Origin of the sequence: Acinetobacter legionensis (genome assembly GCF_048552295.1) — a bacterium.
GTDB lineage: Bacteria > Pseudomonadota > Gammaproteobacteria > Pseudomonadales > Moraxellaceae > Acinetobacter.
Map to the genome: position 1 here is coordinate 1 of NZ_JBIMCW010000014.1, position 57671 is coordinate 57671.

Below are 57671 nucleotides of genomic sequence, written 5' to 3' on the forward strand. Positions count from 1 at the left end.
CCCGAACTCAGAAGTGAAACCTCTTAGCGCTGATGGTAGTGTGGGGTTACCCATGTGAGAGTAAGTCATCGCCAGCTTTTAAATCTAAAACACCCCGGTCTCTAGCGAGAACGGGGTGTTTTTTTATGCGTATTATTTTTAAGTGTTTTATTATTTTTAAAGACATAAATATAAAATCTAGACCAAGAATTTTTTATCATTAAATGATAAATTAATTGCTTTACCTAACGTGAAAAAAATATAGGAATATAAAAAATGTCAGAATACACCTTGCCGCATTTTGGAACACTGAAATTAGAATCCCTAGAAGAATATTATCAAGTGGATATTGAGCTTAGTGGCAAAGCCGTTCAAGTTGATTTAAATTTTGAAGCGAACACTTTGGACGTAGAAACTTTTCAACGAATTAAGTCTTTTATTGAAAATATAGAAAAATTTGATCAAAAAAACCAAGATTATATTCAGCAAGATCTTGAAAATGAAAAGGAAGGGACTGTTAAAGAATATGTGGATTTTCATATTGAAGAATTAGGCGATGATTTCTTAGAAAAAATTGGGATTGCTAATCCAATAGACAAAGCACAGCAGTTTTTAACCAAATTATATTTAACAAGAGTTGGGCTTTATCCAGATGGAAAGTATGATACATCGTATTTTGCTGTCTTTGATTACACTACAAATAGAGAGTTAACTGATCAGTTAATCGTCGTTAAAACAGATCATTACGGTAATTTGGATCATTTAAGTTGGGAAAGCTAACGATGCAGTGAAGTGAAGCAACGGTATTCAACAGTCTATAGATTTTAAAACAATGTAGGTATAAAAAAGAAAACCCCATCACGATGACGGGGGCTTCATATTGATGCGTTAGATCTAGCTTTTGTTAAATTTCACACCTTATCTTTAAAGTTTCAATCCAGCAAACTCATGACATCATCTTCAGATAATTTCACTTCATTTTCATGATCGATACTCAGAATAGATTTGGCAAGATCAGCTTTATTTTTCTGTAAGGCTAAAATCTTTTCTTCAATACTCTGGTTGGTAATCAACTTATAAACAAATACAGGTTTATCTTGACCAATACGCCATGCACGATCAGACGCTTGATCTTCAGCCGCTGGGTTCCACCAAGGATCATAATGAATCACAGTATCAGCAGCAGTGAGATTAAGCCCAACACCGCCTGCCTTTAAACTGATGAGGAAAACAGGAATATCACCTGCTTGGAATGCCGTGATCACTTCATCACGTTTCTTGGTTTGTCCAGTAAGTTTTACATTTCGAATATTTAAGGTTTTTAAATGCTCTTCAATGAGTTGTAGCATCGTGGTGAATTGAGAGAAGATTAAAATCTTACGTCCTTCCTCAACCATATCTTGAACCATTTCCAATAAATGATCTAATTTTGCTGATTCAACATTTTGATTTTTGATTTGATCCAGTTGTAAAAGGCTTGGATGACAGCAAACTTGTCGAAGTTTAAGTAATGCACTTAAAATTTGAATCTGACTACGATGGAAGCCTTTAGCTGCAATCAACTCACGAATATTCTTTTGCATTGTTGCACGAACAGCTTCGTAGAGCTTAGATTGCTGTTCATTCATATCAATATTGACTTCAATCGTGGTTTTTTCAGGAAGCTCTTTCGCCACCTCTGTTTTTAAACGACGCAACATAAACGGTTTAATACGAGAAATGAGTTTGGTTTTAACCTGAAGATCTGCATATTTCTCGATAGGATTGCGATATTTTTTATTAAACAATTCCTGACTATATAAAAAACCAGGCATTAAGAAATGGAACAATGACCATAACTCACCCAAATGGTTTTCCATCGGCGTACCAGTTAAGCATAGACGATGTTTTGCTTTGATTTGTCGTACAACTTGAGAGGCTTTGGCACGTGGATTTTTAATGTTTTGTGCTTCATCCAAAATCAATAAATGATATTGATAAGGCAGTAAAAACTCTTCATCACGGCCCAAAAGTGGGTAGGTACTGAGCACAATATCTACATTTTTAATCTCTTGAAAATGCTCAACTCGATCATGCCCTTGTAAGACCAAAACTTTTAATTCAGGAGTGAACTTCTCAGCTTCTTTACGCCAGTTATGCATTAAAGATGTTGGTGCAATAATCAAGGCAGGTCGTTGATTTAATCTGCCTGCTTGCTTTTCTAATAGAATGTGTGCAAGTGTTTGTGCGGTTTTACCGAGTCCCATATCATCTGCAAGGATACCACCATGTTCAGTTTCACGTAAAAACTGTAGCCATGCTAAACCTTGTTGTTGATATGGGCGTAGTTCGCCTTGGAAACCTTGTGGTGTACAGATTTGATCTTGATAACTATTTTGAAGCTTTTCAGCAAATATTTTCAGGCGTTCGTTGGTGCGCCAAGGCATGCCCAAATGATGCTGTAAGTCTAAGAATTGAGCGGCATCGTATTGATCTAATGTTGCAGATTCAGGATGTCGTAAAATTTCTTTTAAATAGATCAGGATGGGCTTAATTTCTTGATTTCTAAGTGCCAGTTGTGTTTGAGCTTCTCTTAAATGAACAATTAAGAAGCTGTCACTGTCCATTTTTTCAATATAGTCATCTTCTAAAAGATGTGGATTATGCTGTATCGCATAGCCAAGAAGATCAATCAGGTTATAGGTGTTGCCATGCATATCCTGAATCGTCGCACCGACATTAAACCAGTCTTGTTTTTTTTCAGATTCATTTAATGAGAGTTGCAGGTTTTGTGTTGCACTTAAATTGAACTGACTATCTAGGGTATGTTCAACTTTCCAGCCAAGACCTTCGATTTTATTTTCAGGAACCAGTTGCTCAACCCAAGCCATGGGATCTGCATACACAATTGAGTTTTCAGTGATGTCATCAAAAGCAGGGCGTTTGCTCTTTGGTAGCTTGCTAATCCGTTGCATGGATTTAACTGAATGAATTAATTCATCAATATGTTTCTTTTCAGCAACTAAGTCGCGTTGTTGGCGAACTGCTTTTTCATCAATATTGATAATGAAGCTGTCATCAGGGAAACCCGCTTTAATTCGTCCAGCTGAGTATTCAAATTCAATTTCAGCAATTGCATAATGATGCATATGACCAAGACGATCATATTGCGGATGTGTTCCAAAACGTAAAATAGGTGTGGGTTTGCCTTTTAATATTTCTATACTTTGTGTAAATGGCGCTTGAGGTAAATCTTCAAAAAATGCATAGGGTTGAATCACTTGCTCAAATTCAGCCATTAATTCCACAGGCATTTGTGGCATATTCAGCAATTCTTCGATCATTTCACTAGAATATAACGACTCAAGTACACCGACTTGGTTTTTAAGGGTATCGAGATAACTTAATGGATGAGAATGAATAATATAAATTTGTTCAGCATGGTCAGGTGAAATTTCTAGATGATTTTCATCAAAAAATTGTGCCTTGAGTTTTTCTGTTTGCTGTTCTGTACGCGTTTGCCAGTTGAATTCAATTTTATAAGATTGATCAGACCATGTTAAAGGTAATCTTTGTACATCTAGTGCAAAACAAGCGCTACTTTGAATAGCCGTTCTTAGATGTTCTTGATAGATTCCTGAAATATCCCATGACGCTGGATAAAAATGAACATCGCTAAAATTTAGCTTAGCGAAAAAGTACAAATGACTAAAGATTTTCTTTTCTTCTTTACTCACTTTAAGACGTTCATTTAATACATTGTCATAGCTGGTGTAGAGTGCAGTATCTCTAATTTTTCCATCTTTGTTACGCCGAACTTTAAAAACACTCAGTTGTAATTTGGCGGTGTTATTTTTTGGTTGGAAAATATAAATAAGTTGGTGCTGTACTGGCGTTTCAGTACGTTGAACTTGTGCCAATTGTTGTTTAAATTGAGCGAGCCAAGCTTTTGCCGTGGTGTGGGTAGAGCTATTTGTTGTGGTTTGAGCTTGGTCTAATGGGTTTAGTTTTTGACGAGCAGCTGGGTTGGAAAGTTGTTGATCATAAAAATAACGTGCAAGTGCAGCCGAATGCTTACAATCGTAACCAACAGGGCAACTACAGTCAGTATCCACAATTTTATTTGTTAAAGGATTATAGATAACAGCCGTTTCATAATAATCCGTTCCCTGAATTTGAGCTTCGATGACTAAATTATCCCGATCAGGGTAGACCTCTAAGGATTTTAGATCAATTTTTTTGACATAACTCAAGCTTCTTTGAATGGTTGCAGGGTTAAAACGTGATAAAAATTGATTCAATGTCGCCATTATTTATAGAGCTAAAAATTAAAAGGAAATTACTAACAGTGTAACGGATTTTTGAGCATGAATCTGAAATTAATATAGGAGTTTTGATCAAAAATGACATGTTTTTAAATACAAATTGATCGTTTCTGCAACTTTAAATTAAATAAAATCTGTCAGTATAAGTTTTTCAAAATAATGCTGGGAAGCAAATCAATATGAAGCATAATCCAATTTACTATACAGATCAGCATTTTGCATTTGCAGATTCCATTCGAAAGTTTGTTCAAAAAGAATTAATGCCACATATCAATCAATGGGAAGAGGCAGAAACCTATCCAAAAGAACTTTATAAAAAAGCCGCAGATATTGGCTTATTGGGGATAGGTTTTGACGAAAACTATGGGGGAATTCCAGAAACCGATGCTTTTCATGTGTTGTTGTCTTCGATTGAGTTAGCCAAAACAGGTTCAGGTGGTCTATGTGCTTCCTTATTGTCACATTCGATTGGCGCACCTCCAATCAACCATTTTGCTTCAGATGAGATTAAACAAACTGTACTGACTCAAATCTTGGCAGGTGAAAAAGTTTCAGCGTTGGCGATTACTGAACCTACGGGTGGTTCTGATGTGGCAGCACTTAAAACCAAAGCTGTAAGGGATGGTCAAGACTATATTGTTAGTGGTGAAAAAACCTTTATTACATCGGGCATTCGTGCGGATTATTATACCGTTGCGGTACGTACAGATCCTGATGCTAAAGGCCCGAATGGTATCTCGATGTTATTGATTGATGCACATAGTGACGGCATAAGCAAATCAAAACTCGATAAAATGGGATGGTGGGCTTCGGATACGGCTCATCTCCATTTTGATCAGGTTCGTGTTCCTGCAAGCAATTTGTTGGGGGCAGAAAATATGGGTTTCCTTGTGATTATGAATAACTTCAATATGGAGCGTTTTTTCCTTGCTGCCAGTAGTTATGGTTTTGCATTAACCTGTTATGAAGAAGCATTGGAATGGGCACGAGAACGAAAAACCTTTGGTAAACGTTTAGTTGATCATCAAGTGGTTCGGCATAAATTAGTTGATATGGCGACTCGCTTAACCACAACACTTGCTTTGTTGGAGGATACTGCTTATCGCTTAGGGAAGCCTGAAATGCAGGGCAATGAGTTAATTGCACAAATCTGTATGCTTAAAAATGTGGCCACTCAAACTATGCAGTTTTGTGCAGATGCAGCTGTACAAACTTTAGGGGGCATGGGCTTTATGCGAGGTACCAAGTCTGAACGGATTTACCGTGATGTTAAAGTCAATATGATTGGTGGTGGGGCAGAAGAAATTATGAAAGACCTCGCGAGTCGTCAATTGGGCTATTAGAATATCGAGAATGGATTAAACTAGAACTGTACACAATAAATCGCAATAAAAATAAGCAGGGAACAACAAGATATGGATCATTTAAATAACCCGATTTACTACACCGCTGAGCATCGTGTATTTGCAGAGAGTGTGAAGAAATTTGTTGAAAAAGAGATTTCTCCTTTTGTCAATGAATGGGATGAAGCCGAAACTTTTCCTCGTGAACTTTATCAAAAGGCTGCTGCAATTGGTCTATTGGGTTTAGGCTTTGATGATGAGCATGGGGGAATCTCTGATGCAGATGCATTTCATGTGTTCTTAGCCGCAGTTGAAACAGCTAAAGCTGGCTCTGGTGGGGTACATATTTCTTTGATGATTCATACTATTGGTACACCACCAATTCATCATTTTGCCCAGCCGCATATTCGTGACAAGGTGATGCCACAAATTATTTCAGGCGAAAAAATTTCTGCACTTGCGATTACCGAACCAAGCGGCGGTTCTGATGTTGCTGCATTACAAACCAAAGCAATCCGTGAAGGTAATTTCTATCTGGTGAGTGGTGAAAAAACCTTTATTACTTCAGGTATGCGCGCAGATTATTATACGGTAGCGGTGAGAACTGATCCTGAAAATAAAGGTGCGAGTGGTATTTCGATGTTATTGGTCGATGCACATAGTGAAGGCATTACTAAATCACCTTTAAAGAAAATGGGCTGGTGGGCATCGGATACTGCTCATTTGCATTTTGACCAAGTCAAAGTTCCTGTAGAAAATCTTCTTGGTGAAGAAAATGCTGGCTTTAAGGTCATTATGAAAAACTTCAATATGGAACGCTTTTGGTTGGCCTCTATGGCCTATGGTTATGCCTTGGTTTGTTATCAAGAGGCTTTAGAATGGTCTAAAGCGCGTAAGACTTTTGGAAAACGCTTAGTTGATCATCAAGTGGTACGTCATAAGTTGGTTGATATGGCGACGCGTTTAACCACAACTCGGGCATTATTGGAGGATACTGCTTATCGTATGGGGCAGGCTGAACTACAGGGCAGTGATTTAATTGCACAAATTTGTATGTCAAAAAATATCGCAACCCAAACCATGCAGTTCTGTGCAGATGCAGCAGTGCAGACTCTAGGTGGCATGGGCTTTATGCGAGGGACTAAATCTGAGCGTATTTATCGTGAGGTCAAAGTAAATATGATCGGTGGTGGTGCTGAAGAGATCATGAAAGATTTGATTAGTAAGCAGTTGGGGTTTTAATGACAAATTTTTAAGTGATAAAAACTTACAAAGCTGGTTTCAGCTAAAAATAACCATAGGTGCGCTAGAGGTCTATGGTTATTGTCAATTTAAGGAGTCTTTATGGAAGTAACAAAGGTTTTACAATTAGGACATAGTCAGGCCGTTCTTTTACCTACGGCATTTCATTTTAAGGACAAAGACGTTGTGGTTAAACACTTTGGTAATGGTGTTTTACTCTTACCTTTAAATCATCCTTGGGAAATTATGCAAGAGGCTGTGTTTGAGTTTGAAGATAATTTTTTGCTTGAGCGGGAAGATCAAGGTACTTAAAGTTGAGAAAAATTGTTGTGAATTCTCAAAAGTCTTCACTTTTAGAACAACTCAATGCCTAAATCTAATACTGATCTTATTGTGTGATTTTTAGATGATTCTGAAGTTTAATTTTACGTAGATATGGCGTTATTCTCCAACAAAGATTGTAAGCTGAATTTCCACATGCCCAATAACAAATGGTCGTTGCATGAATGTCTAGATTGTCTTGTAAAATTTGAAGAATCGCCATCCATTGTTGATCTGAGCCTAGTATTTTCGATGATTCCTCAAATGATTGTAAAAGTGTTTCCATAAGTGCAAATTTTTCGTCATCGTTAAGTTCATTTGAAAGATAAACATGCATAAATTCATCAATACGACTGGGATCTGCAACTTCATATTCCCAATCTTGCATATAAGGATCAGTAGGTAAATTGAAACGTTGAGCTAATGCGTTAATTGCCGAAGCTGTAATGTACCGTTGAGGGTATATTTTATAAATTATTTCTGTCTGTTTTATCATGCAAGCAAATGTTAAGTTATTTCGGTTCTATAGAACTTAGAACAAGTGCAACTGAGAAATCAAGCATTGCTTGTCAATCTTCGGCCCAATCCTCATTAATTATCGCCCAACGTTGATGATCCATCCATTGCTGACCACCAATCCGCAAATATTGTCGAGAAAAGCCTTCCTGAATAAAGCCAGCACCCGCAACAAGGCGAATGGAAGCAGTATTCTCAGGTTGTATATTTGCCTCTAAACGATGCAAATTTAAAACATGGAATGCTTCATTCAACAATAAATTAATGCCTAAACGCATGTAGCCATGTCCTTGAAAAGGCTCAAAAACCTCATAACCTAAATAAGCAGAATGAAAATAACCGCGAATGATATTGGAAATGTTAAAGGTACCAATAATTTGATGGATTTTAGTCAGACAAAGGAAATATCTGCCTTCTTGTTGTAAGTAATGTTGAAAATCATTAGGAGGATATGTCCAAGGATGATGAAGTATTTGGCTTTTTTTATAGGCCTTTTCGATTTCTTCAAGATCTGAAATGTTGGGCTTGCGAAGATAAACTGTGCTCATTTCAAAGCCATTTCCAAAACGATTTCAGTCAGTTCATCTAAGCTCATTTTACCATTGGGATTATACCAAGTGACGGTCCAAGCAATCGCACCACCCAACAAACGGCGCCAAATAAAAGCATCATGCTGAATTTTACCAAGGTCACGTAATTTTTCAATCACAGCGAACCAGATGTCCTCATAATCATTTCGCAGTTTAAGGAGTTCTTCTTGCCGTTGTTTTGACAATGCAAACCATTCATAAACTAAAACAGCCATGGCTGAACCCGTATCTCCCGTAATCGAAATTAACTCAGCTTTGATTAAGTGTTTTAACTGTTGTTCAGCATCATCCGATTTTTGGATCGCATCAAGCATACGGGCATGATTGTAAATAATGGTTTCATGCATGACATGGGCAAGAATATCATCCTTGCTTTTAAAATGATGAAACAAACTACCTGATTGAATTCCAATAAAATTTGCTAACTCACGAACTGTGGTTTTGGCATAACCTTGCTTATGAAATAAATAGGCAGCACCAAGTAATAAACGACCTTTAGGGCTGTCATCAAAACATGCGATTGGTTGGATATCATCGATTGAGTGAGCAATCATCGGATCATTTTTTCCATAAAGTTAAGCAAATTATTCATTGTTAGAAACGCGTTTTAACACATTTGCCAATTCAGGATAACATTTTGCTCTTTACAAACCAAGCGCTTGCTTGGTAGATTGGAGTATAAATTTTATTCAGAACAATGAAAACAAGATAGGTGTGAAAATGGAAGATCAGCGTATTGTAAAAATTGGATGTGCTTCAGGTTTCTGGGGGGACACCAATACTGCAGCATTTCAGTTGGTACATTTGTCTGACATCAATTATTTGGTTTTTGATTACCTTTCAGAAATTACCATGTCTATCATGGCAAAAGCGATGATGACCAATCCAGAACATGGTTATGCTTTGGATTTTGTCAGTCGGGTGATGATACCGCTGCTTAAAAAAATCAGTGATAAAAAAATAAAAGTGATTAGCAATGCTGGTGGTGTCAATCCATTGGCATGTCGTGATGCCTTACAGAAAGTGCTTGCAGCACAAGGATTGGATTTAAAAATTGCAGTGGTATTAGGGGATGACCTATTGCCACAACAAGCCGAATTAAAAACACAAAATATTAAAGAAATGTTTAGTGGCGAAGATTTACCCAGCCAATTAGCCAGTTGTAACGCTTACTTAGGAGCTGTTCCAATTCGAGACGCACTTGATCAAGGTGCAGATATTGTCATCACTGGGCGAGTGGTGGATTCAGCTGTGGTGCTTGCACCATTGTTGCATGAATATCAATGGTCCTTAGAGGATTATGACAAGCTATCCCAAGGTTCTTTAGCAGGGCATATCATTGAGTGTGGTGCACAATGTACCGGTGGCAATTTCACGGATTGGCGCTTAGTACAAGGCTTTGACAATATGGGGTTTCCAATTGTTGAAGTGAAAGCAGATGCATCATTTATTGTAACTAAACCCAAAGGAACCGGTGGACTGGTTTCGGTTGCAACTGTTGCTGAACAAGTTGTCTATGAAATTGGCAATCCGCAAGCGTATTTACTGCCCGATGTTACTGCTGACTTCAGCCAAGTGAAATTAGAACAAGTGGGTGAGGATCGAGTTTTAGTGACTGGTGCAAAAGGTAGAGCACCGACACAACAATATAAAGTCAGTGCAACCTATCCCGATGGTTATCGTGTTTTGGTGAGCTTCCTGATTGCAGGACGCGAAGCCCCTGAAAAAGCCCAAGTCATTGCAGATGCGATATTAAATAAGTGTGAGCGTGTTTTAGCATTACGTTCAGTTCCGCCATTCTCAGAAAAATCAGTTGAAATATTGGGTATTGAAAGTACCTATGGCGCAAATGCGCAGCAGATTAATAGTCGAGAAGTAGTTGTCAAAATCGCTGTAACGCACATGTTTAAAGAAGCATGTATGTTCTTTGCTTCTGAAATTGCCCAAGCATCTACCGGAATGGCACCTGCATTGGCTGGAATTGTTGGGGGGCGTCCCAAAGCTTCCCCTGTGATTAAGTTGTTCTCATTTTTAGTGGATAAATCAAAACTAAGTGTTGCGATTGATATCAATGGTCAGCGTCAAAATATACAGATTCCATCAGGTTGCTCAGATCAATCTTTTAATACTGTTGCAGTGGGTGAGGTTGCTCAATTTACGGGTCAGGAGATTGAAGTTCCTTTAGTTGAAATTGCCCATGCTCGGAGTGGCGATAAAGGCAATCACAGCAATATTGGTGTGATCGCTCGTCAGCCTGAATATCTACCTTGGATTCGCGCCAATTTGACTGAGGAAAAGGTCAAAGAATATATGCAGCATGTTTTAGACCCTGAAAAGTCTAAAGTGATTTGTTATGAAATCACGGGGTTTAATGCCTTAAATTTTATGCTCGAAAATGCCTTAGGTGGTGGAGGAATTGCCAGTTTACGTATTGATCCACAAGGCAAAGCTTTTGCACAGCAGCTTTTAGATATGCCAGTCAAAATCCCAGCGAGTTTAAAGTCCTTCTAATCCTTGTTTACGAACGAGGGGGGGAATTCCTCGCTTTTTAAAAGAGAGCTTGGAGCGGGATTTAAGCAAGTTAAACGACAACAATTTGGATATAAAAATGCATTATCACTCAATATTTAGATCGGATGCTTTTCAGGAGCAAGTCATCATTGTGACCGGTGGTGGTTCAGGTATAGGACGCTGTACTGCTCATGAACTGGCTGCTTTAGGGGCTCAAGTGGTGATTACAGGGCGGAAAATTGAAAAGCTGGAAAATGTCAGCAAAGAAATCATCGAAGATGGTGGCAAAGTTCATTTTATCGTTTGTGATAATCGCGAAGAACACAACGTGAAAGAGATGATTGCTGAAGTGATTGAAAAATTTGGCAGACTCGATGGCCTTGTCAATAACGCTGGCGGTCAGTTTCCCTCAAATTTAGAAGGCATTTCTGCCAACGGTTTTGATGCTGTGGTACGCAACAACCTACATTCAACTTTCTACTTAATGAAAGAAGCCTATAACCAATGGATGGCAAAACATGGTGGCAGTATTGTCAATATGGCAGCTGATATGTGGGGTGGCATGCCGGGGATGGGACACTCTGGTGCAGCCCGTGCTGGGGTAGATAATTTAACCAAAACAGCAGCGGTGGAGTGGGGTCGTTCTGGGGTACGTGTTAATTGTGTTGCACCTGGTTGGGTTGTTTCTTCTGGAATGGATAATTATACCGGTGATTTTGCCAAATTTATTATCCCAAGTTTGGCGGGAAATGTGCCGTTGAAACGGATGGGCACGGAATCTGAAATTTCTTCTGCCATTTGTTATTTACTTTCAGAAGCCGCAGGTTTTATTTCTGGCATGACGATTCGTATTGATGGTGCTGCATCCTTAGGTACTCGAATGTACCCATTGGCAGATGCCTCGAATAGTGAGTCGTTTAATGGCTTCCATCGTGCCTTTATTCCAGACGTATTAAAACAACAATTGAGTGATCAAACCAATAACCAACAGACAGGAGAAAATTCATGACTGTTCTCCAATCCGAAATTACAGTTGGTAGTGAGCAATTTGAACAGAACAAGCAGGCATTACTTGCTCAAATTGCTGAAGTGCGTGCAGTGCAAAATAAGAATATTGAAAAATCTTATGCAGCCAAACCTAAATTTGACAAGAAAGGCAAAATTTTACCGCATGAACGTGTCCGTTTAGCCCTTGATGCCGATTCACCATTTGTTGAATTGTGTGGCTTGGTGGGTTATGGCATGCATGATGATAAAGATGGGTCAGATGCTGGCGGTGGGATTATTTCAGGGATCGGTTTCGTCAGTGGTGTCCGTTGTCTGATTTCAGCAAGTAACAGTGCAATCAAAGGCGGAACAATGTCACCGATGGGGGTACAAAAAACCTTACGTCTTCAAGCAATCGCTTTTGAACAGAAATTACCGATGCTGACTCTCACTGAAAGTGGGGGTGCCAACTTAAATTACGCTGCTGAAGTATTTACTTATGGTGGAATGACCTTTGCCAATCAGGCACGACTGTCTGCCGCAGGTTTACCCCAAGTCTCTGTGGTACATGGCAATGCAACAGCGGGTGGAGCGTATCAACCGGGTCTATCTGATTATGTGATTGCAGTTCGTAAGCAAACTGAGATGTTACTCGCAGGGCCACCTTTACTTTTGGCGGCAACCGGAGAAGTGGCAACAGCAGAAGAACTCGGTGGTGCAGAAATGCATGCACAGGTTGCTGGAACAGCCGAATTTTTAGCTGAGAATGATGCTGATGGGATTCGTATTGCCCGTGAGGTTTTTGAGCATCTTAACTGGAAAGAGCAAACTCAAAAGTTAAACTTAAGCTATAAAGAGCCACGTTATCCTGCCGAGGAGTTGTTAGGGATCATTCCTGCAAGTCCAAAGCAGCCTTTTGACATGAAAGATGTGATTGCACGAATTGTTGATGACTCTGAATTCTTTGAAGTAAAACAAGAATATGATGCATTGACCGTGTGTGGCTGGGCAAAAATTGGTGGGCTACATATTGGAATTATCACCAACAACGGACCGATTACCCCACAAGGCGCCACCAAAGCTGCACAGTTCATTCACCTTTGTGAACAGACTAAACGCCCATTACTGTTTTTACATAACACCACAGGCTTTATGGTTGGAACTGATGCTGAACAGAATGGCATTATTAAGCATGGTTCGAAATTGATTCAGGCCGTTGCCAATACCACTGTGCCGAAAATTTCTATTGTTGTGGCGGGTTCCTATGGTGCGGGGAACTACGCCATGTGTGGACGTCCATTATCACCGCAATTTATTTTTGCATGGCCAAACTCGCATGTGGCGGTGATGGGTTCAGCTCAGGCAGGCAAGGTATTACGTATCGTGGCAGAAGGAAAGCAAAAAGCTTCAGGGATGGAACCTAACCAGCAGATGCTGGATTTCTTAGAGCAAAGTACAGCAGCAAAATTAGAACAGCAGTCAACCGCCTTATTTAATACGGCCATGTTGCATGATGATGGAATTATCGACCCGCGTGATACACGCAAAGTCCTGATCTTCTTATTAGAAACAATTTATGAAGCAGAACATCGCAAACTAAATCCAATACGATTTGGTGTATCGAGGCTTTAAAAGTACTCACCCTTGCGAAACTCATTATTCCTCATCTTTTAAAAGTGAGGTGTTCTCCGCTTTATTAAAGCGAGTGAGAGAAGATTAAATTTAAGGAAAAAAACAATGAAATTTACCACAGAGCATGAAGCACTACGCCGTACTACACGTCAGTTTGTTGAGACTGAACTCAATCCTTATATTCCGACATGGGAAGCTGAAGGGCGATTTCCTATTCATGATGTGTTTAAAAAACTGTCGGATTTAGGTTTGTTGGGGATTTGTAAGCCTGAAGAAAATGGCGGATTAGGCTTAGATTATTCTTATAACCTTGTGGTTGCAGAAGAGTTAGGACGGGCCGCCTGTGGTGGCGTACCTTTGGCGATTGGTGTGCAAACGGATATGGCAACACCAGCTTTGGCCCGCTTTGGTAGTCAAGAATTACGAGATGAATTTTTAACACCTGCAATTGCGGGTGAATATGTTGCTTCGATTGCTGTATCGGAAGTACATGCAGGATCAGATGTCGCAGCCATCAAAACAACCGCAAAAAAACAGGGTGATGATTATGTGATTAATGGCAGCAAAATGTGGATTACCAATTCACTTCAAGCTGACTTTTTTTGCTTATTGGCCAATACCTCTGATGATAAACCGCATGTCAATAAGTCTATGATTATTGTTCCGGCAAAATCCGCTGGCATCTCTTTCTCTGAACCACTTAATAAATTGGGAATGCGTTCAACCACGACAGCAGAAGTCTATTTTGACAATGTTCGTGTACCACAACGCTACTTGGTGGGTACAGAAGGTATGGGCTTTATGATGCAAATGATGCAGTTCCAAGAAGAACGAATGTGGGCGGCTGCCAATGCAATTGGTGGTTTGGAAAATGTGATTCAACAAACCATTCAATATACAAAAGAACGAAGCACCTTTGGACAACCGTTGATTAATAACCAATATGTACATTTCCGTTTTGCTGAGTTGATGACCGAAGTGGAAGCTTTACGTGCCTTAACCTATCGTGCTTGTGAAATTCACATTGACGGTGGAAATGCAACAGAAATTGCCTCTATGGCAAAACTTAAAGCAGGTCGTTTAACTAGAGAAGTTGCAGACAGTTGCTTACAGTTTTGGGGTGGAAATGGTTTTATGTGGGATAACCCCGCTTCTCAGCTGTATCGTGATGGTCGTTTAGGTTCGATTGGTGGTGGTGCAGATGAAATTATGCTTGGAATTATTTGTAAGTTGATGGACATTCTTCCATCTAAGCGTAAATAACAAGGAGAATAAATATGGCACTTTCGCAATCTCTGACAACACAACAATTTGATCGCAGCATTGAGCTTGAGCAAGAAGGCAGTATTTTAACCTTATGGCTCAACCGACCTGAGAGTCGCAATGCCATGAGTTTGAATATGGTCAAAGCGATTCAACAAGTGTTTAAAACGATCCAAGATGATATCTCCATTCGTGCAGTCATTTTACGTGGCAAAGATGGAAATTTTTGTGCAGGTGGTGACATTAAAGATATGGCTCAACTGCGTGGTGAGGCCATCAATATTGGTTCTAATCAGCCTTATGTTGATTTCAATCGTCAATTTGGACATATGCTGGAGCAAGTGGATCAAGTACCACAAACTGTTGTCGCGGTTTTAGAAGGTGCGGTGTTGGGTGGTGGTTTTGGTTTGGCCTGTGTTTCAGATATTGCAATCAGTCTTGCCGATGCCAAATTTGGTTTACCTGAAACAGGATTAGGGGTTATTCCCGCCCAGATTGCCCCATTTGTGGTAAAGCGAATTGGCTTAACTCAAGCGCGTCGTTTGGCTTTACTTGGTGCACGTTTTGAGGGGCATACCGCATTGAACGTTGGTGTTGTACATGAAGTGGTTGAGAATGAAAAAGCACTGGAAGTTTTATTGATCGAAACCATTCAGCAGATTAAACGTACTGCCCCACAAGCATCTCGTGTAACTAAAGCTCTATTGCACCGTACTTTAAGTGAAGCTTTGACGCCTTTATTGGATGATGCCGCACAGCAATTTGCCAATGCTGTGGGTGGTGAAGAAGGCATAGAAGGCACAATGGCCTTTATCCAAAAGCGTCATCCAAATTGGTTTGATGCATAAGTCTGACAATGCGGATCACTGATCTTGATTGAGATCGGTGTGATTCAACCAAGATAATCAAGTGAATAAAAACCAAAAATAGGGAAAACGAGAATGGCATTTTCAAAAATATTGGTGGCGAATCGTGGTGAAATTGCTGTTCGCGTGATGAAAACAGCAAAAGCAATGGGCTATCAAACCGTGGCTGTCTATTCAGATGCAGATCGTCATGCGCGTCATGTACAGCTTGCAGATGAGGCTGTGTATATTGGTGCTTCAAAAGTTTCAGCGTCCTATTTATCTATTCAAAATATTATCGAAGCATGTAAAAAAGTCGGAGCTGACGCTGTTCATCCCGGTTATGGCTTCCTTTCTGAAAATACCGATTTTGCAGCAGCTTGTAAGAAAAATGGAATTACCTTTATTGGCCCCCCTGCACCAGCAATTGAATTGATGGGCAGTAAACGACTGTCAAAAATTGCCATGATTCAGGCGGGTGTACCATGTGTGCCGGGCTATGAAGGTGATCAGCAAGATATAGAGTATTTAGAACAACAAGCCAATAAAATTGGTTATCCACTGATGGTCAAAGCTTCAGCAGGTGGTGGTGGGCGCGGTATGCGTCTGGTACAGCAATCTGCTGATATTGTTGAAGCCTTAAAAACAGCGCGTTCTGAAGCAGAAAATGCCTTTGGTTCAGGTGAGCTGATTCTTGAAAAAGCTGTGATTGCTCCACGCCATGTTGAGATACAGGTGTTTGGCGATACCCATGGCAATTATGTGTATTTATTTGAGCGTGATTGTTCGATTCAGCGTCGTCATCAAAAAGTGGTCGAGGAAGCCCCGTGTCCAGTGATGACTGAAAGCTTACGCCAACAAATGGGTGAGGCTGCTGTTGCAGCAGCGAAATCATGTGATTATGTCGGTGCAGGAACGGTGGAGTTTTTATTGGATCAATCAGGTGAGTTTTATTTCCTCGAAATGAATACACGTTTGCAAGTCGAGCATCCAGTAACGGAACTGATCACAGGTTTAGATTTGGTGGAATGGCAACTGCGTGTGGCCAATGGTGAAACCTTGCCCTTACAACAGTCTGAATTGACCTTGTCAGGACATGCAATAGAAGTTCGCTTATATGCAGAAGACCCCCGCCAAGATTTCTTGCCACAGACTGGTCAAATACAGCGCTGGCAAGCTGCTGATTTACCCAATGTTCGAATTGATCATGGTTTGTTGCAACAGGATGAAATTAGTCCGTTTTACGACCCAATGGTGGCAAAAGTCATTGCATATGGTCAAACCCGTCAGGATGCCATTCGGCTCTTGGCGCGTGCTGTAGATGATTGTGTATTGTTGGGGGTGAATAGTAATAAGCAGTTTTTAGTGAATTTATTAAGACACCCTATTATTGTTAAAGGAGACACCAATACTGCCTTTATTCAAGAACATTTCCAAACAGATGGCAGCTTACATAAACAAGCTTTGGGCTTAGAACACCTAGCTATTGCTGCGGCACTGTTGACCAATGCTTCCAGTCAAAGCAGTTGGAATACCGGAATTGCGTTATCTTTACCTTTAAAACTCAAGCATGATGATCAGTTATTACAGCTTTTGGTGAAACGTGATCAAAACCAAGTGAGCGTTGAAATTTGTGGGCAGACACTTGGGATCAGCATTGTCGAACAGCAAGCAGAAAAATTCATTTATGAGGTGGATGGTGTACGCCGTTCGATTGACTATGTCTTAGATGGAAATCAGCTGTATTTAGATGCGGTAAATGGCAATATCAGCATTGAAAATACCACCTATGCAGCACCTGAAACTTCCGATGTCGCAGGCGATGGTAACATTCGTGCACCAATGGATGGTGCGATTATCAATATCTTGGTAAATGCGGGTGATACGGTGACTAAAGGTCAAACTTTGTTGATTTTAGAAGCGATGAAGATTCAGCAACAGATTAAGTCTGATGTTGATGGGGTCGTTAATGAGATTATTGGGCAAGTTGGACAACAGGTAAAGAAACGTCAGTTGGTATTGAATATTCAGGCTTGATTGATCAGATCAAGTGCATTGTATAGTGACTTAAAAACTCCAATATTCTCGTGTATTGGAGTTTTTTTGATTGCGGAAAATAATAAAGCATGTACATGCTTGACAGCTTTTTAGTCTATTGCTATTTTTCGGCAATTCTTCTCAATATACGATCCACATGCCGATTGATGATGGCTTTGTTTATCAGCCTCCTTTAGATCCACTTGACATTATTTTTGAAGATAATGACTTTGTTGCCATCAATAAACCCGCAGGGTTACTTTCAGTTCCGGGGCGTTTGCCTGAACATCATGACAGCGCTTATTTTCGAGTATTGGCAATATATCCAAATGCCAAAATTACCCATCGTTTGGATATGGCAACCTCGGGCATTCTGTTGTTCGCCAAACATCGTGATGCGGAAGTTGCAGCAAGTAAAATGTTTCAAGCGAGAACTGTTAAAAAAAATTATATTGCTTTGGTGCAAGGGCAAATCAATAGCAATGGTCGTGTGGATGTGCCTTTGATTACCGATTGGGAAAATCGTCCACGCCAGATCGTGCATTTTGAGTTAGGCAAACCCGCTCAAACTTTATTTGAATCTGTAAGCTATGATGCTGAAAAGGATGTAAGTCGAGTGCTACTTACACCGATTACAGGACGTTCTCATCAATTACGGGTGCATATGCAACATATTGGGCATCCGATTATGCGCGATAAGCTTTACCATCCTACGCCGTTTAACACTGATTTAGCGCGTATGGCATTACATGCAAGCTATTTGTCTTTTATGCAGCCTTTTAATAATCTACTGGTTGAGATTGTATCTGAGCCTGAGTTTTAGCATTTCGCTAAATCAAAAAAGCCTGCAAAATTGCAGGCTTTGATCATTGAGAGGGTGATTAAACTTGGTTGTTAACATCATCATGTTTTGTTTCACGAATGGCCAAGAATGCTAACAGTGAAAGAATGGATGCTGCTGTCAAGTAGTAACCCACCGCTTGTAAGCCATATTTGGTTGCAAGTTCAGTTGCGATCAGAGGTGCAAAAGATGCGCCCAGAATACCTGCCAAGTTAAAGGTTAATGCAGAGCCTGTATAACGTACAGAAATCGGGAAAATTTCAGACAAGACCGTACCAATTGGACCGTATGTCATTCCCATCAATGCTAAACCTACACATAAGAACAAGAACACAATCACGGTACTGCCAGACTCAAGCATACTGGCAAATACTAAACCAAAAAGTGCAGAGGCGATACATACCCCAATAGAGGTTGCCTTACGCCCAAACTTCTCAGCAAATACAGCAGAAAGCGGAATAAACGCAGCAAAACACAGTGTTGCGACCAGTTGCATCTCTAAGAATTCTGCACGTGAGTAACCCAGTTGTTTGGTTCCCCAGTTGAGTGCAAATACTGTTGTGAGATAGAACACCACGAATGTACACACAGCAGCAATTGTGCCGAGGAAGAGCATTTTATAATGTTTGGTCACAACTTCTTTAAATGGAACATTAACTTCTTTTTGTTTGTCTAATACTTTTTGGAACGCTGGGGTTTCATGCAATTTTAAGCGAATATATAAACCCACAATCACCAATGCAGCACTTGCAAGGAATGGAATACGCCAGCCCCATTGCATAAAGTCTGCTTCAGACATCAATGCGCCAAGACCAAGGAATGAACCCGTTGCCAAGATAAAACCGATCGGTGCGCCCAGTTGTGGGAACATCCCATACCAAGCACGTTTGCCTTCAGGTGCATTTTCGGTTGCAAGCAGGACTGCGCCAGACCATTCACCACCAAGACCTAAGCCTTGACCTAAACGACAAAGTGCAAGTAATAGCGGTGCAACGATACCAATCTGTGCATAGGTTGGAAGTAGACCAATACACACTGTTGAAACACCCATGGTCAATAAAGCCGCGACGAGGGTTGCTTTACGACCAATACGATCACCTAAGTGACCAAAGATTGCTGCGCCAATAGGGCGGGCAATAAATGCGATGGCAAATGTTGCGAGTGATTGAATTGTTGCCGTCATCGGATCTGTACTTGCAGGGAAGAACAGATGCGGAAAAATGAGGACTGCAGCAGTTGCATAGATATAAAAATCGAAGAATTCGATTGTTGTACCCACAAGACTTGCGAAAAGCACACGAGTCTTTGAATTTGTTTGAATTTCTGGAGTAGCAGTAGATAATGACGCCATGGTGAACCTTACACTTTTAAAAGTAAAACGAGTCTTTAAAGCGTAATCTTTTTAAAAAAGGCGTAATTTCTTAAAAAAACAACGAGATCAACCCAAATTCACTCCATCAGGGTCACTGAATTTTGAGTGTCTATGAATTAAATGACGTAAAGATAGATTGCAAGGAAATGTGATCCTGCACCGACCAAAACAAATATATGCCAAATAGCATGAGTGTATCTTACTCTTTTTAAGGCATAAAACAATGCGCCTATTGTATATGCTAAACCACCAATGACCAATAATTTTAATGCTTCTGGTTTTAAATACTGTTGCATATCATCCATTACAAGCACGGCAAGCCAACCCATGACCAAATAAGCAATCAGTGAAATTTTTTCAAAACGATGAATGAATATTAACTTGAATAGTGTTCCAATGGCTGCGATGACCCAAAGTGCAATCAATAAATAATGTGCTTTTGCTGTTGGGATGGCAATTGCCAAAAAGGGCGTATAGGTTCCCGCAATTAAATAATAAATCGCGGTATGATCCAGCTTTTTATACCACTGGCGTTTTTTTTCGTCGACAGAAAAATGATAAATCGCTGAACTGGAAAACAGTAGAATCATACTTAGACCATAGACAAGCAATCCAAAAAATTGCCATCCATGTAGATAGTTGCCTTTAATCAGCATCAAAACAGTCGCTATCGCAGCCAAAATCGCACCAAATGCATGACTCAATGCATTAATACGTTCTTCTTGTGGTGCATAGATGTGAATCAATTTATCTGTCGACATTGGACCTTATTATCCTAAAAATACAATTGTATAGTAATGGAGTTTTACCTTTAAAGTAAGACGTCTTAAAATAGGTAACTTAATTAATACGAGTTTTGATTATGTCCAATGTGGCAAGCTTATCTGTTCAGGAACAACAATTTTTTGATAGCGTACAGCAAGCTATTGATAATCAAAGCTTAGATCGTTTGATTTTAAGTCAGTATAAAGGAGAATTGGTTGATTTAGAGAAAATGACCTTTCGCGTCATTCAGCTACAGAATGAAACGGTTCTAAGCTGTCTATATCGTTATAAAACCAATGATATTACTAAAAACTATCCACTTCCCCATGCGTTAACGACAATTCAGGGGCTGGCTGAGGATTGTAAACAAGCCAATTTATTTACCGATGAGGTTGAAACGCAGCTGAAGAAAAATAAAAAGAAAGCCTTGCTGACCATCAGTAAAAATAAGCTGGATAAAACCGCTAAAAACCAACAACAAGGGCATGATCGTACAAAACATCGTTTTGTCGACCAAGAAAGCTATTTTCTCCAACCGCTCGGCATTACCGATGCCAATGCACAAATTATTCCAAGCATGGCACGTAAGTGGAAGCAGATTAACAAATTTGTTGAAATCTTTTCAGGTGCTTTAGTGCATATTCAACAGTCAGAGACTTTAGTGCATGATGGAAAAACCAAAGAGCAGGCTTTAAAAATTGTCGATTTTGGTTCAGGAAAAGGCTATTTAACGTTTGCTTTATATGATTATTTGGCAAAACAACATCAAACCCCATTTGTAACAGGTGTTGAGCTGAATGACAAAATGGTGAAATTTTGCCAAGAGGTTGCGCAAAAGTCTGATTTTAATCAATTGGATTTTTTCCAAGGTGATGTGAGAACGTATCATCCATCTCATTTGGATATTATGATCGCCTTACATGCGTGTGATGTTGCAACAGATTTTGCGATACATACAGGTATCCGTTTAAACGCTCAAATGATTATGTGTGCACCTTGTTGCCATAAGGAATTACGCCCACAATTGAATAGTCCACAAGTGTTACAACCGATGTTGCAATTCGGTATTCATGCAGGACAACAAGCTGAAATGCTGACAGATACCATTCGAGCTCTGTTGCTGAAAGCGTATGGCTATGAAACCAAAGTCTTTGAATTTGTGGCATTAGAACATACCAGTAAAAACAAAATGATTTTGGCAACCAAGCGTAAAGATTTCACTGCACCTGATCAAACAGTCTTAGATCAAATTCGTGCTTTAAAAGAGATGTATGGGATTCAAAAACAATCCTTAGAATTATTATTGAATGATCAGTGGGACCAGCAAGACATTGGCGCTAAGTGCTAGCGCGTTGTGAGGAGAGAACGCAGGTTTAACTGCTTTCTCTCTTGGTACCATTTAGATAAATTATTTTATTGCTGATTCATTTCATCAAGCTCAGCTTCGCTTGAGCCCGTGGTTTTTTGAGAGATCGTATCTGGAAAATATTGCGGATCATCCATTTCTGGAATCAATTGTTCACCCATTTTATGAATCAAGATACTGGTTTTTAATGTTTCTGTTGGGGCTTTAATCAGTAGTTCTGTAAAAAAGTCTGTTGCTTTAGCTGCAAATTGCGCATCACTTTCTTTGTTACCACGTTCAGGCATTTGAACATTGTCTAAATTAAGCACAGGGACTTTGCAGGTTAACGGTACTTGAAAACTTTGACTATTTTCAATAATTTTACCATCCTGTTTACAGCTCTGATATGCAGCACTTTGAGCTTTCATTTGGCGTTCAAATGCTGGCGCAACAATTTTAAAATCGTTGGCATTAAATTGTTCTTTAAGTATTTCCTTCATCTTTTCAGATGCAGTGGCTTGTTTTTCGCCACTTTCATCGCGGTTTTTTTTAGCTTCAGCTTCTGAGATACCTGCAATTGCGGCACTCATTTTTAAATTAAGCTGATCTTGATTTGGGTCTTGAGAAAATAATCCAATCATGCTTTTTGTGATAATATTCACACGATCTAGCTCGGATGTTTTTGCATAAATACTTTGAGTCGTCAGTAAAATTGCGCTATAAATAAATACTTTAAATTTATGATTTAGAAACATAATTATTCTACAAGTTTAGTTAAGTTGGTGGAAGTGAGCGTATTGTCACTGTGCATTACATTAGCATAATTGCAAGAATGAAGGATCAATTTCTCAACCATTAGGATTTAAATAATGAGCCAATTTGTCATTCAATCTGGGCCGTGGAGTCAGCTTCAACATGATGCAAAACTGATTCGAAGCATGGTTTTTATCGAAGAACAAAACATCAGTGAAGCAGATGAATGGGATGAGCAGGATGCCATTTCATTACATTTTGTTGTATATGCTCAAGATCAACCCATTGCGACAGCGCGGTTATTGGAAAATAACAGTATTGGTCGAGTTGCTGTGTTGCAACAATATCGAGGTGAGGGGATTGGTAAACTGCTCATGCAACAGATTATTCAAGTGGCAAAACAGCAAAATAGAGCATTTCTTCAATTATCCGCTCAAGTCTATGCAACACGCTTCTATGAAAATTTAGGCTTTCAGGTACAAGGTGAAGAATATTTAGATTGTGAGATCCCACATATCGATATGGGGTTAAGTTTAAAAAATGACTGAATTGAAATAAACCAAGAGAATCGATTTACCTATGCTCAGTATAAAAACCCCGTTAATTCAATCTTTAGTTTTAAGCCAACTGAATCAATGTCAGGTGTGGTTAAAAATGGAAGCATTACAACCGTCGGCGTCATTTAAACAACGAGGCATTAGCCATGCCTGTCAAAAATATTTTGAGCAGGGTGCTCAGCGTTTTATCAGTTCATCGGGTGGCAATGCAGGCTTAGCTGTTGCTTATACAGGTCGACAACTGGGTGTTCCGGTGACCGTCGTGGTTCCAGAAACCACAGCACAACGTGCGAGAGAATTAATTGCCCAGCAAGGTGCAGAGGTTATTGTACATGGCGCTTCATGGACCGAAGCCAATGCTTTAGCGCAGTCCTTATTAACACAGCATGATGTATTTATTCATCCTTTTGATCATCCATTGTTATGGGAAGGCATTATCCCGATGATTGATGAAGTCATTGCAGATGGCGTTACTCCAGATGCGGTGGTCTTATCTGTGGGTGGCGGAAGTTTACTTTCAGGTGTTGCAGCAGGATTAAAGAAACATGGTTTAGCCCATATTCCAATTTATGCGGTTGAAACCAAAGGTACAGCATCCTTACATGCTTCGATTGTCGCTAAGCAACATGTTGAATTGGATCAAGTGAGTGGTATAGCAACAACACTTGCAGCAAAAAAAGTTTGTCAAAATGCATTTGAAGTGAGCCAAGAACTTGAAGTTCGTAGTTTGGTTGTTTCAGATCAAGACACTGTAGATGCTTGTTTAAAATTTGTGGATGATCATCGTATTTTGGTTGAGCCAGCATGTGGCGCAACGTTGTCGGTACTTTATGATCAGACGATTCAATTTAAACCCGCTGATCAGGTCTTGGTGATTGTATGTGGTGGTGCAGGGATTACCCTAGAAACACTACAAGCATTCAATGGATAGATCGGATTGAATAGATAATCAATGATTATAATCTATTGATCCTTTAGCAAGTCTTTTCGATTTAGAGGATGGTGAGATGATTCAAGTTATACTTTTTGATTTAGATCAAACCTTACTTGATCGCACCTCCTCCCTAAAGGCTTTTTTAAATTGGCAGGTAAATTTCTTCGAGCTGGTTGCGATTCAACAGAAACCACAATTTATTCAGCGTTTTATTGAGTTGGATAATAATGGTTCTGTATGGAAAGATCAGGTGTATGCTCAACTTATTCAAGAGTTTCAAATATCCAGCTATTCGACACAAGCGCTATTAGAGAATTATATTCAAGACTTTAATAAATTTTGTCGATGCTTTAGTGGTGTTGATCTGGTTATTTATAGCTTGTTTAAGGCAAATTTTTATCTTGGATTAATCTCTAATGGAAAGACACCTTTTCAGGAAGATAATTTCAAAGCCTTAGGTTTAAGTGAGTATTTTTCGAGTGTGATTGTGTCAGAAGCTGTTGGACTGCGAAAGCCTCATCCAGAAATTTTCCAATTGGCATGTCAGCAGCTCGGTGTTATTCCTCAGCACTGCATTTTTGTTGGCGACAATGAGGTAGCAGACATTTGCGGTGCAAAAGCGTTGGACATGAAAACGATCTTATTTGACCCTCAACAAAAAGTAACATCGACACAGGCCGATCATCGTGTAAAGTCTTTTCAAGACATACTTAGTATTTTAAAAATAAAATGAAAAGATTATATAAGCACGGTAGGGTAAAGTTTCAGGTTTTATTTTTATTTGGAGTAGTATCTCAATTCAGTGTATTTGCACAAGCCGAAACAGATAAACAACAACCGTTAGCCTATGAGTTACAGGTGGAAACAAAGCCAAAAACTTATGATCCAGCGACACAGTCACGGATTCGGGTCTATCGAAAGGGTGCGACAAAAACTTTAATTCAACATTCATTTGATTGTGCTGGAAGAAAAGCTGGGATACGGGATTACTTAAGTGGAAATGGTGCATTATCTGCGCTAAAAGCGTATGCCAGAATTACCTTTAATATCGAAGAAGGGATGCCTCGTAGTGCGATTCAGAAAGAAGCTGAAAGCAATGCTATGCGGACTTACCAACTGATCTCTTATAAAGAGTTTATTTTAAATGCCGACCAACCTGTGAATTTATATGGTTTTGTATTTGGAGCGACTGATTCATCTCGGACAAAAGCACAATTGATTGATCAATGTGTGGATGCTGTTGCTTCGTTCAGACCACAGGCTGGACACGATTATGAAATTTTAGGTAAATATCAAAATAACCAATGCCAATTTCAAGTATTTGATCTCAAAACCAATGATCAAATCCCTGTTTCTGACAAGCTTTATACTTGCCCTGAAAAGTCATGGAAGTTTTGGAAAAAGGATCAGTAAATGAAACGTGCAATACTCGGTATTTTTTTGATGATGGGGCTTATTGTACCCAATTTGACTTGGGCATCTTATCTCAATAAATGTCTCTTAACGGTTAAAGTCTTAGAAGAAACTTCAACCATGACGATGGCAATCAATGGGCCACAAGGTGAGTTTGAAAAAAGTAAATTGACGATGTATATCAAAATATTAAAAGCTAAAAAGAATGGAAGAGCTGATAGTGGATGTCAATCACTGGTCAATCAACGTATGCGAATTACGATTGAACAGCCACCTTTGACCAGTTTAGTCAAAGGGCAAGTTGTACAAGTAGAAAGCATCACTCAGGATGCTTTTCCACAAGAAGGATATGTCACGCAATACAATCTAAAAAACTAGTCTGTTGGGAATTTCGCTTTTAGCCTTTGTGTGCGTTACTCCAGTCTTCTATGGCTTTTTGTCCGCTTTCTAAGCCAACTTCATAGGTATATTGCAACTTGCGTTTATCTTTACATAAACGGCCTGCTAACTTTTTATTGTCAGGCGGGCAGATTTCCAAAATGCTTTGTTGCGTATTTTGACGGATAAAATCGACAGTTTGGTTATAACGAGTACAACGGTTTTTCAGACTATCTGCAAAGCCAGTATGTTGATTAAGCAAATATTTTGCCAAGAATTGATCTGCTTTACTGCTGGCTTTAAAGTAATTTTGTGTACGGGTACGAATCACCAAGAGATTTTGAATATTTGCTTGTTGCGCTGCCCATTGAACAGGGAGGGCATCTGCGACACCGCCATCAAAATAAGGCTCTCCAAAAATTTCTACAGCCTGTCGTGTCAGATAGGGAATAGAACTAGAAGCACGTAATCCATCGATAATATTGTCTTTCCCAGCACGTAAATATTCAGGATAACCTGTACGAGCATGAGTCAACACCATATAAAAGTCAGGATTTTGACTAAATATGGCCTGTTGATCTAGAGGATTCTCTTTCTCGACAATATCCCACATCCACTGCATATCCAATAAATCCCCACCTTTAAAAAAGCGAGCATAACGAATAAATTCAGGTCGAAGTGAATGGTCTAAATAGAGTTCGATATTGCGACCTTGTTGTCGAGCAAGGTAATTGGCGAGGTTTGTTGAACCAGAAGACACCCCAACAAAAAGATCGAAAGGGTTAAAATTTTGTTGTAGGAAAGCGTCAAGTACACCGCAGGTAAAAGCCCCACGCATACCACCACCTTCTACGACAAGCGCATTACGTGAATCATTGATCATAGATTGTTTAGTTTGCATGTTCTGGCTGAGCTGAGTTGTGTGGCATGTTTTTCATTTCATCATTCGACATTTGCTGCGTGTCATGTGGAGGTGCTGTATCGGTATTCTCCGTCTGAGGCGTCGCTATCTGCTTATTTTGCTGACTCGGCATATAATCTGGTTCATTGGTTACAGCCATATAGAAGAATACAAGGAATAAACAGCTAAAGATTGTTGCGAAAATCACGGCTTTAGATTTCCACAACGGTTTTTTGGGAGAGTTAACATCGTTCATAGGAAAATTCCTAAAAGAATGAAATGTGTAGCTATTTTATAACATAAAGCAGTAGTAAAGTTGGCATTGCTATAAAAGACATAAATTAAATGAGGCTTATGTATATAAACACAACATGGGTTGATCAGCATATGAATACATATCAGACATAACAAGCAGGCTGAGATTAAAATTGAAATCAAGCATATAAACAAGATTATTTTGAGCTTGATTTTAGGTGTTTATGGAAATGAATAATGTTGATTTATTAGAAATATATGAATATTTAAACTACATTTTTAATGATATTATTTATTTAATTTTTCAACAATTAATCAAAAAATCTATTTGAATTTAAGTATTTTTAGTAATGAAATTGTTTTTTTTAATAGAAAAATTTTAGAATTAATTTATAATAGAGGTAATTAAAACGAATAAATTATTAAAATGAACAGCTTAGTAAATAGCATTTATAAAATATTGGATCAGCTTGGACTAAACGCACAAAAACGAGCTTTGCATATCCAATTTAGCAATACAGACTTAAACAACCAAGTCTTCTTACAACGCATCGATGGACAACATGGTCTAAACCAAGGTGTGTCTATGGAACTGATTTGCCTTGCCACTTCAGCAACGATTCCGCTTAAACAATTCATCGGTAGCCAAGTGGCGATTGACCAAGTCACAGATCATGGGCAACTGTTTCGTAGTACAGGGGTGATTACCGAAGCAGCACAAGGGCAAAGTGATGGCGCGCTGACGTTATATAAGCTCAAACTCGAAGATGCCACTTCACTGTGGCATAAACGCCGTAATAGCCGAGTGTTTATGAACAAGTCGGTTGTGCAAGTGATAGAAACGCTGTTTAAAGAATGGCAAGATAAAAGCCCACTCTTTGCATCGAGTCTAAGCCTCGATAAAAGTGGACTGAAAAAAGATTACGATATCCGACCATTCATTATGCAGAGCAACGAAAGTGACTATGCATTTTTAAGCCGCTTGATGCGCAGTGAAGGGATCAACTGGTTGATTGATGAGGCGCAATTGATTGTGCCTAGTTCTGCGACTCAAATTCAACCACAAAAACTGCGTTTGGTGGATGATAATAACGAATACAAAGCGCTAGAACGCAAAAGCATCCGCTTCCATCGTAGCAGTGCCACAGAACAACAAGACAGCATCACCAGCTTTATCGGGCAACGTAGCTTACAACCCACTGCTGTCCATGTACAACGCTGGCAAGCAGATGTGTTAGAGCAAGAAGAAGGTGCAGGCAGTGTTCAAAGCAAACACCAACACAGTCAAAACCAGAATAATGCCAGTCTTGGTTTAGAACAGGCTTGGCATATTAGTCCAGCATGGATTCAAGACCTGAATGGTGAAGACCAAGCAACCGCGTCAAATAACAATCAGATTGAAAAGATCAACCAAAACCTCAACCATTATTACGATGCTCAATCCAAACAATTTATAGCCAATTCCACTGTACGTGATGCACAAGTGGGGTATTGGTTTGAGCTAAACGAACACTCAGAAATAGACCAACACAGTGGCTCAGACAAAGAATTTCTGATTACGTCAAAGACATTCTATAACCAGAACAACTTACCCAAAGAACTGAATGAGCAAATCAATCGCTTGCTCCAACAGAGCAATTGGGTCAATTCAAATGTAGACTCAAACAACCCAGAACGCCAAGCCAATCAATTGGTACTACAACGCCGTAATATCACCACTGTTCCTGAATACCACCCACTACAACACCGCCCGAGTACCCACCCACAACGAGCCAAAGTGGTTGGGCCAAGTGGAGAAGAAATCCATGTCGATGAATGGGGGCGCATTAAAGTTCGCTTCCTATTTACCCGCAATGAAGATCACAGTCACGATGGTGGTGCAGGGAGCAATGACAATGACACCGATTCCGCTTGGGTGGATGTACTGACCCCGTGGGCAGGTGAAGGCTATGGTGCGCGGTTCTTACCGAGGATTGGTGAGATTGTCGTGATAGATTTCTTTGATGGTAATATTGACCGACCATTTGTAGTGGGGCGTATCCATGAAGCGCAACGAAGCCCAACGAAATTTGATGACAAAGGACAATTGCCTGATACAAAAAAACTGGCAGGGATCAAAAGTCGAGAAGTTAAAGGCAGTGGCTATGGCCAGCTTAGATTTGACGATACCACAGACCAAATCAGCAGCCAGCTACAAAGCAGTCACGGCACGAGTCAACTCAATCTCGGTAATCTGAGCCATCCTAAAGAAACTGATACCAGTGAAGGACGAGGCGAAGGCTTTGAACTAAGAACAGACCAATGGGGAGCAGTACGTGCAGGGCAAGGTCTATTGCTGAGTACCCATGCTCAAGACTCAGCTTCAGGTAATCATCTTGATGCAACAGCCGCGAAAAGTCAGTTAGAAAGTAGTCTAAATAATTCCAAGGCCCTAAGTGAAGTTGCCAAGAATCAGCAAACTGATCCACTGGATGTATTGGAAAATCTCAAGCAATTTCTTGATCAAATCGAAAAAGGTGAAAAAGACAAAGCGGATGCATTTAAACAAGCTTTGATTATTTTAGCTGCACCGAATTCAATAGCATTGGCAAGTAATGAAGACTTACATCTTTCTGCGGATAAACAAATCAGTTATACCGCAGGTGACAGTATTAACCTGAGTACGCAAAAGAATTTAGTTGCACATGCACAATCAAAGATCAGTCTTTTTGCGGCACAAGAAGGTGCAAGACTTTTTGCTGGGAAAGGTAAGGTTGAGATCCAAGCACAAGGCGATGGTGCGGATTTGATTGCACGTAAAGGTATTCAAATTATTTCGACTGAAGAGATGATTGAGCTCAAGAGTCTCAAAGAAATTATTATCACATCTGGTGGCTCTCAATTAAAAATTAATGGTTCAGGTGTATTTGTGACCACGGCTGCTAAGTTCGAAGTGAAGGCAGGGCAACATAGTTTTATTGGTGGAGCAAAAGTCGATTATTCACTTCTATCATTCTATGAAAATATCTGTAAGCCTTGTTTGTTGGATGCAGCAAAGTTTGGAATGGCATTTGTTGATAAATAAAATGAAAAGAAAAATTGTTCCATTTAAAAATATAAAAAGTTGTATCGAAGATGATCGACATGATTTGAACATGTATTTAATCTTGGATGCGGCGCAAGTTTCAGATCAAACTTTGCACTTTATCAATACATGGCGAAATGACGCAAGGTTAGAGTTTTATTCATTATTTTCAGGTACAACGGAGGGCAATGCACCTTTTGAAGTTGCCCCTGTACTTGTCTTAATCACTGATTTAGAGGCGCTCGAAGAAGATGGATTTAGCTTTATTCATCAAACATGGAAAGACGAACAGGCTTTAAATCTGGTATTTAGTTCATTGGATTTGGCTCAGTTTGTTAAAAAAATGAAACGCTATCTCACAGTAGAATTTCCTGATGGTACACAAAAATTATTTAGATGGTTTGATCCAAGAATTGTTAAAAAAATTCATAAAATACTGACAGATCAACAAGAAGATGAGTTTTTTGAGGGTATTACAAAATGGATCATTTCAATTCGAAATTATCAGGATGTAGATTCTAATCAATTAATGGTATTGGAGAATGCATAATGTTCATACTCAGCCAAGAAAAAATATATGAATTAGATGTTGAGCAAAATAAAGAATTTTTATATGACCTTGTCTATGAAATTATAAAAGAAAACCCAGCCCTTAAACTGAATGGGCAATTTGATCAGCTATTAGAACCTGTCCAAAGCCTGATCAATCTATATGTTGAAAAAGGCATCAATCAAATTTATACACTCAAATATATGGTGAAGAGCCATGTTTATTTGGGAATAGATTATGCAAATGATCCGCAATATCTTTGGCTCCAAAATGAAATGCAGCATAACAATATTACGGAGCAAGTATCTTATGTAGATGCTTTTTATACACTTTTGGAAAGCTATAAAAGTATAGTTTTAGGACATGATTTTAAATTTGTTTTAAAAGCAATTGAGCAGTTAAATCAGAGTCTTAGCTATTCTAATCTTCAAGAAAATCTTTCAATTATTTATCCAGAAAAAATAGAGTTTTTAAAACAAAAAGATTTATTGGGTTCACTTCAAGAAAATTATTCCAATGATATCCAATCATATAAAGAGTATGTATTGGGAAAAGAATTTCATCATAACGTTTTTATAAAAAATTTGATTAATTTGGAGGTTTAAGATGGGTGTTGGTGGTGCAAGTCCTACAGCGGGCACTTCATGTGCAACGTGTTTGAAAAAATTTTTAGTTCATTTTCGGAGACCTCAAGACTATAGTGGTAATTATGGATTTGATTGGTTAAGAGATGATTATCTTTATGCTAATAAATTTGTTGCAGAAGCGGGTAATACAAAAAGCCCATTTTGCATTGATGTGGAAAAATTAAAAAATGAGTACAAAACTGATGTTAAGAATCCAATAGCACCCTATGGGAAAGAATATTTTCCTGCATGGTTGAGTTTATTTTCTTATATTAATGGTTCTAATAGTCCTCATATCTCTACAATGACAAAAGATGGGGTAAAATTAGATTTATATATAGAAGAAATTGAGCCTTTAAGCAACGATGGGACAGAGTTAATTTTTCAATGTCAAAATAAATTTATTCAGATATCTCCTAAAAATATTCCTTTAGAAAGTGCATTTAAAAAGAAAGTATTAGATTTTGATGGGAAAAAACAATTTTATCATTTAGCTCGCAGTATTTTAATTAAGTGTGAAGGTGGTTGGTTAACTAATCATGAAGAGATTAAGGTTTTTGCAAAGAAGGGAAGTGTGAAGGTTGAAGTTGGAAAGTTAATGCTTTATAAGAATGATATTATAAAGCATGCAGATATTATATTAATACCAGTAGTTACTGAATATAGAGGTGGAAAACCCGTTTTACCAGATCGTGTTGATGCTTATGAATACCTAATAAAACGTATAGCATTTAATCAAGCTTTAATTCGTGCGGAAATTAAAAGAGAAGCCATATTAGACTTAACAAAATATCAAACAGATCCTTTGGTAAATATTATTCAAGGTTCAACAAGCAATACGCAAGCATCAAATTTTGCACGAGCATTACGAGAATTATATAATAAGTATGGTCCAATACAAGTCAATGGAGGAATTGATCAAAATGGTAATGGGACTTCAAATAGTAAAAAGACATTTGTATTTTTGACTACAAAGCAGACAGCTGCTGGAGGAGTTTGTACTTTAGATGGTCATGTCTGGGGGGATATGGTTATTGTTTTTAAATCAAATTTGAATCATGCACATTCTTATCCTCACGAGCTTGGGCATTCTTTTTCATTACCTCATACTTTCCAAAAAGGAAGTATGGCAAAACATACTTTTTATCGTGGTTTTACTGAAAATTATATGGATTATATGACAGATAGTTTAGGCAATAACAATCCTTTTCATACCGGGAAAAAGCCATTTACTTTTTTTAAATGGCAATGGGATATTATGCGTCAAGATAAAAGCATGAACTAATAAATGGTGGATAGTAGTTATGAATATTTTTTTAAAAATTAATTTTTTAATATTTTCTTTTTTAATTTCATCGTGTAGTTCTGGGAATAATGTAGAAAAGAGTAGTAATAAGTTGGACGAAAGGATATATGTTTTTGAAAAAAAATCAAATTTAGAATCATCTTCTGAAATAAATTACTCAAGGTTTGCACCAGTAAATCAGCTTAATTTAAAAGGGATGCCTGTGGATTTTAGAAAGATAATAAATATTCTTGAAAAAAAAGGATATATTAATACTGATAAAGTCTCTAGTATTAAGCGCTATGAAGTTATATCGTATAATTCAACTACAAAAAAAATATATTTTTTTAATAATGGCAATGAAAAACCAGACCTTTTTTCTGAAATCTATGCAACGAGCTCAAAATTTAATCAACTTGAAAGTATTCGTTTAGGGTTGAGCGCTGGATATGATGGAGAAAAATTTAAACAAATGAGTACTGATACAACTATTCCTACAAGCTTTATTTCTGCTTTAAACGTGATTGATGAAAAAAAAGCGAAAGAAATATATGGTTCACTTATAAACCAGCATATTTTGAATATAAAAAAAAATGTGAATGAGTATTGTGGGTTTTTAGTGACAACAAGAGTGAAAGTACAAGATTATTGGTTTGAGTTAAATACAGAACAAATAAAAAATAATACTTATTTTAATATTTATCAAAGTGACGAGATCCCCAAGAAATGTGATTTTTGATTTTATTGTTATATGTTTTATACAGTAAATTAGTTGAAATTATTTTAAAATATAGGTGTTTAAGTTGATATGGGTGAAAATTAAAATATATATTGGATTCTTATTTTTAATATTTACGATCGGTTGTGATGGAAAAGTAATATCATCTGGTGATAAAAATGATGAGGTAATAAATAAATTTTGCCTTACTCCTGAGCCTAATATTAGTTTGGATATAAATAAATATTTACCATTTGAAAGTTCAATGGAGAGTCCTATAGAAAAGAACTTAGGAGTAAATGTTATTGATTTTTATGATAAAATTCAAAAATCCACTTCCTTGAATAATATGGATGTATATGAAAATCAAGGTTATATCGATATTGTTGATGATAACTACGATGTAGTAGGCAAAATTCTAATTATTTCAGCAGGCACTTATGTTAAATATATTAATTTTGAAGTTAGATCTGATCCCCAAATTTTTAAAGGAAAACTTATAAAAAGTGCACTTATAGATGTGATTTCTGCAGTAAGTGATACCGATTCTGAATTAATCTATGACAAAGTTTTAAGTAATTTAATTAACAATATTAAAGATGGTAAATTTAATCCTCGAACTGGTATATATTCAGGTTCTTTTGATGAGAATGAAGTTGTATATGAAGTATCTACAATTAATAAAAAATTTATTGCAGCTAAAGTTGCTAGCGGCGAAATTAGAGATATCGATTGCAAAACTAAAAAATACAATGAGTATAAAGATTTGGAATTATCACTTTTTTCAATATTCAAACATTAATCTTAATGATTTTAGACATCAGGTATAATTATTTATTAGGTTATTAGAGATGGTGGTGTTATGAAATCTTTCATTTTGGTGATAGCTTTAATAAATCTATCAGCTTGCTCATTTGACTCAAATAAGGATAATTATAGTTTAAAAAATAGTGAAAATTCAGATGTTGGAAATAGTTATGATATTAAAGTTGGAAAAAATATTTCTAGTTTTGTAGATGAAAATAGAATTTTTTTAAATTATGATCAAAAAGAAATAATTAACAGATATAAAAAATTAAATAGCAATTACATGGTTTTAAAGGTTTTAGATAAACTTCCTGCTGAAATAGGGTTTGCAGATGGTACTGTCGGTAATAATGTTGAAGAAAATAAGCATTATATGTCTAATCTAGATACACATATAAACTTTAAGACAAATTACATATTTTTTAAAAGTACGAATTATGTACCTTACGATGATAAAATTTTCAATACTATTGCTAAAATGTTGGGTGATCAAATTTATGTGATCAATGGAAATAAAGTAGATTATAAAGATTTAGATAAAAATATTAATCTTTTTATTAAAAGGCTCGAGTGCAGCACTTCGTCACAAGAAGAAGTGCTAGAGTGGAATGTAAATGATATTCATATTATTTTAGAAGCATCAGGAAATAAAAATGAAAAATTAACCAGTCTTTTTTTTACAGCTTATTTTACAAAGAAAACGGATAAAAAATATGAAACATCAATATATTAGTTTTCTATATCTATGGTATTGAAAATTATCTAGAAATTTTATACCTTTGATAAGGCTGAATGAGTTATGAGGAAAATTTTAACTATTTTTATATACTCTTTTTTTCTATTTGCATGTGTTCCTAATGAGCCATTAGATCATCTATGCCAGATAAATAACAAAACTAAGAAAAGCGATACTCAAAGTGATGTAAAGGAAATATCGAGAGATATTAATTTATTTGTTGTTAATCATGATTTGTATTTGGACTATAATTTTAAAAAAATATATAGCAAATACAAGGGAATGAATTCAAATTATTTGAAGTTAAAAGTTATAGATCGATTATCTGCTACTCAAGGTTTTGATAATGGAATAGTTCACAATGAAAATTTTGAAGATAATTATCATCATATGTCTACATTAGAAGTACGAACTACAGGACAAGGTCCAAATACAAATTATTATGCTAGTGATAATTTCGTTCCATTTGATGAAAATATCCATAAAAATATCTATCAATCAATTTATGATCAAATTTTTTTAATAAATTCAGCAGCTTTATATAAAAGTAGTCTTGATAACTTCATAGAAAATTTTTTAACTAAAGGGCGATGTCAAGGTGGGGATCAGTACAGAAAGATGATTACTGAAAAGAATTTTAATGGTGTACATATTATCTTGGAATCTGAACCTGAATGGTTTGTAGGGAAAGGTCAAGTCAATAGTTTTTCTTATACTGTATACTATACAAAAATGACAGATAAAAATTATGAAAAATCATTATATTATTAAACTTAAAGCCATATTTCTGATATTTTTTTTTGTAACGTCCTATAGTTTTAGTAATAGTATTGAAGATCATACAAACTATTATATTTTTAAAAATAATAGTGAACGTCTAATCGCCCCAGAAGTGGACTTTAGTAAAAATGCCCCTGTGAATCAGCTTAAATTGGAAGCTATTTTTATTGATTTATATAGAATTAAAAATGAAATTTTAAAATCAGGATACATTGAGCATAAGGAAAATGCTCCCTTGAGTAAGAAACGTTATGAAATTGAACCAAATTCATATGGTATAAATAAGATCTTCTTTTTTGGTCGTGGTGACGAACTACCTGAAATCTCATCTACAATATATTCAACTGGAGAGAATCTTAAGTCTCAACGTAAAATAGTAATCTATTTAGGTCATGATTATGATGAAGTTACTGGAAGATATAAGAAAATTAATTTGGATCCAGAAGTTCCAATGATCTTTACAAATATTTTAGGATTGAATGAAAAAGATTTAATGGATGTTTACGAAAAACTATTGCATGAGCACATAACAGATATTGAGAATAGAGTACATAAGTATGGAGAATTCTTAGTCACCAATAGAATTAAAGTTTCAGGTCTTTGGTTTGAGTTTAATACTGATCAAACGAATAACTATACTGCCTTTTATATTTATAAGAGTAATGGTGTACCAAAAGTAAATGCTAGTAATTAATACATTAGTCAATAACGAAAAAAGGTTGGAATGAAAAAAATATTTTTAGTACTACTTTTTGTTTCTCTTGTATTTTATGTTTCTAAGAATAAATCTGATATTCATTTTGAGAGTATGGAGGTAAGTGAAAACAGAGTAAATGACCCATGCGCTAATGCGGATTGTACGCCTAGAAGCTTGTCTACGCCATACCATAGCGTTGCACACCAAGATAGGAAACGAATAGATAATGTTTTATTTAAAAATTTGGTTGATGGCTTATTTTATAAAAAATCATAAGTGAAAATGACTACAAAAAAGTAAATTTTAATGACAATGCGAATCCTTTGATTTTTGAAATTGGAAGTTCTATTTTAATTATTGGTCCTGAGGAAAATGGTTTTGGTGTTAAAACGATTGAATATAGGTTTGATGATTGTAATAAAATTTCAGATCTAGATAAAAATAATGTTAAATCTATTTTGAGCTTAATTGGATTTGATGGTAATTATGATAATTTCTATAAATTTAACAGGAATAAAGATGAAATAATGGTTAATAACTATAATTATAAAAGATTTAATTTAGAAGTGAATTGTGATCCAATTAATAATTCTGGTTAATTTAATATATATAGTAAATAAAAGAATGAGTGTGAACTTTAAAATTTTTTAAGATGAAAATTATGAAAAATCATTGTTTTATTAAATTTGAAATTCGAGGCTTAAGGATATCCAATTGAGCACTCAGATCAATTCCATATCTACCGTGAATAAGCTATATTAATGGCACCAAAAATAGACAATCAACAACATGCAAAATTTACAACAACTCTTTATCAACACCCAAGAAAACTACGAATTGATCCCTGATTTTATCGATCTGCTTTTAGCATCGGATATTTATTGTTTGGGAACACAAGATCAGCATAAAAAAATTCAATTCCGTATTCTAGAAACACCCGAAGGTGATCAAGCAATACCATTCTTCATAGAGCTAGAAACCATTCAAAATGATATTGGAGTCGATGCTGAATATATCACTTTAAATACACGGCAGTTTTTTGAAATGACTCAAGGGGCAACATTGGTATTGAATCCAACTTCTGAATTATCAAAAGAATTTCAACCTGAAGAAATTAAAGCAATTTTAGAGATTGATGAAGCAATTTAAAAATGTGCAGGATTCAATTTCTCCAGCACTTCATCAATTTTTTTCAACCGTTTGATTTCATCCCATAAGGCTTTGGCTTCGGGGTAATGCTTAGACATCATCCCAATCCATTGTTTATAACGGCCGACCATGTTCAGCTCTTTTTTATATGGGCCATTTAAAAAACGAATTTGTAAATTTAATAGTTCAGACCAAGTGATAAGTGGTTCATCTGTATTTTTACGAATACATTGTGTGAGATCTGGTGTAGTCACAGCACCACGACCAATCATCAAATCTTGGCAACCTGATTCAAGTTGGCATTGCTTCGCATCAGCATTGGTCCAGATTTCACCATTGGCAATCACATTGATCTTGAGTGCTTCACGAATCGGCTGTAGCTGATCCCAAAATGCTGGAGGGGTGTACCCATCAGCTTTGGTCCGAGCATGGACAGTGACCCAAGTTGCGCCAGCATCTTCAATGGCATGCGCATTTTCAAGGGTAAAATTTCGGTCCATATAACCTAAACGCATTTTTGCAGATACAGGAATATGTTTGGGTACTGCATCACGTACAGCCTTGACCAACTCATGTACAACCTCAGGCTCATCGAGAAGTACTGAACCACCTCTATGACGGTTTACTGTTTTAGCAGGACAACCAAAATTCATATCGATTGCAGGAGCACCTAATTCAGCAGCGCGTACCGCATTGGCTGCGAGCATTACAGGATTATTTCCTAAAAACTGAACATGTACTGGTGTGCCAGCAGCTGTTTTGCCTTGATTGTTTAGTTCTGGACAATAGCTATGGTAAACATGGTCAGGTAAGACCGAATCCGTTACACGGATAAACTCAGTCACGCACCAGTCAAAGCTACCGACATGTGTGAGAACGTCACGCATGATAGGGTCGGTTAAGCCTTCCATTGGGGCGAGTATAAGTTTCACGATTGTTACCTGATGAGATGAAAACAGCGTTATACGCATTTTTGTAGGAGATGTCTACTGATGCAAATATATTCTAGATCAGTGCTAAATGGAGTGTTATTGAAAAGTTGATCCATAAATTTTCATTATCGAAACCTCTATGTAAAGTCGAGTTTTTTGCTGTGTATACATGTTTTTAGAACCTAAATGTGATTCACAATCCTTCTCATTGGCTAAACTATGAAATCCTTTGCCTTATTTAACGATCACCCTTTGAGGGTAGAAACACAAGATCTCGGTTTCAATGTTTTGCCCAATGTAAAATTTGTTCGTTAATTCATCCAATCACTTAAATATTTAGAGATCGATTGATTCCAAAAATTTAAAAACTTAACATTTTCAATGGGAATAATTTCGTCTAAAACGTCAGAAAAACTTCTTTCAGCTAAGAGAAAATGTGCTTGTTCTATGTTTAAATTTGTATTGGATGCTGAGTTAAGCTGTCACCAGAATTGATCTAAGGCAGTAATATTCCAGATCTAACTCATATAAAACAATTTCTTCTGCTTCTGTATTAATATACTTATAGTAAGAATACAAAATACTGCCCATTTTTGTTCAGTGCTGCGTTTATCAACGATGCAAAATCATTTCCAAAACAAATTTAGAACCAATAAAGCCAACTGCCAATAAAAAGAATCCAATCATGGTAAAGCGAATGGCTTTCTGACCACGCCAGCCAAACTTATAGTGACCAATTAACAACGCACCGTAAACAAACCAAGACACAATACTAAACACAGTCTTATGTGCTAGGTGCTGTGCAAAGAAGTCATCAATGGTAAAGAAACCAAAAGATAAAGCGACAGTTAATAAAACAAAACCAGTAATGAGCATATCAAAAAGTAAGGATTCCATGGCTTGATATGATGGTAAGAAGTTGACCCAAATACGTTTTTTTTGTTTCTTTTTGAGTTCGCGGTTTTGAAACCAAATCAAAACGGCTTGTATGGTTGCCATGAGTAAAACGGCATAAGCAGATAAAGACAGAATGATATGGATGTCTAAACCGATAGAATGCTGTTCAATAAATTGATCTGGTTTACTAAAACAAAATCCTAAAATCAGACCAAAGGCTGCAACCGGAATGCCAATCAAATTTAGTGAAATAACAGGACGATAGGTACTATAAAGCATACTTAGAACCAACATTAACGCAGAGGTAAAAGACATCAAGTTAAAGACGTCGTAATTAATCCCTAGTGGTGTAAGTATGTCGTTATGCAGTACACTTGCATGTAATATCAGCCCTAAACCTGACATGATGCCAATAAACCAAGGGTTTGCGGAACGTTTAGCCATTAAGTGCATGAACAAATACCAAAATGAAGAGGTATAGGCAATTAATGCTAAAATCGTATAAACCAAGGGTAGGCTAATCATGTCAAACCTTTTTCAGGATGATGAATATTCATGTTATAAGATATAAATTCCATGTGAACTACAGTATCCTATAGCATCTTGAGCATAAATTTTCTATTTTAAGAAAGATTTTTTTGCTACTAGCTATTTTAAGCGGATTTTGCAATGTTTGATACCTTAACAGAACGACTCACGCAGAGTCTCAGAAATGTTACTGGCTCTGGGCAGCTAACCGAAGATAATATTAAAGATACCTTACGTGAAGTGCGTATGGCACTTCTTGAAGCCGATGTTGCTTTGCCTGTAACTCGTGAGTTTATTGCGAAAGTTAAGGAAGAAGCATTGGGTCAAGAAGTCATGACTCAGCTTTCACCAGGTCAAGCTTTCGTTAAAATTGTGTATGACGAACTCACCAAAATGATGGGTGAGGCAAACGAAAGCCTAGACTTAGCTGCAAAACCTCCTGTTGTGATTCTTCTCGCAGGTTTACAAGGTGCTGGTAAAACCACGACAGCTGCAAAACTTGGACGTTTCTTAAAAGAACGTCAAAAGAAAAAAGTGGCGATGGTTTCTGCCGATGTTTACCGTCCTGCTGCGATCAAGCAACTGCAAACAGTTGCTGCTGAAGTGGGTGTTGATTTTATTGAATCGGACGCTTCTGAAGATCCGATTAAAATTGCACAACGTGCAATTGGTCAAGCCAAAATTAACTTTAACGATGTTTTGATTGTCGATACGGCAGGTCGTTTGCATGTCGATGATGACATGATGGACGAAATTAAAGCATTACACGCTGCAATTGGCCCAACAGAAACCCTATTTGTCGTTGATGCAATGACAGGTCAGGATGCAGCAAATACCGCTAAAGCTTTCAATGATGCATTACCATTAACGGGTGTTATCCTCACCAAAACTGATGGTGATGCACGTGGTGGTGCGGCGCTTTCGGTACGTGCGATTACCGGTAAGCCAATTAAATTCTTAGGTATGGGTGAAAAACTCGATGCCTTAGAGCCATTCCATCCTGAGCGTGTTGCACAACGTATCTTAGGTATGGGTGACGTACTTTCTTTAGTCGAAGAAGTTGAACGTAAAATCGACAAAGAAAAAGCCGAAAAAATGGCGAAAAAATTGCAAAAGGGCGGGAGCTTCAACTTTGAAGACATGCTGATGCAATTTGAACAGATGAACAAAATGGGCGGTATGATGGGCTTCTTGGATAAGTTGCCTGGTATGAGCAATTCAGGCATTCAAGATGCGATTGCACAAGCAAATCCTGAAAAGCAAGTGAAAAAGATGGAAGCGATTATTCAATCGATGACCATTAAAGAACGTCGTAACCCAGACTTAATGAATCCGAGCCGTAAAAAGCGTATTGCAGCAGGCTGTGGTATGGATGTGGTTGAAGTCAATAAACTGATCAAACAACATGCGCAAATGGCGAAAATGATGAAGAAATTTGCCAATCCATCGGGTATGGCAAAAATGATGCGCTCATTGGGCGGGATGCAAAAACAGTTTGGCGGTGGTGGCGGTATGGGACCATTGTTTGGTAATAACGATAAAAAATAAGCCTCATTTATTTTATAAAAAGCGCCTTCGGGCGCTTTTTTGTTAAATAAAAATAACATACTTTTATTGGTTGTTTAGATATTCTAAGCACATTATTTGAATATGATTTAAACAATAATTGATAAGTAGTCTATTTATGAAAAAAGTATTTATCGTACACAGTTATAAAGACTCCCCTGAACAGCATTGGTATCCTTGGTTGAAGCAGCAAGTATTGGCTATAGGGCATACATGTGAAATTATTCATCTAGAACATGCAGAACAACCTCGCTATGAGGTGTGGAAGCATAATATTACTCAGCAAATTAAGTCACTCAATGAAGATACCATCATTGTGGCACATGGCTTAGGTGGTATTGCCACTCTGGATTTCCTTTCAAGTGAAATATTGGGCCGAAAATTAGGTGCTTTGTTTTTAGTAGCAGGATTTAGTAAAAATTTATCCGTTGTACCTGAACTTAATTCATTTTTACAACAAGCCGAGGTTGACGATGCATTGTTAAGAATGAATATTCTCAATCGTTTTGTCTTTTTCTCCAACAATGATCCTTTTGTTCCAGCACCGATCAGTATTCAACAGGGTTATTCTCTGAATTCACAAATGATTGAAGTGAAAGATGCTGGGCATTTTATGGCAGCTGAGGGATATACTCGCTTAAACGTACTTTGGGAAAAGTTAGCGGTTTTATTACAACCTGAATCTCAATCTCGCACTCAAGTCATATACTAGATTTATCTCGATTTTCTTTTGTTTTATTGATTTAGTTTTTGATAAAGCTCGTCAAGAATCTCCTGAGCGCGTTGCTCATCTTGAATCAAATTGCCTTGTTGATCCCAAACTTTACTGTCTAGAATCGAATAATCTTCACTTGGGCTTAATTTTAGTTCTGCTGCAGGTTTGCCATCTTCATACCATACCTTTTGAACGATGGGCTGAGCATCAAGATGTTCTTCCTGTAGCCCAAGTTGACCATTTGAATAGTACGTTTCAGTTTTTCCAACTAATCTCTGGTTTTGGCTGGTCGATTTAAAGCTGACTTTTCCATTTTCAAAATAGCCCACAACTTCACCATCGACATATTTACTATCAAAGCTATTTAAGCCTTGAGGGGCTTTAATCCAAAAGGGATCAGATTGTTTTTTACGACTATTTTGATAGAAGTCCTGAACTAAGAAACGGCCATCTTTATCACGACCTAATAATTTTCTGAAATATCCATTTTCTACGGGTGTGAGTGAATAACCCTGATCCATGATTAAACCGCAGTCACAGGCTTCTTCACCTGCATCTGGAGCAAAGTAAGCAATAACGGGTTCAGTTGTTGCCATGGTTGTTGAAGATGAGTGCGTAGTTTGTAAACTGGTACACCCCACCATTGTGAAGCTCATTAAACAGGCACTAAGCAGTAAGGGTATCGTTTTCATAATGATGGCTCTTTTATCGTGTTTATGGTTGTATTTATTAAAAATGGAAGATTGCTGATCTTCCATTAAATTGTATTTGGGTTTAAGCGGTTTGTCGATCTATATAGAACTGTAAGCCTTTAAGTAATAAATCTGATTCAATTCTTGGTTGATATTTCTCAAGAAATTGTGCAAATAGATTGGCATCACCGCCTGTTAAAATAAGCTTGCGTGGTTGTTGCTCAAGCACTTTTTCAATGGTGCTTAACAGACCCAAGAAAATGCCATGATGTACTGCATCTATGGTATTTCGACCTGGACTTAGCTCTGAAAAAGCCGCATCTGGAATTTTAATACCTTTGGTTTTTTGAATTAAAGAATCACGTTGTAAGTAGAGGTTAGGCAGAATATAACCGCCTAAATGTTGTAAGCCTTGGGTTAAATCAATTGTTAAAGCTGTACCACAGCTAATCACACACAAGTCATCATCAGCTTTCGCCACGGCCAAAACTTGTAACCAACGATCGATTCCAAGTTGTTCTATATGGTCATAGCCACAACGCAATCCTGCATATTCAGCATGCACTTTGGCAAAAGTCACCGGAATATCGAGTAATTTTAAAATCTGGACAATGCGTTCGTTGTTCTTTTTATCTTGGACTGAGGAGATTCCAATTTTGTCTAAGCCTAAACCACGAAAATGTTGAATTAAACCCAGTAGCAGATCCGCAGGGGATTGGAGATGTAATTCTGCTGCCTGTTGGATAATTTGATTATTTTCAGTAATCCAATATTTTAGACGGGTATTTCCAATATCTAACCAAAGTGCTTTCATGATTTTGCCTAATTGAAACTGAACACAATCTGCATAATTATTTTATTTGAAAATATTGAACGACTTAGAGAGCCTCTCAATCTGATCAATCAAATAGGGCAAATAACCTGCGGTTCATTTTGCTGAACGTTGTTCCGTACTGTTAGTAACTGTTTGCTATGATCTTTGGATCAATACGATTACTGCGCAATATATAGCGAAATGTATAGCGAAAAAAGCCCTGTTTTAAATAGGGTCTGTTGATAATTCGTCTATGTTTGCGACTACGTGTGTTTTTTAGGCGATACTAGGCGCGAAATACGAAATTTAGTTATTCTAAATCAGTAGTTCGTAACAACGTAGCGGCAAAAAACACGCTAGTCCCCCGCTGCGCCTTGCGCTGCAAACAAAGCAGTGCTTTGTTCTTGCTCAGGGTTGTGGCTAAAATTATCTCAGCCTTCGTTATGAAACTCGAAAATAGTCTCGCTATTCTCTCCGTTTCATGCCTTGCCTGCTCAATTTTAACCTACAACGCAAGCCATTTATGAAATGTCAACAGCCCCTAATTGCCGATCACTTTTTCACGATACATCTGATCAATCCATCTCATTTTAGAAAACAGATCACCTCGTTATTTATGCTTCAGCTAAGCATAAACGCCCCTGATAGACATTGACTAAACCTTGAGCCGTCAATAAATTCAGTGCACCATCATCAGAAATCCCTTTGAAAATACCTTCAATTGAATTTTGAATTTGTTCAAAATAAACCTGCTGATCCATAAAGGCAGCATAGTGATTAAATCGTGCTGAGAGGTTATAGCAACCATGATCAAACCATTGTCCAGCTTGTTGAATTGCCAAATACATTTCTGCAATGATTTGGATTCGATTTGGAAATTGTAGGCCTAATTGCATTAGCGAGGTAGCTTGTTGAGTCACATTTTCTTTAGGGATCGGAAATAAGTTGATCCCGATTCCAACAATGGCTTGATGTGGTGAAATGGGCTCAACCAAAATTCCGCCCCATTTTCCTTGAGGGCTATATAGGTCATTGGGCCATTTAATTTGTAATTCTGGTAAATTCTTAAGTGTTGGCATTTGTAAGATATTTAAAGCAATTTCCAATGCTAAACGCCCATCTAAGGGTGTTCGTGTTTCAAGCAATGTGCTTAAATAAATATTACCAATTGGCGAAACCCATTCCCGTTGGTGCTGACCTCGTCCTTGAGTCTGAGTTTCACTACAGACCAAAACTGTCTTGACGCCGCTGAGCGCAATTTCACGCACATCATCATTGGTCGATGCTGTAGTCTGCTTTAAAAGCAGCACTTCAGGGAGCTCATTTGCTTGTGTAAGAAGTTGTCTAAGATGACGAGTCTCTAAATCCATGTTGAATCTGAGAAGAGTGAAGGAACATTTATGGAGTTAATCATATATTTAGGTATTGGTGCAATCGCAGGATTTGCTGCTGGGCTATTTGGTGTTGGCGGTGGCTTAATTATTGTACCAATTCTCTATGTGGTCTTTACCAAAATGGGCTATGATCCTTCGGTCATTATGCACATGGCATTGGGAACTTCACTTGCAACTATTATTGTAACTTCAATTAGTTCTGTAACAGCGCATCATAAAAAAGGTGCAGTACTTTGGAGTGTTTTTAAAAACTTAGCTCCAGGTTTGGTGATTGGCTCATTTATTGGTGCTGGCATTGCAGATATTTTATCAGGTCAGCATTTACAATTGATTATTGGGGCATTTGCAATTTGGGTGGCATTTAAAATGTTTAAAGGGGCCAATGTCAAAGTCGATGAATCTAAACAATTGCCGACTGCACCTATGCAAATGCTGGCTGGTGGGGGAATCGGGGTCGCATCGGCAATTTTTGGTATTGGTGGCGGAAGTTTAACTGTTCCATATCTCAACAAAAATGGTGTGGTGATGCAAAAAGCCGTTGCAACATCAGCAGCTTGTGGGTTACCGATTGCAATCGCAGGGGCATTAGGCTTCATGTTCTTCGGCGCGCAAGAACCAATTGAAATTAAAAATTCAATTGGTTATGTCCATATCTATGCCTTTATTGGGATCAGTGTGATGAGTTTTATCACCGCCAAATTCGGCGCAAAGGTTGCGCATGCGCTTTCTCCAGCCATGTTGAAAAAATGTTTTGCATGTTTACTTACAGTTGTTGGTCTTTATTTTATTTATCAAGGAATTACTAAGTAGATTCCGATCAAAGGTACTTTTTCTAAACACTAAATTGACTTAAAATGCATTAAAATTGTCGGACAATGTCATGGTTTCAATTGAATTAAATCAGGTAAAACTAAAATAATGACAATTGACATTGTCTGAGAAAGAATAATAAACCCAAGATAGGAATTATATGCATTCGGAAGAAGTGGATAGCCTTTCAGAACAAATTGCCAAACATATTAGTGAACAAATTATTAGTGGCGAGTTGGTTGAAGGAGAAAGAATACAAGAACTACGTATTGCCAAAGAACTGGATGTCAGTCGTGGCTCAGTACGAGAAGCCCTTTTGCTTTTAGAAAGAACCCACTTGATTGAAATTTATCCTCGCCGTGGTGCTATTGTCTCAGAAATGTCAGCTCAACAAGTACGCGCATTATTTGATACCAGTGCACTGTTATTAGGTCAAATCGTGCAACGTATGAGTGAAACATGGCGTAATCATGAGGCTGAAGCGATCCAGCAGATGATGAATCATTTGGTTGAGCAAGTGAAGCAAGGCAATACTGAAAAGTTTTATGATGGTATTTTTCAATTTTTATCGGGGCAACAAGACATGGTGGGGAATCCCTACCTGATGAAATTTTATAAAGAGTTGTTACCCTCACTCCGAAGAAGTTATTTTTTAACCTTAAATACTTCAAGACGCGAGCTTCAAGAAGCTTTAGAATTGCTTAAGTTGGTGATTGACGCAATTTTAATCCGAAAATCACAACAAGCTACTTTATTTATGGAAGATTTTTGTCGACACTTACGTAATCTGGTGTTGGAATCTCTGACACGGATGAAACAAATCGAACTCGCTTGGGCGCGGAGATCGCGTCGGTAATTACTAGGACATTATGCGTTTAAGCAGCTTAAAACTTTCAGGCTTCAAATCTTTTGCCGATAGTACAACACTACAATTCAAAGATAACCGTACAGCGGTGGTTGGTCCTAATGGTTGTGGTAAATCCAATGTGATTGATGCTATCCGTTGGGTGATGGGGGAATCCAGTGCACGCCAGCTCCGTGGTGGCAGTATGCAGGATGTTATTTTTACAGGAACGGCAAAACGTAAACCTGTAGGTATGGCAAGTGTAGAACTGCGCTTTGAAAACACCTATGGCAAATTAGGTGGAGCCTATAACGCGTATACTGAACTTGCTGTTCGCCGTCAAGTGAATCGTGATGGAAAATCTGAATACTTTCTCAATGGGACGAAGTGCCGACGTCGTGATATTACCGACATTTTCTTGGGTACAGGCTTAGGTCCTCGTTCCTACGCAATCATCGAACAGGGAATGATTAACCGTTTGGTTGATGCCAAACCTGAAGAAATGCGTATTTTTCTTGAAGAGGCTGCTGGGGTTTCTCGTTATCAGGCTCGTCGTCGTGAAACACTACAACACTTAGAACATACCACGCAGAACTTAGACCGTCTCGAAGATATTGCTTCAGAACTCAAATCACAGCTTAAAACCTTAAAACGTCAGTCTGAAACTGCGGTTCAATATAAGACTTTAGAAACTGAAATTCGTACATTAAAGATAGAAATTCTATCTTTTCAGTGTGATCGTAGTTCCCGTTTACAAGAACAATATACGGTTGAAATGAACGAATTGGGGGAGCACTTTAAATTGGTGCGCTCTGATATGAGTACCTTGGAACATGATCTGACTTCAACCAATGAGTTGTTCCAACGTCTGATTCAACAGTCCACGCCTTTGCAAAATGAGTGGCAACAAGCTGAGAAAAAACTCTCTGAGTTGAAAATGACTTTGGAACAGAAACAAAGTTTATTTCAACAAAACTCAGAAGCTTTGGGAAGTTTTGAACAGCAAAAAGCTCAAACCAAAGAAAAAATTCAGTTGATGGAATTGCAATTGGAAACCTTGCACAGTCAATTGGAGCAGCAGACTGAACATTTACAACATGCTGAGGCTGATACACAACAACGTAGCCAAGCATTTACCGATTTAAAAGCGCAGCAATTGCAAGCACAACAACAATATGAACAGGTCAAAGTTCAAGTTGAAAAGCAACAGCAGCAAAAAGCACAAATGCAGGCGCAAATTGAACAACTTGCAAAAAATGTTGCACGTATTGAGCAGCAGAAAGACACCTTAAAAACCCAAGCAGTTCAGGTTCAAAGTCAATTTAAAACTGAAGATGTTCAACAACTTGAGCAAGAAAAATTAGCAATACAAGCTGCGATTGTTGAATTAGAACAAAAAATTAATCAAGCAAAGCAGCAGTTTGAACAGCTACACGAGCGCATTAATCAGCAAAAAGCTCAGATTTCAGCTTTAAAATCTGATGTACAAGTGTTGCAATCTGAACAGAAAAACCTCACCCAATTAATGGCGAAGAGTGCTGTAAATAGTAAGGCTGATACTGTGCAATTGATGCAGGTATTAACGCTGAATGAACATGGCAAAGCACATGCACAGCTGGTTGAAAAATTTTTAGCCAAATGGTTGTCAGCCCATATTGTTGATCAAAATGCTGATTTTGCTGAAAGTATGGCACGCCAGCTTAAAGCATCAGGCTCGCAAGATAAAATTCAAATGAATGGAGTGGCGTGTCTAGCAGATTGGATTGAATCTCCACAGTATTCACTGTGGAGTCAAGTTGCTGTAATTGAAAACCTTGCTCAAGCTTTAACGGAAAAAGCACAGTTAAAAGTAGGGCAAAGCATATTGACGCTGGATGGTTATCATGTCGGTCAAGATTGGGTGATTGGTTTGTTCTTTGATGAGTCGAGTCAGGCTGCACAGGGTGCACTCAGTCATCGTATTCGCCTTGAAGAAATTGAAACACAACTTACGCAGCTACAACCACAGTTGATTGAAGCTGAAACTATATTGCCGAGTTTAAATCAGCAATTGCAGGATCTGCAAAAACAGATTCAAATAGAGCAAGATACGCTAAAACATCAGCAAAAACAGCTACAACTGTTTGATGTGCAAATTGCTAAGCAGCAAAGTGCTTCACAAGCATTTGAGTTGCAGAAAGTTCAGCTCAATAGTCAATTGCAACAGCTAGATGAGCAACTTGAAGAAGATGCAATGCAGAAAGATGATCTTGAAATCGATATGCACTCGGTCATCCTCAAGCTTGAACAAAATCTTCCTGAGTTTAAAACCTTGCAATTCAAATTGGACGAGCTCAATGAGCACGTTGAAGAACAACAACAGCAATTACAGCTTAAACAACAAGATTCCGAAACCACACGTCGTCTAGCTGAACAAAATAAACAGCAAATTGAATTATTAGACAAAGACCTATCTTTCTCTAAAACGCAATATCAACAAATTATTGCGCAAATGGAGCAAGCCAAGAAGTTTGTAGATCCAATTCAATTGGAATTACCAAGTCTAGAATCGCAATATGCTGAGCAGGCACAACAAACTGAAAAACTGCAAAGAACTTGGAGTGAGTGGCAAGTTGAATTGAATAATATTCAATCTAAACAGCAACAACTTACAGAAATGCGCCATTTGCATCAGCAAAATGATGAGCAATTGCGTACAAAACTGGAAGAGCGACGTTTAGCTTGGCAAGCGGCAAAATCAGATTTCCAGCATTATTCAGATCAACTCAAAGAGATGAATGCTGAAGTTAAGCAAGGTGTATTGATTGATTTACCTGCACATCAAGAAAAATTTGAGAAAGCACAGCGTCAGTTTGAGAAATTAGGCGCGGTCAATTTAGCAGCTTCAGAAGAATATGAAGAAGTTTCTAAGCGTTTTGAAGATCTAACCCATCAAATGCAAGATTTGGAAAATACTGTTGGGCAATTGAAAGATGCCATGAAGACCATTGACCAAGAAACCAAAAAATTATTTATGGGGACTTTTGATCAGGTTAATGCTGAATTAAAAGTACTATTTCCAAAAGTCTTCAATGGTGGTGAAGCCAGTTTAAGCCTTGAGGATGATTGGCAGTCTGGCGTAAAGCTGATGGCACGCCCACCGGGTAAGAAAAATAGTTCATTGGCTTTGTTATCTGGTGGTGAAAAAGCATTAACGGCATTGGCTTTGGTATTTGCTATTTTCCGTTTGAATCCTGCACCTTTCTGTGTTTTGGATGAAGTTGATGCGCCTTTAGACGATGCTAACGTTGGTCGTTTTTGTAATTTAGTAAAAGAGCTTTCTGATCAAGTCCAATTCATTTACATTACACATAATAAAGTTGCAATGACGATGGCAACCGATTTGCTGGGTGTGACGATGCCTGAACCAGGCACATCAAAGCTCGTCACTGTGAATTTGGAAGAGGCAAGAGAATACGGTTTAGCCGCGGAGTCATAGTATGGAAGTCACCACAATTATTGGAATTGTTGTTGCAGTAATCATCATTCTGGTGGGTTTAAGGATGGTGCTACGAAAGCCCAATGATGCCGCACCTTCTTTAGAGTCTGAATTGCATATCAATGAAGATTGTAAGCAACCCGTGATTCCTCGTCATGTACGAGATCAATTGCGAACAGATCGTGAGTCTCAAGAGCAAGTGCGTGTTGAACCGAATTTAACTGCTTTAGACTCGGTCGAAGTTGTAGATGAAAAACAGCAAAAGATTGAGGATGCAGCAGCGGAGTCGAATGTTGTTCAGTCAACTGAGCTTGAGCATGCAGCAATTACACAACAAACTGAAAAGACGGATACAGTGGCAAGTGCTGAATCCGCAACAGAATCTGAAAAAGCACTTAATGTGCAAACAGAACCGACGACTCAAACTAATGATTCTGCCAAAGTCGTAATCAGTCAGGACAAAGAGGAAGCTTTTCAGTTTAATGCCAATGTTGAAACAGCTGAAATCAAAGAGTTTGATGAGGAAAGCAGTATTTTAGATGTTCATTTAAACGAGCAACAAAAATATGATGATGAAAGCGTATTGTCTACGGCTGAAACCATTATTGCACTGAATGTTTATCCGAATCCACGTAAAGCATTGTCCGGGGATAAAACCTTAAAAATGTTGTTAAAATATGGTTTACGTTTTGGTGAACTCTCTTGCTTCCATCGTTATGAGAATCCAGAGGAAGAAAGCCATTTACTGTTTTCTGTATTACGTGTCACCGACAACGGTCCAGATGGTTTTGATTTAGAAACCTTATCGACTGAACAAGTTCAAGGTTTGGCTTTTTTCTTGGCACTCCCTCATTCAGATGTGCAAAAAGGCTTTGATACCATGGTCAGTATTGCTGGCTTAATTGCTCGTGAAATAGACGGTACGGTCTATGATGAGAACAATCTTGAATTTACCCCACAACTGAAAGAGCATTGGCGCCATAAAGCGATCGATTATCGTTCAGGGCATGACGCTTAGCATAACGTCATATTTACTTTATAATTGGTATTCAGAATTTTGGGCGGAGTATTCCGCCTTTTTATGGTGAAAAAAATTTATGGAAAATAATCCTGTCGTAACGCAAATGCGTCAATTGATTCAACTCATTGCGAAACATAATCATGCTTATTATGTGATGGATCAGCCGAGTATTGAAGACAGTGAATATGATCAGTTATTTCACCAACTCAAAGCCTTAGAGCAACAACACCCAGAATTGGTTCAGGCAGATAGCCCAATCAATAAAGTGGGTGGAAAACCACTGTCTAAATTTGAAACCATTACCCATACTGTACCGATGTTGTCCTTGGGCAATGTATTTAATCAGGACGAATTATTTGCCTTTGCTCGCCGTATCGAAGAACGATTGCCCAATCAAAAGATTCAATATGATGTTGAGCTAAAATTTGACGGATTGGCGATTTCGCTCTGGTATGAAAATGGTGTCTTGACACGTGGTGTAACCCGTGGTGATGGTGAAACAGGCGAAGTAATTACGCAAAATGTAAAAACCATTCGTAATTTACCGAAAGTCTTGTCTTCAGATAAAGTGGCAGTGCCACGCTTGTTGGAAGTTCGTGGTGAAGTATTGATGCCAAAAGCTGGCTTTGAGCGACTCAATGCTGAAAATGAAGCGAAAGGCGAAAAGACCTTTGCCAATCCTCGAAATGCTGCGGCTGGTAGTCTACGTCAACTTGATCCAAGTATTGCAGCATCTCGCCCGTTGGCTTTTTATGCTTATGGTATTGCACAATGTGAACCGCATCATGGCATTGAGTCAATGTCAGCGAGTCTTGAATGGTTGACTAACTTTGGCTTTGCTGTGGGAGAACGTCATTTTATTTGTGAAAGTATTCAAGAAGTGCAAGAAAAATATCAGCAAATCAACCAAGAGCGCCCGAACTTAGCGGTTGAAATTGATGGCATGGTGATCAAAGTTGATGATCTTCAACAACAACAAAAGCTGGGCTTTTTAAGTCGTGAACCGCGTTGGGCAACGGCGTATAAGTTTCCTGCAGTTGCAGCATTAACAACAGTTGAAAATATTGATTGGCAAGTCGGACGTATTGGGACTTTAACCCCTGTAGCACGCTTAAATCCCGTGGCTGTGGGGGGGGTAACCGTTTCTAATGTGACTTTGCACAATATTGGTGAAATTCACCGTTTGGACGTTCGTATTGGCGATACGGTCAGTGTCTATCGTAGTGGTGATGTCATTCCCAAAGTTGAAAAAGTATGGTTAGAATTCCGGCCAAATGACGTGACAGAAGTACATTTACCTGAAAATTGTCCAGTATGTTCTTCTCCAGTGGTCATGCCAGAAGGCGAGGCTTTAGCACGTTGCTCAGGTGGTCTATATTGTTCTGCGCAACGTATTGAAGCCATTCGTCACTTTGTTTCTCGTAAAGCAATGGATATTGAAGGTCTCGGTGATCGCTGGGTAGAGTCATTATTACATCTTGATTTATTAAAGGATGTCGCCGATATTTACCATTTACATGAGCATCGTGAACAGTTACTGACCATTGAAAAAATGGGTGAGAAATCTGTCCAAAATTTATTGGATGCTATTGAGAACAGTAAGAAAACCACACTTGCTGCATTTATTTATGCCTTGGGTATTCGTGGTGTAGGTGAAACGACAGCACGTATGCTGGCCAACACTTTCCAAACGCTTGATGCGATTCGTCATGCTGATCTTGAAGCATTGAAGAAAACTCCAGATGTTGGTGATATTACGGCTGAGTGGATTGTTGATTTTTTCCAAGCACCACATAATCTTGAAGTGATTGATCGTTTGCTTGCAGCTGGGATTCATTGGGATGCACCAGTTGCACCCACCCGCCAGCCTTTAAATGGTGAGAGTTGGGTGATTACAGGTACATTGGCTACCATGGGGCGTGATGATGCGACTCAAATGCTACAAGCTCTTGGTGCGCGTGTCAGTGGCAGTGTGTCGAGCAAAACCAAATGTGTGGTTGCGGGTGAAAAAGCAGGTTCTAAGCTTGAAAAAGCAGAGAAACTTGGTGTCGCTGTACTGAATGAACAGGAGTTTTTAGCATTAATGGCTGAGTATGGACAGGCATAGATTCGTTTAAATTATCTCTAAAATTACTGTAAAGATACAGGTGTTGTATCTTTACAGTTTTCAAAAATTAAAATCATCAATTCAAGATTGATGTGATAACAAATCAACAAGTCATCATTTTTCAATAGAACTTTTAGTTCTGTATTTACCGATGTATTTCAGAAGTTTGCTTGATCTATCATTAGCATGCTACATGATAATAATTCTTATTCATTTGAATTTTCCATTAAACTTAACTTTAGATGAAAAATTACAATTCTTAACAATAGTGAAAGTGTATATAATAATCATTATCATCTAAAAAGTGTCTTATTATTTATATGAAAAATTTTTCTCGAACATTTCTAGTCAATTCTATTTCAATCGTGCTTTTTGGTGGGGGACTTACACAAACAATCTGGGCAAATAATGAAATTACTGCTTTGCCTACGATTAAAGTCGCTGCTGAAAAGGAACAAGAAAAACCAACATTTGCCAACGGTGCTTTGCAAAAAAATACAGATTTGGGGTCATTGGGAAATAAGAAAATCATAGACACGCCGTTTAGTATCACGTCTTATTCAGCACAATTGATTGAAAATCAACAAGCAAGCACAGCGGGGGAAGTGTTAAAAAATGATGTCAGTATTCGCACCACAACCAATCAAGGACATTTAAATGAAAACTTTAAAATCCGTGGTTTCGATGTCAATCATGAAGATTTAAATTATAACGGCTTTTATGGCGTTGCACCTTATGGTCGGATGCCTACGGAATTTTTAGAGTCAGTGACTGTGCTTAAGGGTCCAAATGCATTGGTTGCAGGTGTTGCACCTACAGGCAGTGTAGGCGGTATTGTGATGGGGCATTCTAAACGGGCAGATCAAGAACTCACTCGAGTTTCTGCATCGTTTCAAGATGAAGGATATTATCAATCAGGCTTTGATGTATCTCGTCGTTTTGGTGAGAACAAAGAGTTTGGTCTGCGTGTGAATGGTGCTTATGCAGATGGTGAACATATCATTGATGGAATGAATGATCGTCAAGCTTTGGGGGCAATTGCTGCGGATTACACCACGGATAAACTAAAGATTAATTTAGATGCTTATGCGGTCAAAGGAAATCGTAAAGGCGGTTCACCTGCAATGGTTGCCATGGGTGGTAAGGGCAGTGTTAATCATTTACTTGCAGCACCTAAAGGGGATTTAAACTACTTTTCAAACTTAGAAGGCAATACCGACAGTCAATTTGTAGGTTTGTCAGGTGAATATAAATTTACCCCTGATATCAAAGCATTTGCAGGCATTGGATATGTAGAAAAATCATATGATGGTCATCTTTTTGGCACACGTATGATTGTCAATAATTTAAATGGAAATGCAACCTCACAATATTATCGAGTGGGATCAAAAGAACATAACACTGCTGCTAATGCAGGCTTTGAAGCAAAATTTGATACAGGGGCGATCAAGCATACTTTGGGATTGCGCACTGATTATTTAACCCGCAAATATTCACAACATAGATCCGCAACTAGTTCAGGGTTTACGACCAATTTATATGAGCCATCAAATACAGGTACAATGCCAACAACTTACCCAGAAATTGTTCCTTATGGTGATAATGAGTATATGAGTTATACCTTAACGGATCAGCTTTCAATGTTGGATGATAAATTACAACTTATTTTAGGTGGACGTTATCAAGATATCGATACTAAGAATCTTGTCAAAAAATCAGCTTATAGTGCAGACAAGCTATCACCAAGTTTGGGGGTTGTCGTCAAACCATTTGGTGAGGATTTATCTTTTTATGCAAGCTATGTCGAGGGTTTAGCTGAGGGGGTAACGGTCTCTGAAATGACCTATCCAACAGCAACAAATAGGGGCGAAACACTTGCACCTTATCAAACCAAGCAATATGAGTTAGGTGTAAAATATCAGTTGGGTTCGTGGTTAAATACTTTGGCACTTTATCAGATTAAAAAGCCTGAGGCTTATCAGGACACCATAAGTAATAAAGTCAAAGATGATGCTGAAACGCGTTCTCGTGGGGTAGAATGGTCATTCTCTGGCAATGTTACAGATACTTTATCTGTGATGGGGAATTTGGCCTATATCGATGCTGAATACGTGAAATCAGCTAAGGTCGCTTTCGAAGGTAATAAAGTATATGGTGTACCCGATTTTACTGCTTCGTTAGGGCTTGATTATGCCATTCCTAATGTTGAGGGACTTCATATTAATACTCGTGTGAGTTATGTGAGTGAGCAATATTTGAATGAAGAGAATACGTTAGAGCTACCTGACTATACGATTGTTGACTTAGGCGCCCGCTATAAAACCAAACTTGGTGGGGTAAATACCACCTTCCTCGCCAATGTTGATAATGTCGCCAATAAAAAATATTGGGAAGGTGTGTTTAATTCAAACTATGCTTTAGTCGGTGGTGCAAGAACTTATAAAGTCGGTGTAACTTTTGATTTCTAAGCCTTAGCTGATATTGAGCGCTATAAGCCAAAAAGCCTTTTTCATGATTGAAAAAGGCTTTTTTGATTTAATAATCATTTGAGCTGTTATTAAATATATTTCTTTACCACACCGTCATCAAGAAGCTGCTGGAAATGCTCGACTAAACTGGTTTCAATATTACGATAACTCATCCCCAATTCTTGTTTGCTTTTATCAGCATTAAAAAAGATAGGGTAGCCCATATTCTTTTCAATAAAATCACGTGAATAGCCAAATACAGGTCCAATGAATTTAAACGCTTTTTTCGGGACTTGGTTGCGTGGAAAAGGAAATTTTTGTCCAAAATTTTGACGTAAAATTTTACCCATTTCCAAGAGGCTGAGTGAACCACCACTAATAACGTAACGTCCAGCTGCATTTTCCTTGAATGCTGCCAAAAGATGTGCATCGGCAACATCACGCACATCTACAATACCATTCCACATCGGTGGGACACCGAGTAAGGTCATGCCGTTGGCAAACTGCTCTAAAACTTCCACACTCCCTGACTGTGTATTTGCGGTCAGTGATGGACCAAGTACCAATGCAGGGTTGACACAGATCAGCGTCCAACGATTTTGTGCTTCCGCCATTTCCCATGCTTTACGCTCTGCCATAACTTTCGAATAAGGGTACGGTTGGTGCGTGGTTGAACTGGTGGTATTCCAGTGAGATTCATCAAACTGATTATGCTGTGTTTTTAAAATATCAATTGCATCGCCATAAGTAGAGGCGATACTTGAGGTCACAATAACGCGTTTGACAGAATCTATTTTATTGACACTATTTAAGACATTTTCCGTGCCTAAAATTGCCGGTTCAATAATATCTTTAACGGCATCTTTAAAATTGGTTACAACAAATGGTGAAGCCATATGTAACACAACTTCACAGCCTTGCATGGCTTCATCAAAAGAACCATTTTCTAAAAGGTTAGCTTTAAATAGTTTTAGTGTACCAGAGCTTGCTTGTGCGATTTTCTCTAAATGTGCAAAGCTTTGTTTTTTATTCAGATCACGTACTGTCGCATGCACGGTATAACCTTGCTCAAGTAATTTTTTAATCACCCAACTGGCGATATAGCCTGTTGCACCTGTAACTAGAATGGGTGCTGATGTGTTTCCCTGAGACATTATTTTTTTCCTGCTAATTGTTAATATTCAATATCATAAATATTAAAGTTAAAATTGTCTTGAAATATTAGTATTAAAAAAGCCAATAAGATAAAGGGATGGGGCTGTCATTGAAAATGAACAGAAAATAGAATAATGAGGATGAATAAGAAGCATTTTTAATGGTTACAAAATAAATCATTTAGAATTTGAAAGAAAAAAATACCAATCAACCATCAGTGCAAGATTGTAAGCAGTTATTTTATATATGGAAAAATGCTTATTCAAATTGCAAATGCGTATGCTTATCATTTTAATTTTATAAAAATCATAAACTTACACATTTTGTCTTTTGCAAATCTTGTGGAATTTGTCCATACTATTGCAAAAGAATGTGGAGTAAGTGAAATGCGTGGCAATCCAGAAGTCATAGACTATCTAAACATGTTGATCGGTGGCGAACTGGCTGCTCGTGATCAGTATCTTATTCATTCACGTATGTATGAAGATTGGGGCTTAAGCAAAATTTATGAACGTATTGATCATGAAATGCAAGAAGAAGCTTCACATGCAGATTCTTTAATTCGCCGCGTACTTTTCCTTGAAGGTACGCCGAACATGAATCGTGACGATATTGTCACAGGTGAAGATGTTGTAACTTGTTTAAAAGCCGATTTGGCATTGGAATATCATGTGCGTGAAAAACTGGCGCAAGGCGTAAAGCTATGTGAAGAAAAAGGCGATTACGTGACCCGTGATATGCTTCGTCAACAAAT

The 57671-nt window shown here is 38.0% G+C and carries 52 protein-coding genes and 1 rRNA gene (1 of these 53 running past the window's edge); 38 read left to right on the forward strand and 15 right to left on the reverse strand.

The window, feature by feature from the left end; all coding sequences use genetic code 11:
* Both rrf and ACG916_RS12265 read left to right on the forward strand, forming a co-directional pair.
* Nucleotides 1–77: ribosomal RNA gene (rrf, locus tag ACG916_RS21780) — 5S ribosomal RNA — on the forward strand; the annotation flags it as partial.
* Between the two features lie 178 nt (nt 78–255).
* Nucleotides 256–759, forward strand: a complete 504-nt coding sequence (locus ACG916_RS12265; protein ID WP_419328342.1) for a DUF2004 domain-containing protein — start codon at nt 256–258, stop codon at nt 757–759.
* Between the two features lie 152 nt (nt 760–911).
* Here the strand turns inward: ACG916_RS12265 and ACG916_RS12270 are convergent, their stop codons facing one another.
* Nucleotides 912–4268 carry a DEAD/DEAH box helicase gene (locus tag ACG916_RS12270; protein WP_419328343.1) on the reverse strand — a complete coding sequence of 1119 codons (3357 nt, stop codon included), beginning with the start codon at nt 4266–4268 and terminating at the stop codon, nt 912–914.
* A gap of 194 nt (nt 4269–4462) precedes the next feature.
* Here ACG916_RS12270 and ACG916_RS12275 point away from each other — a divergent pair, with 194 nt between their 5' ends.
* The 3 genes from ACG916_RS12275 to ACG916_RS12285 all read left to right on the forward strand — a co-directional run bounded on the left by ACG916_RS12275 (nt 4463) and on the right by ACG916_RS12285 (nt 7180).
* Nucleotides 4463–5626, forward strand: coding sequence for an acyl-CoA dehydrogenase family protein (locus ACG916_RS12275; protein ID WP_419330586.1), 1164 nt, complete (start codon nt 4463–4465; stop codon nt 5624–5626).
* 72 nt (nt 5627–5698) lie between these two features.
* The gene (locus ACG916_RS12280) at nt 5699–6868 is read left to right on the forward strand and encodes an acyl-CoA dehydrogenase family protein (RefSeq protein ID WP_419328344.1); all 1170 of its coding nucleotides are present in this window, start codon (nt 5699–5701) and stop codon (nt 6866–6868) included.
* A gap of 102 nt (nt 6869–6970) precedes the next feature.
* Nucleotides 6971–7180, forward strand: a complete 210-nt coding sequence (locus ACG916_RS12285; RefSeq protein ID WP_419328346.1) for an antitoxin — start codon at nt 6971–6973, stop codon at nt 7178–7180.
* 76 nt (nt 7181–7256) lie between these two features.
* Here the strand turns inward: ACG916_RS12285 and ACG916_RS12290 are convergent, their stop codons facing one another.
* From ACG916_RS12290 to ACG916_RS12300, 3 genes are all read right to left on the reverse strand, one after another.
* The gene (locus tag ACG916_RS12290; RefSeq protein ID WP_419328347.1) at nt 7257–7685 is read right to left on the reverse strand and encodes a hypothetical protein; all 429 of its coding nucleotides are present in this window, start codon (nt 7683–7685) and stop codon (nt 7257–7259) included.
* Between the two features lie 73 nt (nt 7686–7758).
* Entirely contained in the window at nt 7759–8253 is a 495-nt protein-coding gene (locus tag ACG916_RS12295) for a GNAT family N-acetyltransferase (RefSeq protein WP_419328348.1), read from the reverse strand.
* Nucleotides 8250–8849, reverse strand: a complete 600-nt coding sequence (locus ACG916_RS12300) for a TetR/AcrR family transcriptional regulator (protein WP_419328350.1) — start codon at nt 8847–8849, stop codon at nt 8250–8252. The genes ACG916_RS12295 and ACG916_RS12300 overlap by 4 nt, the downstream gene beginning before the upstream one ends.
* A gap of 166 nt (nt 8850–9015) precedes the next feature.
* Here ACG916_RS12300 and ACG916_RS12305 point away from each other — a divergent pair, with 166 nt between their 5' ends.
* The 7 genes from ACG916_RS12305 (at nt 9016) to ACG916_RS12335 (ending at nt 18393) form a co-directional block, all read left to right on the forward strand.
* Nucleotides 9016–10806: an acyclic terpene utilization AtuA family protein gene (locus ACG916_RS12305; RefSeq protein ID WP_419328351.1), complete on the forward strand. Its 1791-nt coding sequence runs from the start codon at nt 9016–9018 to the stop codon at nt 10804–10806.
* A 97-nt stretch (nt 10807–10903) separates the two neighbouring features.
* Nucleotides 10904–11815 (forward strand): SDR family oxidoreductase, encoded by a 912-nt coding sequence (locus ACG916_RS12310; protein WP_419328352.1) that lies wholly within the window; start codon nt 10904–10906, stop codon nt 11813–11815.
* Complete coding sequence (locus tag ACG916_RS12315) at nt 11812–13425, forward strand: acyl-CoA carboxylase subunit beta (RefSeq protein ID WP_419328353.1); 1614 nt, start codon at nt 11812–11814, stop codon at nt 13423–13425. The genes ACG916_RS12310 and ACG916_RS12315 overlap by 4 nt, the downstream gene beginning before the upstream one ends.
* Before the next feature lie 105 nt (nt 13426–13530).
* Nucleotides 13531–14688, forward strand: a complete 1158-nt coding sequence (locus ACG916_RS12320; RefSeq protein ID WP_336954305.1) for an acyl-CoA dehydrogenase family protein — start codon at nt 13531–13533, stop codon at nt 14686–14688.
* A gap of 14 nt (nt 14689–14702) precedes the next feature.
* Nucleotides 14703–15536 (forward strand): enoyl-CoA hydratase/isomerase family protein, encoded by an 834-nt coding sequence (locus tag ACG916_RS12325; RefSeq protein ID WP_419328354.1) that lies wholly within the window; start codon nt 14703–14705, stop codon nt 15534–15536.
* A 93-nt stretch (nt 15537–15629) separates the two neighbouring features.
* Nucleotides 15630–17570 (forward strand): acetyl-CoA carboxylase biotin carboxylase subunit, encoded by a 1941-nt coding sequence (locus tag ACG916_RS12330; RefSeq protein ID WP_419328355.1) that lies wholly within the window; start codon nt 15630–15632, stop codon nt 17568–17570.
* Between the two features lie 157 nt (nt 17571–17727).
* Nucleotides 17728–18393 carry an RluA family pseudouridine synthase gene (locus ACG916_RS12335; protein ID WP_336954310.1) on the forward strand — a complete coding sequence of 222 codons (666 nt, stop codon included), beginning with the start codon at nt 17728–17730 and terminating at the stop codon, nt 18391–18393.
* Nucleotides 18394–18451: 58 nt separating this feature from the next.
* Here the strand turns inward: ACG916_RS12335 and ACG916_RS12340 are convergent, their stop codons facing one another.
* Nucleotides 18452–19762, reverse strand: a complete 1311-nt coding sequence (locus tag ACG916_RS12340) for an MFS transporter (protein ID WP_004817867.1) — start codon at nt 19760–19762, stop codon at nt 18452–18454.
* A 137-nt stretch (nt 19763–19899) separates the two neighbouring features.
* A complete protein-coding gene (gene trhA / locus ACG916_RS12345) occupies nt 19900–20544 on the reverse strand; it encodes a PAQR family membrane homeostasis protein TrhA (protein ID WP_151957606.1) in 645 nt (214 codons plus the stop codon).
* A gap of 101 nt (nt 20545–20645) precedes the next feature.
* Here trhA and ACG916_RS12350 point away from each other — a divergent pair, with 101 nt between their 5' ends.
* Nucleotides 20646–21896: a class I SAM-dependent methyltransferase gene (locus tag ACG916_RS12350; protein ID WP_419328357.1), complete on the forward strand. Its 1251-nt coding sequence runs from the start codon at nt 20646–20648 to the stop codon at nt 21894–21896.
* A gap of 65 nt (nt 21897–21961) precedes the next feature.
* Here the strand turns inward: ACG916_RS12350 and ACG916_RS12355 are convergent, their stop codons facing one another.
* Entirely contained in the window at nt 21962–22648 is a 687-nt protein-coding gene (locus ACG916_RS12355; protein WP_419328359.1) for a hypothetical protein, read from the reverse strand.
* A gap of 114 nt (nt 22649–22762) precedes the next feature.
* On the opposite strand from ACG916_RS12355, the gene ACG916_RS12360 reads away from it, so the two are divergent.
* From ACG916_RS12360 to ACG916_RS12380, 5 genes are all read left to right on the forward strand, one after another.
* Nucleotides 22763–23194: a GNAT family N-acetyltransferase gene (locus ACG916_RS12360; protein WP_004724100.1), complete on the forward strand. Its 432-nt coding sequence runs from the start codon at nt 22763–22765 to the stop codon at nt 23192–23194.
* A 31-nt stretch (nt 23195–23225) separates the two neighbouring features.
* On the forward strand, nt 23226–24134 hold the full coding sequence (locus ACG916_RS12365; protein WP_419328360.1) for a pyridoxal-phosphate dependent enzyme: 909 nt from the start codon (nt 23226–23228) through the stop codon (nt 24132–24134).
* 76 nt (nt 24135–24210) lie between these two features.
* On the forward strand, nt 24211–24870 hold the full coding sequence (locus ACG916_RS12370; protein WP_419328361.1) for an HAD family hydrolase: 660 nt from the start codon (nt 24211–24213) through the stop codon (nt 24868–24870).
* Nucleotides 24867–25550, forward strand: coding sequence for a hypothetical protein (locus ACG916_RS12375; protein ID WP_419328362.1), 684 nt, complete (start codon nt 24867–24869; stop codon nt 25548–25550). Before ACG916_RS12370 ends, ACG916_RS12375 begins: the two co-directional genes overlap by 4 nt.
* Nucleotides 25551–25928, forward strand: coding sequence for a hypothetical protein (locus tag ACG916_RS12380; protein WP_419328363.1), 378 nt, complete (start codon nt 25551–25553; stop codon nt 25926–25928). It abuts the gene before it with no gap.
* A gap of 19 nt (nt 25929–25947) precedes the next feature.
* Here the strand turns inward: ACG916_RS12380 and ACG916_RS12385 are convergent, their stop codons facing one another.
* Entirely contained in the window at nt 25948–26811 is an 864-nt protein-coding gene (locus ACG916_RS12385; RefSeq protein WP_419328407.1) for a patatin-like phospholipase family protein, read from the reverse strand.
* Nucleotides 26812–26818: 7 nt separating this feature from the next.
* Nucleotides 26819–27085 carry a hypothetical protein gene (locus ACG916_RS12390; protein WP_004724087.1) on the reverse strand — a complete coding sequence of 89 codons (267 nt, stop codon included), beginning with the start codon at nt 27083–27085 and terminating at the stop codon, nt 26819–26821.
* A gap of 426 nt (nt 27086–27511) precedes the next feature.
* On the opposite strand from ACG916_RS12390, the gene ACG916_RS12395 reads away from it, so the two are divergent.
* The 11 genes from ACG916_RS12395 (at nt 27512) to ACG916_RS12445 (ending at nt 37496) form a co-directional block, all read left to right on the forward strand.
* Complete coding sequence (locus ACG916_RS12395; RefSeq protein ID WP_419328364.1) at nt 27512–30148, forward strand: type VI secretion system Vgr family protein; 2637 nt, start codon at nt 27512–27514, stop codon at nt 30146–30148.
* A 1-nt stretch (nt 30149) separates the two neighbouring features.
* Nucleotides 30150–30698, forward strand: a complete 549-nt coding sequence (locus ACG916_RS12400) for a DUF4123 domain-containing protein (RefSeq protein ID WP_419328365.1) — start codon at nt 30150–30152, stop codon at nt 30696–30698.
* The gene (locus tag ACG916_RS12405) at nt 30698–31303 is read left to right on the forward strand and encodes a hypothetical protein (RefSeq protein WP_419328367.1); all 606 of its coding nucleotides are present in this window, start codon (nt 30698–30700) and stop codon (nt 31301–31303) included. The genes ACG916_RS12400 and ACG916_RS12405 overlap by 1 nt, the downstream gene beginning before the upstream one ends.
* A 1-nt stretch (nt 31304) precedes the next feature.
* Entirely contained in the window at nt 31305–32609 is a 1305-nt protein-coding gene (locus tag ACG916_RS12410; protein ID WP_419328368.1) for a hypothetical protein, read from the forward strand.
* 19 nt (nt 32610–32628) lie between these two features.
* Complete coding sequence (locus ACG916_RS12415) at nt 32629–33348, forward strand: hypothetical protein (RefSeq protein WP_056513911.1); 720 nt, start codon at nt 32629–32631, stop codon at nt 33346–33348.
* 73 nt (nt 33349–33421) lie between these two features.
* Complete coding sequence (locus ACG916_RS12420) at nt 33422–34129, forward strand: hypothetical protein (protein ID WP_419330583.1); 708 nt, start codon at nt 33422–33424, stop codon at nt 34127–34129.
* A 60-nt stretch (nt 34130–34189) separates the two neighbouring features.
* Complete coding sequence (locus tag ACG916_RS12425) at nt 34190–34867, forward strand: hypothetical protein (RefSeq protein ID WP_419328371.1); 678 nt, start codon at nt 34190–34192, stop codon at nt 34865–34867.
* A 66-nt stretch (nt 34868–34933) separates the two neighbouring features.
* Nucleotides 34934–35641: a hypothetical protein gene (locus ACG916_RS12430; protein ID WP_419330582.1), complete on the forward strand. Its 708-nt coding sequence runs from the start codon at nt 34934–34936 to the stop codon at nt 35639–35641.
* Entirely contained in the window at nt 35619–36344 is a 726-nt protein-coding gene (locus ACG916_RS12435; RefSeq protein ID WP_419328373.1) for a hypothetical protein, read from the forward strand. The genes ACG916_RS12430 and ACG916_RS12435 overlap by 23 nt, the downstream gene beginning before the upstream one ends.
* A 326-nt stretch (nt 36345–36670) precedes the next feature.
* On the forward strand, nt 36671–36946 hold the full coding sequence (locus ACG916_RS12440) for a hypothetical protein (protein ID WP_419328374.1): 276 nt from the start codon (nt 36671–36673) through the stop codon (nt 36944–36946).
* Between the two features lie 190 nt (nt 36947–37136).
* A complete protein-coding gene (locus ACG916_RS12445) occupies nt 37137–37496 on the forward strand; it encodes an SseB family protein (protein WP_004817824.1) in 360 nt (119 codons plus the stop codon).
* Here ACG916_RS12445 and ACG916_RS12450 read toward each other — a convergent pair.
* Nucleotides 37493–38428, reverse strand: coding sequence for a tRNA dihydrouridine synthase (locus tag ACG916_RS12450; RefSeq protein ID WP_419328376.1), 936 nt, complete (start codon nt 38426–38428; stop codon nt 37493–37495). The two genes, ACG916_RS12445 and ACG916_RS12450, sit on opposite strands and share 4 nt — an antisense overlap.
* Before the next feature lie 612 nt (nt 38429–39040).
* The gene (locus tag ACG916_RS12455; protein WP_336954330.1) at nt 39041–39850 is read right to left on the reverse strand and encodes a cytochrome C assembly family protein; all 810 of its coding nucleotides are present in this window, start codon (nt 39848–39850) and stop codon (nt 39041–39043) included.
* A 144-nt stretch (nt 39851–39994) separates the two neighbouring features.
* On the opposite strand from ACG916_RS12455, the gene ffh reads away from it, so the two are divergent.
* Nucleotides 39995–41401 (forward strand): signal recognition particle protein, encoded by a 1407-nt coding sequence (ffh, locus tag ACG916_RS12460; protein WP_004817818.1) that lies wholly within the window; start codon nt 39995–39997, stop codon nt 41399–41401.
* Between the two features lie 136 nt (nt 41402–41537).
* On the forward strand, nt 41538–42131 hold the full coding sequence (locus ACG916_RS12465) for an RBBP9/YdeN family alpha/beta hydrolase (RefSeq protein ID WP_419328377.1): 594 nt from the start codon (nt 41538–41540) through the stop codon (nt 42129–42131).
* Nucleotides 42132–42154: 23 nt separating this feature from the next.
* Here ACG916_RS12465 and ACG916_RS12470 read toward each other — a convergent pair whose 3' ends face one another.
* From ACG916_RS12470 to ACG916_RS12480, 3 genes are all read right to left on the reverse strand, one after another.
* Nucleotides 42155–42826 carry a toxin-antitoxin system YwqK family antitoxin gene (locus ACG916_RS12470; protein WP_419328378.1) on the reverse strand — a complete coding sequence of 224 codons (672 nt, stop codon included), beginning with the start codon at nt 42824–42826 and terminating at the stop codon, nt 42155–42157.
* An 82-nt stretch (nt 42827–42908) separates the two neighbouring features.
* A complete protein-coding gene (locus tag ACG916_RS12475; RefSeq protein WP_004724053.1) occupies nt 42909–43640 on the reverse strand; it encodes a type III pantothenate kinase in 732 nt (243 codons plus the stop codon).
* A 614-nt stretch (nt 43641–44254) separates the two neighbouring features.
* Nucleotides 44255–45010: a biotin--[acetyl-CoA-carboxylase] ligase gene (locus ACG916_RS12480; protein WP_419328379.1), complete on the reverse strand. Its 756-nt coding sequence runs from the start codon at nt 45008–45010 to the stop codon at nt 44255–44257.
* 30 nt (nt 45011–45040) lie between these two features.
* Between ACG916_RS12480 and ACG916_RS12485 the strand changes: the two genes are divergently transcribed.
* From ACG916_RS12485 to ACG916_RS12510, 6 genes are all read left to right on the forward strand, one after another.
* Nucleotides 45041–45844: a sulfite exporter TauE/SafE family protein gene (locus tag ACG916_RS12485; RefSeq protein ID WP_336954335.1), complete on the forward strand. Its 804-nt coding sequence runs from the start codon at nt 45041–45043 to the stop codon at nt 45842–45844.
* A gap of 160 nt (nt 45845–46004) precedes the next feature.
* On the forward strand, nt 46005–46700 hold the full coding sequence (locus ACG916_RS12490) for a GntR family transcriptional regulator (protein ID WP_004724049.1): 696 nt from the start codon (nt 46005–46007) through the stop codon (nt 46698–46700).
* Between the two features lie 13 nt (nt 46701–46713).
* Nucleotides 46714–50166 (forward strand): chromosome segregation protein SMC, encoded by a 3453-nt coding sequence (smc, locus tag ACG916_RS12495; protein WP_419328381.1) that lies wholly within the window; start codon nt 46714–46716, stop codon nt 50164–50166.
* Between the two features lies 1 nt (nt 50167).
* Nucleotides 50168–51184: a cell division protein ZipA C-terminal FtsZ-binding domain-containing protein gene (locus ACG916_RS12500; RefSeq protein ID WP_336954338.1), complete on the forward strand. Its 1017-nt coding sequence runs from the start codon at nt 50168–50170 to the stop codon at nt 51182–51184.
* A 79-nt stretch (nt 51185–51263) separates the two neighbouring features.
* Nucleotides 51264–53294, forward strand: coding sequence for an NAD-dependent DNA ligase LigA (ligA, locus tag ACG916_RS12505; RefSeq protein ID WP_419328383.1), 2031 nt, complete (start codon nt 51264–51266; stop codon nt 53292–53294).
* A 320-nt stretch (nt 53295–53614) separates the two neighbouring features.
* Nucleotides 53615–55762, forward strand: coding sequence for a TonB-dependent receptor (locus ACG916_RS12510; protein ID WP_419330581.1), 2148 nt, complete (start codon nt 53615–53617; stop codon nt 55760–55762).
* Nucleotides 55763–55851: 89 nt separating this feature from the next.
* On the opposite strand, the gene ACG916_RS12515 is transcribed toward ACG916_RS12510, so the two are convergent.
* Nucleotides 55852–56916: an SDR family oxidoreductase gene (locus ACG916_RS12515; RefSeq protein WP_419328387.1), complete on the reverse strand. Its 1065-nt coding sequence runs from the start codon at nt 56914–56916 to the stop codon at nt 55852–55854.
* A gap of 387 nt (nt 56917–57303) precedes the next feature.
* On the opposite strand from ACG916_RS12515, the gene ftn reads away from it, so the two are divergent.
* Nucleotides 57304–57671, forward strand: partial view of a heteropolymeric bacterioferritin subunit Ftn gene (gene ftn, locus ACG916_RS12520; protein WP_336954344.1) — the 5' portion only. Its footprint extends 97 nt past the window's final position; only the first 368 of its 465 coding nucleotides appear in the window; it begins with the start codon at nt 57304–57306; its stop codon lies off the right edge, out of view.

Excerpts from the sequence above, each read along its gene's own strand:
- ACG916_RS12410 (WP_419328368.1), top strand. The coding sequence starts at position 31,305 with ATGGGTGTTGGTGGTGCAAGTCCTACAGCGGGCACTTCATGTGCAACG.
- ACG916_RS12290 (WP_419328347.1), bottom strand. The coding sequence starts at position 7,685 with ATGATAAAACAGACAGAAATAATTTATAAAATATACCCTCAACGGTAC.
- smc (WP_419328381.1), top strand. The coding sequence starts at position 46,714 with ATGCGTTTAAGCAGCTTAAAACTTTCAGGCTTCAAATCTTTTGCCGAT.
- ACG916_RS12405 (WP_419328367.1), top strand. The coding sequence starts at position 30,698 with ATGTTCATACTCAGCCAAGAAAAAATATATGAATTAGATGTTGAGCAA.
- ACG916_RS12400 (WP_419328365.1), top strand. The coding sequence starts at position 30,150 with ATGAAAAGAAAAATTGTTCCATTTAAAAATATAAAAAGTTGTATCGAA.
- ACG916_RS12335 (WP_336954310.1), top strand. The coding sequence starts at position 17,728 with ATGCCGATTGATGATGGCTTTGTTTATCAGCCTCCTTTAGATCCACTT.
- ACG916_RS12270 (WP_419328343.1), bottom strand. The coding sequence starts at position 4,268 with ATGGCGACATTGAATCAATTTTTATCACGTTTTAACCCTGCAACCATT.
- ACG916_RS12435 (WP_419328373.1), top strand. The coding sequence starts at position 35,619 with ATGAAAAATCATTATATTATTAAACTTAAAGCCATATTTCTGATATTT.
- ACG916_RS12370 (WP_419328361.1), top strand. The coding sequence starts at position 24,211 with ATGATTCAAGTTATACTTTTTGATTTAGATCAAACCTTACTTGATCGC.
- ACG916_RS12485 (WP_336954335.1), top strand. The coding sequence starts at position 45,041 with ATGGAGTTAATCATATATTTAGGTATTGGTGCAATCGCAGGATTTGCT.
- ACG916_RS12415 (WP_056513911.1), top strand. The coding sequence starts at position 32,629 with ATGAATATTTTTTTAAAAATTAATTTTTTAATATTTTCTTTTTTAATT.
- ACG916_RS12455 (WP_336954330.1), bottom strand. The coding sequence starts at position 39,850 with ATGATTAGCCTACCCTTGGTTTATACGATTTTAGCATTAATTGCCTAT.
- trhA (WP_151957606.1), bottom strand. The coding sequence starts at position 20,544 with ATGTCGACAGATAAATTGATTCACATCTATGCACCACAAGAAGAACGT.
- ACG916_RS12390 (WP_004724087.1), bottom strand. The coding sequence starts at position 27,085 with ATGAACGATGTTAACTCTCCCAAAAAACCGTTGTGGAAATCTAAAGCC.
- ACG916_RS12510 (WP_419330581.1), top strand. The coding sequence starts at position 53,615 with ATGAAAAATTTTTCTCGAACATTTCTAGTCAATTCTATTTCAATCGTG.
- ACG916_RS12305 (WP_419328351.1), top strand. The coding sequence starts at position 9,016 with ATGGAAGATCAGCGTATTGTAAAAATTGGATGTGCTTCAGGTTTCTGG.
- ACG916_RS12375 (WP_419328362.1), top strand. The coding sequence starts at position 24,867 with ATGAAAAGATTATATAAGCACGGTAGGGTAAAGTTTCAGGTTTTATTT.
- ACG916_RS12385 (WP_419328407.1), bottom strand. The coding sequence starts at position 26,811 with ATGATCAATGATTCACGTAATGCGCTTGTCGTAGAAGGTGGTGGTATG.
- ACG916_RS12300 (WP_419328350.1), bottom strand. The coding sequence starts at position 8,849 with ATGATTGCTCACTCAATCGATGATATCCAACCAATCGCATGTTTTGAT.
- ACG916_RS12380 (WP_419328363.1), top strand. The coding sequence starts at position 25,551 with ATGAAACGTGCAATACTCGGTATTTTTTTGATGATGGGGCTTATTGTA.
- ACG916_RS12340 (WP_004817867.1), bottom strand. The coding sequence starts at position 19,762 with ATGGCGTCATTATCTACTGCTACTCCAGAAATTCAAACAAATTCAAAG.
- ACG916_RS12430 (WP_419330582.1), top strand. The coding sequence starts at position 34,934 with ATGAGGAAAATTTTAACTATTTTTATATACTCTTTTTTTCTATTTGCA.
- ACG916_RS12325 (WP_419328354.1), top strand. The coding sequence starts at position 14,703 with ATGGCACTTTCGCAATCTCTGACAACACAACAATTTGATCGCAGCATT.
- ACG916_RS12360 (WP_004724100.1), top strand. The coding sequence starts at position 22,763 with ATGAGCCAATTTGTCATTCAATCTGGGCCGTGGAGTCAGCTTCAACAT.
- ACG916_RS12280 (WP_419328344.1), top strand. The coding sequence starts at position 5,699 with ATGGATCATTTAAATAACCCGATTTACTACACCGCTGAGCATCGTGTA.
- ACG916_RS12395 (WP_419328364.1), top strand. The coding sequence starts at position 27,512 with ATGAACAGCTTAGTAAATAGCATTTATAAAATATTGGATCAGCTTGGA.
- ACG916_RS12475 (WP_004724053.1), bottom strand. The coding sequence starts at position 43,640 with ATGAAAGCACTTTGGTTAGATATTGGAAATACCCGTCTAAAATATTGG.
- ACG916_RS12515 (WP_419328387.1), bottom strand. The coding sequence starts at position 56,916 with ATGTCTCAGGGAAACACATCAGCACCCATTCTAGTTACAGGTGCAACA.
- ACG916_RS12490 (WP_004724049.1), top strand. The coding sequence starts at position 46,005 with ATGCATTCGGAAGAAGTGGATAGCCTTTCAGAACAAATTGCCAAACAT.
- ACG916_RS12310 (WP_419328352.1), top strand. The coding sequence starts at position 10,904 with ATGCATTATCACTCAATATTTAGATCGGATGCTTTTCAGGAGCAAGTC.
- ACG916_RS12350 (WP_419328357.1), top strand. The coding sequence starts at position 20,646 with ATGTCCAATGTGGCAAGCTTATCTGTTCAGGAACAACAATTTTTTGAT.
- ACG916_RS12470 (WP_419328378.1), bottom strand. The coding sequence starts at position 42,826 with ATGAAAACGATACCCTTACTGCTTAGTGCCTGTTTAATGAGCTTCACA.
- ACG916_RS12480 (WP_419328379.1), bottom strand. The coding sequence starts at position 45,010 with ATGGATTTAGAGACTCGTCATCTTAGACAACTTCTTACACAAGCAAAT.
- ACG916_RS12445 (WP_004817824.1), top strand. The coding sequence starts at position 37,137 with ATGCAAAATTTACAACAACTCTTTATCAACACCCAAGAAAACTACGAA.
- ACG916_RS12265 (WP_419328342.1), top strand. The coding sequence starts at position 256 with ATGTCAGAATACACCTTGCCGCATTTTGGAACACTGAAATTAGAATCC.
- ACG916_RS12320 (WP_336954305.1), top strand. The coding sequence starts at position 13,531 with ATGAAATTTACCACAGAGCATGAAGCACTACGCCGTACTACACGTCAG.
- ACG916_RS12330 (WP_419328355.1), top strand. The coding sequence starts at position 15,630 with ATGGCATTTTCAAAAATATTGGTGGCGAATCGTGGTGAAATTGCTGTT.
- ACG916_RS12465 (WP_419328377.1), top strand. The coding sequence starts at position 41,538 with ATGAAAAAAGTATTTATCGTACACAGTTATAAAGACTCCCCTGAACAG.
- ACG916_RS12365 (WP_419328360.1), top strand. The coding sequence starts at position 23,226 with ATGCTCAGTATAAAAACCCCGTTAATTCAATCTTTAGTTTTAAGCCAA.
- ffh (WP_004817818.1), top strand. The coding sequence starts at position 39,995 with ATGTTTGATACCTTAACAGAACGACTCACGCAGAGTCTCAGAAATGTT.
- ACG916_RS12355 (WP_419328359.1), bottom strand. The coding sequence starts at position 22,648 with ATGTTTCTAAATCATAAATTTAAAGTATTTATTTATAGCGCAATTTTA.
- ACG916_RS12500 (WP_336954338.1), top strand. The coding sequence starts at position 50,168 with ATGGAAGTCACCACAATTATTGGAATTGTTGTTGCAGTAATCATCATT.
- ACG916_RS12425 (WP_419328371.1), top strand. The coding sequence starts at position 34,190 with ATGAAATCTTTCATTTTGGTGATAGCTTTAATAAATCTATCAGCTTGC.
- ACG916_RS12285 (WP_419328346.1), top strand. The coding sequence starts at position 6,971 with ATGGAAGTAACAAAGGTTTTACAATTAGGACATAGTCAGGCCGTTCTT.
- ACG916_RS12315 (WP_419328353.1), top strand. The coding sequence starts at position 11,812 with ATGACTGTTCTCCAATCCGAAATTACAGTTGGTAGTGAGCAATTTGAA.
- ligA (WP_419328383.1), top strand. The coding sequence starts at position 51,264 with ATGGAAAATAATCCTGTCGTAACGCAAATGCGTCAATTGATTCAACTC.
- ACG916_RS12275 (WP_419330586.1), top strand. The coding sequence starts at position 4,463 with ATGAAGCATAATCCAATTTACTATACAGATCAGCATTTTGCATTTGCA.
- ACG916_RS12295 (WP_419328348.1), bottom strand. The coding sequence starts at position 8,253 with ATGAGCACAGTTTATCTTCGCAAGCCCAACATTTCAGATCTTGAAGAA.